Source organism: Pelomicrobium sp. P1 (genome assembly GCF_052805615.1).
The window spans coordinates 110,331-165,659 of the sequence record NZ_JBRBEM010000004.1; the positions used below are offsets into that span (position 1 = coordinate 110,331).

The 55,329-nt window shown below is 68.5% G+C and carries 54 protein-coding genes and 1 pseudogene (2 of these 55 running past the window's edge); 29 read left to right on the top strand and 26 right to left on the bottom strand.

Going from position 1 to position 55,329, the window contains the following annotated elements; all coding sequences use genetic code 11:
- Positions 1-127, bottom strand: partial view of a CaiB/BaiF CoA transferase family protein gene (locus tag ACUVYZ_RS05855; RefSeq protein ID WP_439933290.1) — the 5' portion only. 1,070 nt of this gene lie to the left of the window's left edge; only the first 127 of its 1,197 coding nucleotides appear in the window; the start codon lies at positions 125-127; its stop codon lies beyond the left edge, outside the window.
- Positions 128-172: 45 nt separating this feature from the next.
- Positions 173-3,301 carry a bifunctional proline dehydrogenase/L-glutamate gamma-semialdehyde dehydrogenase PutA gene (gene putA / locus ACUVYZ_RS05860; protein ID WP_439933410.1) on the bottom strand — a complete coding sequence of 1,043 codons (3,129 nt, stop codon included), beginning with the start codon at positions 3,299-3,301 and terminating at the stop codon, positions 173-175.
- Positions 3,302-3,385: 84 nt separating this feature from the next.
- On the opposite strand from putA, the gene ACUVYZ_RS05865 reads away from it, so the two are divergent.
- Entirely contained in the window at positions 3,386-4,468 is a 1,083-nt protein-coding gene (locus ACUVYZ_RS05865; RefSeq protein ID WP_439933289.1) for a hypothetical protein, read from the top strand.
- Between the two features lie 8 nt (positions 4,469-4,476).
- On the opposite strand, the gene ACUVYZ_RS05870 is transcribed toward ACUVYZ_RS05865, so the two are convergent.
- From ACUVYZ_RS05870 to ACUVYZ_RS05920, 11 genes are all read right to left on the bottom strand, one after another.
- Entirely contained in the window at positions 4,477-5,766 is a 1,290-nt protein-coding gene (locus tag ACUVYZ_RS05870; protein WP_439933288.1) for an O-acetylhomoserine aminocarboxypropyltransferase/cysteine synthase family protein, read from the bottom strand.
- Positions 5,767-5,768: 2 nt separating this feature from the next.
- Positions 5,769-7,022: a UDP-N-acetylglucosamine 1-carboxyvinyltransferase gene (gene murA / locus ACUVYZ_RS05875; RefSeq protein ID WP_439933287.1), complete on the bottom strand. Its 1,254-nt coding sequence runs from the start codon at positions 7,020-7,022 to the stop codon at positions 5,769-5,771.
- A 13-nt stretch (positions 7,023-7,035) separates the two neighbouring features.
- Entirely contained in the window at positions 7,036-7,278 is a 243-nt protein-coding gene (locus ACUVYZ_RS05880) for a BolA family protein (protein ID WP_439933286.1), read from the bottom strand.
- Between the two features lie 16 nt (positions 7,279-7,294).
- Complete coding sequence (locus ACUVYZ_RS05885) at positions 7,295-8,059, bottom strand: ABC transporter permease (RefSeq protein ID WP_439933285.1); 765 nt, start codon at positions 8,057-8,059, stop codon at positions 7,295-7,297.
- Positions 8,052-8,951 (bottom strand): ABC transporter ATP-binding protein, encoded by a 900-nt coding sequence (locus ACUVYZ_RS05890; protein WP_439933284.1) that lies wholly within the window; start codon positions 8,949-8,951, stop codon positions 8,052-8,054. The genes ACUVYZ_RS05885 and ACUVYZ_RS05890 overlap by 8 nt, the downstream gene beginning before the upstream one ends.
- 32 nt (positions 8,952-8,983) lie before the next feature.
- Positions 8,984-9,292, bottom strand: a complete 309-nt coding sequence (locus ACUVYZ_RS05895) for an STAS domain-containing protein (RefSeq protein ID WP_439933283.1) — start codon at positions 9,290-9,292, stop codon at positions 8,984-8,986.
- Positions 9,293-9,299: 7 nt separating this feature from the next.
- Positions 9,300-9,923 (bottom strand): MlaC/ttg2D family ABC transporter substrate-binding protein, encoded by a 624-nt coding sequence (locus ACUVYZ_RS05900; RefSeq protein WP_439933282.1) that lies wholly within the window; start codon positions 9,921-9,923, stop codon positions 9,300-9,302.
- Between the two features lie 30 nt (positions 9,924-9,953).
- Positions 9,954-10,421: an outer membrane lipid asymmetry maintenance protein MlaD gene (gene mlaD / locus ACUVYZ_RS05905; RefSeq protein ID WP_439933281.1), complete on the bottom strand. Its 468-nt coding sequence runs from the start codon at positions 10,419-10,421 to the stop codon at positions 9,954-9,956.
- Positions 10,422-10,424: 3 nt separating this feature from the next.
- The gene (gene mlaE / locus ACUVYZ_RS05910; RefSeq protein ID WP_439933280.1) at positions 10,425-11,219 is read right to left on the bottom strand and encodes a lipid asymmetry maintenance ABC transporter permease subunit MlaE; all 795 of its coding nucleotides are present in this window, start codon (positions 11,217-11,219) and stop codon (positions 10,425-10,427) included.
- Positions 11,216-12,022, bottom strand: a complete 807-nt coding sequence (locus tag ACUVYZ_RS05915) for an ABC transporter ATP-binding protein (protein ID WP_439933279.1) — start codon at positions 12,020-12,022, stop codon at positions 11,216-11,218. Before ACUVYZ_RS05915 ends, mlaE begins: the two co-directional genes overlap by 4 nt.
- A 169-nt stretch (positions 12,023-12,191) precedes the next feature.
- Positions 12,192-12,680 carry a hypothetical protein gene (locus ACUVYZ_RS05920; RefSeq protein WP_439933278.1) on the bottom strand — a complete coding sequence of 163 codons (489 nt, stop codon included), beginning with the start codon at positions 12,678-12,680 and terminating at the stop codon, positions 12,192-12,194.
- A gap of 46 nt (positions 12,681-12,726) precedes the next feature.
- Here ACUVYZ_RS05920 and ACUVYZ_RS05925 point away from each other — a divergent pair, with 46 nt between their 5' ends.
- Together ACUVYZ_RS05925 and ACUVYZ_RS05930 are read left to right on the top strand one after the other, a co-directional pair.
- Positions 12,727-13,788 (top strand): LLM class flavin-dependent oxidoreductase, encoded by a 1,062-nt coding sequence (locus tag ACUVYZ_RS05925; RefSeq protein WP_439933409.1) that lies wholly within the window; start codon positions 12,727-12,729, stop codon positions 13,786-13,788.
- Positions 13,785-14,696, top strand: coding sequence for an NAD-dependent epimerase/dehydratase family protein (locus ACUVYZ_RS05930; RefSeq protein WP_439933277.1), 912 nt, complete (start codon positions 13,785-13,787; stop codon positions 14,694-14,696). The genes ACUVYZ_RS05925 and ACUVYZ_RS05930 overlap by 4 nt, the downstream gene beginning before the upstream one ends.
- Here the strand turns inward: ACUVYZ_RS05930 and ACUVYZ_RS05935 are convergent.
- Positions 14,677-15,543, bottom strand: a complete 867-nt coding sequence (locus ACUVYZ_RS05935; RefSeq protein WP_439933276.1) for a diiron oxygenase — start codon at positions 15,541-15,543, stop codon at positions 14,677-14,679. The two genes, ACUVYZ_RS05930 and ACUVYZ_RS05935, sit on opposite strands and share 20 nt — an antisense overlap.
- Before the next feature lie 43 nt (positions 15,544-15,586).
- A complete protein-coding gene (locus ACUVYZ_RS05940) occupies positions 15,587-16,036 on the bottom strand; it encodes a hypothetical protein (protein ID WP_439933275.1) in 450 nt (149 codons plus the stop codon).
- A 486-nt stretch (positions 16,037-16,522) separates the two neighbouring features.
- Between ACUVYZ_RS05940 and ACUVYZ_RS05945 the strand changes: the two genes are divergently transcribed.
- From ACUVYZ_RS05945 to ACUVYZ_RS05995, 11 genes are all read left to right on the top strand, one after another.
- Positions 16,523-18,022, top strand: coding sequence for a sigma-54-dependent transcriptional regulator (locus ACUVYZ_RS05945; RefSeq protein ID WP_446033042.1), 1,500 nt, complete (start codon positions 16,523-16,525; stop codon positions 18,020-18,022).
- 31 nt (positions 18,023-18,053) lie between these two features.
- The gene (locus ACUVYZ_RS05950; RefSeq protein WP_439933273.1) at positions 18,054-19,484 is read left to right on the top strand and encodes an AAA family ATPase; all 1,431 of its coding nucleotides are present in this window, start codon (positions 18,054-18,056) and stop codon (positions 19,482-19,484) included.
- A 119-nt stretch (positions 19,485-19,603) separates the two neighbouring features.
- A complete protein-coding gene (gene mshL, locus ACUVYZ_RS05955; RefSeq protein ID WP_439933272.1) occupies positions 19,604-21,463 on the top strand; it encodes a pilus (MSHA type) biogenesis protein MshL in 1,860 nt (619 codons plus the stop codon).
- On the top strand, positions 21,460-22,773 hold the full coding sequence (locus ACUVYZ_RS05960) for a tetratricopeptide repeat protein (protein ID WP_439933271.1): 1,314 nt from the start codon (positions 21,460-21,462) through the stop codon (positions 22,771-22,773). The genes mshL and ACUVYZ_RS05960 overlap by 4 nt, the downstream gene beginning before the upstream one ends.
- An 82-nt stretch (positions 22,774-22,855) precedes the next feature.
- Positions 22,856-24,571, top strand: a complete 1,716-nt coding sequence (locus tag ACUVYZ_RS05965) for a GspE/PulE family protein (protein WP_439933270.1) — start codon at positions 22,856-22,858, stop codon at positions 24,569-24,571.
- Between the two features lie 19 nt (positions 24,572-24,590).
- Positions 24,591-25,793: a type II secretion system F family protein gene (locus ACUVYZ_RS05970; RefSeq protein ID WP_439933269.1), complete on the top strand. Its 1,203-nt coding sequence runs from the start codon at positions 24,591-24,593 to the stop codon at positions 25,791-25,793.
- Positions 25,793-27,376: a hypothetical protein gene (locus ACUVYZ_RS05975; protein ID WP_439933268.1), complete on the top strand. Its 1,584-nt coding sequence runs from the start codon at positions 25,793-25,795 to the stop codon at positions 27,374-27,376. The genes ACUVYZ_RS05970 and ACUVYZ_RS05975 overlap by 1 nt, the downstream gene beginning before the upstream one ends.
- Positions 27,373-27,978, top strand: a complete 606-nt coding sequence (locus tag ACUVYZ_RS05980) for a hypothetical protein (protein ID WP_439933267.1) — start codon at positions 27,373-27,375, stop codon at positions 27,976-27,978. The genes ACUVYZ_RS05975 and ACUVYZ_RS05980 overlap by 4 nt, the downstream gene beginning before the upstream one ends.
- Positions 27,975-28,409 carry a hypothetical protein gene (locus ACUVYZ_RS05985; protein ID WP_439933266.1) on the top strand — a complete coding sequence of 145 codons (435 nt, stop codon included), beginning with the start codon at positions 27,975-27,977 and terminating at the stop codon, positions 28,407-28,409. Before ACUVYZ_RS05980 ends, ACUVYZ_RS05985 begins: the two co-directional genes overlap by 4 nt.
- Positions 28,406-29,503, top strand: coding sequence for a hypothetical protein (locus ACUVYZ_RS05990; RefSeq protein ID WP_439933265.1), 1,098 nt, complete (start codon positions 28,406-28,408; stop codon positions 29,501-29,503). The genes ACUVYZ_RS05985 and ACUVYZ_RS05990 overlap by 4 nt, the downstream gene beginning before the upstream one ends.
- The gene (locus ACUVYZ_RS05995) at positions 29,500-30,297 is read left to right on the top strand and encodes a prepilin-type N-terminal cleavage/methylation domain-containing protein (protein WP_439933264.1); all 798 of its coding nucleotides are present in this window, start codon (positions 29,500-29,502) and stop codon (positions 30,295-30,297) included. The genes ACUVYZ_RS05990 and ACUVYZ_RS05995 overlap by 4 nt, the downstream gene beginning before the upstream one ends.
- A gap of 27 nt (positions 30,298-30,324) precedes the next feature.
- Here the strand turns inward: ACUVYZ_RS05995 and ACUVYZ_RS06000 are convergent, their stop codons facing one another.
- Positions 30,325-32,085, bottom strand: a complete 1,761-nt coding sequence (locus tag ACUVYZ_RS06000) for a sensor histidine kinase (RefSeq protein WP_439933263.1) — start codon at positions 32,083-32,085, stop codon at positions 30,325-30,327.
- A 277-nt stretch (positions 32,086-32,362) separates the two neighbouring features.
- On the opposite strand from ACUVYZ_RS06000, the gene ACUVYZ_RS06005 reads away from it, so the two are divergent.
- Entirely contained in the window at positions 32,363-32,998 is a 636-nt protein-coding gene (locus ACUVYZ_RS06005; RefSeq protein WP_439933262.1) for a prepilin-type N-terminal cleavage/methylation domain-containing protein, read from the top strand.
- A 146-nt stretch (positions 32,999-33,144) separates the two neighbouring features.
- Here ACUVYZ_RS06005 and ACUVYZ_RS06010 read toward each other — a convergent pair whose 3' ends face one another.
- A complete protein-coding gene (locus ACUVYZ_RS06010) occupies positions 33,145-35,118 on the bottom strand; it encodes a monovalent cation:proton antiporter-2 (CPA2) family protein (protein ID WP_439933261.1) in 1,974 nt (657 codons plus the stop codon).
- Positions 35,119-35,260: 142 nt separating this feature from the next.
- Here ACUVYZ_RS06010 and ACUVYZ_RS06015 point away from each other — a divergent pair, with 142 nt between their 5' ends.
- The 12 genes from ACUVYZ_RS06015 (at position 35,261) to ACUVYZ_RS06070 (ending at position 43,542) form a co-directional block, all read left to right on the top strand.
- Positions 35,261-35,785, top strand: coding sequence for a KdsC family phosphatase (locus ACUVYZ_RS06015; RefSeq protein WP_439933408.1), 525 nt, complete (start codon positions 35,261-35,263; stop codon positions 35,783-35,785).
- Positions 35,786-35,802: 17 nt separating this feature from the next.
- A complete protein-coding gene (gene lptC / locus ACUVYZ_RS06020) occupies positions 35,803-36,393 on the top strand; it encodes an LPS export ABC transporter periplasmic protein LptC (protein WP_439933260.1) in 591 nt (196 codons plus the stop codon).
- Positions 36,371-36,964: a lipopolysaccharide transport periplasmic protein LptA gene (gene lptA / locus ACUVYZ_RS06025; protein ID WP_439933259.1), complete on the top strand. Its 594-nt coding sequence runs from the start codon at positions 36,371-36,373 to the stop codon at positions 36,962-36,964. The genes lptC and lptA overlap by 23 nt, the downstream gene beginning before the upstream one ends.
- 50 nt (positions 36,965-37,014) lie before the next feature.
- Positions 37,015-37,737, top strand: a complete 723-nt coding sequence (lptB, locus tag ACUVYZ_RS06030) for an LPS export ABC transporter ATP-binding protein (protein WP_439933258.1) — start codon at positions 37,015-37,017, stop codon at positions 37,735-37,737.
- A gap of 54 nt (positions 37,738-37,791) precedes the next feature.
- Positions 37,792-39,228, top strand: coding sequence for an RNA polymerase factor sigma-54 (locus ACUVYZ_RS06035; protein WP_439933257.1), 1,437 nt, complete (start codon positions 37,792-37,794; stop codon positions 39,226-39,228).
- Positions 39,229-39,241: 13 nt separating this feature from the next.
- Positions 39,242-39,565 carry a ribosome hibernation-promoting factor, HPF/YfiA family gene (gene hpf / locus ACUVYZ_RS06040; RefSeq protein WP_439933256.1) on the top strand — a complete coding sequence of 108 codons (324 nt, stop codon included), beginning with the start codon at positions 39,242-39,244 and terminating at the stop codon, positions 39,563-39,565.
- Positions 39,566-39,673: 108 nt separating this feature from the next.
- Positions 39,674-40,159 (top strand): PTS IIA-like nitrogen regulatory protein PtsN, encoded by a 486-nt coding sequence (gene ptsN, locus ACUVYZ_RS06045; RefSeq protein WP_439933255.1) that lies wholly within the window; start codon positions 39,674-39,676, stop codon positions 40,157-40,159.
- On the top strand, positions 40,128-41,078 hold the full coding sequence (gene hprK, locus ACUVYZ_RS06050; protein ID WP_439933254.1) for an HPr(Ser) kinase/phosphatase: 951 nt from the start codon (positions 40,128-40,130) through the stop codon (positions 41,076-41,078). Before ptsN ends, hprK begins: the two co-directional genes overlap by 32 nt.
- Positions 41,079-41,141: 63 nt before the next feature.
- Complete coding sequence (rapZ, locus tag ACUVYZ_RS06055) at positions 41,142-41,978, top strand: RNase adapter RapZ (RefSeq protein ID WP_439933407.1); 837 nt, start codon at positions 41,142-41,144, stop codon at positions 41,976-41,978.
- A gap of 40 nt (positions 41,979-42,018) precedes the next feature.
- Positions 42,019-42,393 carry a NusG domain II-containing protein gene (locus ACUVYZ_RS06060; protein WP_439933253.1) on the top strand — a complete coding sequence of 125 codons (375 nt, stop codon included), beginning with the start codon at positions 42,019-42,021 and terminating at the stop codon, positions 42,391-42,393.
- Positions 42,374-42,931 (top strand): Gx transporter family protein, encoded by a 558-nt coding sequence (locus ACUVYZ_RS06065; protein WP_439933252.1) that lies wholly within the window; start codon positions 42,374-42,376, stop codon positions 42,929-42,931. Before ACUVYZ_RS06060 ends, ACUVYZ_RS06065 begins: the two co-directional genes overlap by 20 nt.
- A complete protein-coding gene (locus ACUVYZ_RS06070; protein WP_439933251.1) occupies positions 42,928-43,542 on the top strand; it encodes a flavin prenyltransferase UbiX in 615 nt (204 codons plus the stop codon). The genes ACUVYZ_RS06065 and ACUVYZ_RS06070 overlap by 4 nt, the downstream gene beginning before the upstream one ends.
- A 34-nt stretch (positions 43,543-43,576) precedes the next feature.
- On the opposite strand, the gene ACUVYZ_RS06075 is transcribed toward ACUVYZ_RS06070, so the two are convergent.
- A complete protein-coding gene (locus ACUVYZ_RS06075) occupies positions 43,577-44,374 on the bottom strand; it encodes a 5-formyltetrahydrofolate cyclo-ligase (RefSeq protein WP_446033043.1) in 798 nt (265 codons plus the stop codon).
- A gap of 232 nt (positions 44,375-44,606) precedes the next feature.
- On the opposite strand from ACUVYZ_RS06075, the gene ACUVYZ_RS06080 reads away from it, so the two are divergent.
- Entirely contained in the window at positions 44,607-45,635 is a 1,029-nt protein-coding gene (locus ACUVYZ_RS06080) for a thioredoxin family protein (protein WP_439933249.1), read from the top strand.
- Between the two features lie 46 nt (positions 45,636-45,681).
- On the opposite strand, the gene ACUVYZ_RS06085 is transcribed toward ACUVYZ_RS06080, so the two are convergent.
- The 8 genes and pseudogenes from ACUVYZ_RS06085 to ACUVYZ_RS06120 all read right to left on the bottom strand — a co-directional run bounded on the left by ACUVYZ_RS06085 (position 45,682) and on the right by ACUVYZ_RS06120 (position 54,848).
- A complete protein-coding gene (locus ACUVYZ_RS06085) occupies positions 45,682-46,113 on the bottom strand; it encodes a universal stress protein (RefSeq protein WP_439933248.1) in 432 nt (143 codons plus the stop codon).
- Between the two features lie 91 nt (positions 46,114-46,204).
- Positions 46,205-46,537 (bottom strand): hypothetical protein, encoded by a 333-nt coding sequence (locus tag ACUVYZ_RS06090; protein ID WP_439933247.1) that lies wholly within the window; start codon positions 46,535-46,537, stop codon positions 46,205-46,207.
- 355 nt (positions 46,538-46,892) lie between these two features.
- Positions 46,893-49,280 (bottom strand): phosphoketolase family protein, encoded by a 2,388-nt coding sequence (locus ACUVYZ_RS06095; RefSeq protein ID WP_439933246.1) that lies wholly within the window; start codon positions 49,278-49,280, stop codon positions 46,893-46,895.
- A gap of 122 nt (positions 49,281-49,402) precedes the next feature.
- A pseudogene (tal, locus tag ACUVYZ_RS06100) lies at positions 49,403-50,515 on the bottom strand (transaldolase); the annotation flags it as partial.
- A 63-nt stretch (positions 50,516-50,578) separates the two neighbouring features.
- Positions 50,579-51,472, bottom strand: coding sequence for a universal stress protein (locus ACUVYZ_RS06105; protein WP_439933244.1), 894 nt, complete (start codon positions 51,470-51,472; stop codon positions 50,579-50,581).
- 11 nt (positions 51,473-51,483) lie between these two features.
- The gene (locus ACUVYZ_RS06110) at positions 51,484-53,118 is read right to left on the bottom strand and encodes a cation:proton antiporter (RefSeq protein WP_439933243.1); all 1,635 of its coding nucleotides are present in this window, start codon (positions 53,116-53,118) and stop codon (positions 51,484-51,486) included.
- Between the two features lie 9 nt (positions 53,119-53,127).
- Positions 53,128-54,339: a Lon-like protease helical domain-containing protein gene (locus ACUVYZ_RS06115; RefSeq protein WP_439933242.1), complete on the bottom strand. Its 1,212-nt coding sequence runs from the start codon at positions 54,337-54,339 to the stop codon at positions 53,128-53,130.
- 332 nt (positions 54,340-54,671) lie between these two features.
- Positions 54,672-54,848 (bottom strand): hypothetical protein, encoded by a 177-nt coding sequence (locus ACUVYZ_RS06120; RefSeq protein WP_439933241.1) that lies wholly within the window; start codon positions 54,846-54,848, stop codon positions 54,672-54,674.
- 264 nt (positions 54,849-55,112) lie between these two features.
- Between ACUVYZ_RS06120 and ACUVYZ_RS06125 the strand changes: the two genes are divergently transcribed.
- Positions 55,113-55,329 carry the 5' portion of a CBS domain-containing protein gene (locus ACUVYZ_RS06125; protein WP_439933240.1) on the top strand. Its footprint extends 233 nt past the window's final position, so only the first 217 of its 450 coding nucleotides appear in the window; its start codon is at positions 55,113-55,115; the stop codon falls past the right edge of the window.

Here is a 55,329-nt window from a genome sequence, read left to right on the forward strand (position 1 = left end):
CGCCAGGCGGCTCGATCTTGATCACCTCAGCGCCGAATTCGGCGAGCAGCCGGGCGCAGAACGGCCCGGCGATGAGGGTGCCGAGCTCGATGACCTTGATTCCGGCAAGGGGCACAGGCTGACGCATGCGCGATCTCCGTCGAACGAAGGGCGATAGTTTAGCGTGGATCGATCAGTCGCCCAGCGAGGCGAGCAACGCCGCGTTGCCCCCGGCCGCGGCGGTATTCACACAAACCGAGCGCTCCACGGCGAAGCGGGGGAGCGTGTGGGGACTGCCCGCCTTGGGCCCGGTGCCCGAGAGCCCCTCGCCGCCGAAGGGCTGCGAGCCCACCACCGCACCGATCATGTTGCGGTTAACGTACATGTTGCCCACCCGAGCCCCCTCCACCACCCGCCGGATGGTGGACTCCACCCGGCTGTGCACGCCCAGGGTTAGTCCGTAGCCCGTGGCGTTGATGGCCCCCACCACCCGGTCCAGCTCGGACGCCTTCCAGCGCACGACGTGCAGGATGGGCCCGAATACCTCCCGCCGCAGGAGGTCCGGGTTCTCGATCTCGAGCACCCGGGGAGCAAAGAAGCAGCCCGTGTCCTCCTCCCCCGGAAGTCTCGCCATGCACACCAGCCGCGCCTGGCGCTCGATCGAGCGGACATGGGCCAGCAGCCGCTCCCGGGCCGCCTCGTCGATCAGGGGCCCCACGTCGGTGTCGAGGCGAAGCGGATCGCCCAGCTTGAGCTCATCCACCGCCCCGGCGAGCATTTCCAGGGTGCGCTCCGCCACTTCCTCCTGGAGGAACAGGAGCCGCAGGGCCGAGCAGCGCTGGCCAGCGCTGTCGAAGGCGGACTGGATCGCGTCGGTCACCACCTGCTCGGTCAAGGCGGAGCTGTCCACCACCATGGCGTTGAGCCCACCGGTTTCGGCGATGAGGGGCACCATGGGGCCTTCCCGTCGCCCGAGGACGGCGTCGATGGCCCGGGCGGTCTCGAAAGAGCCGGTAAACGCCACCCCGGCGATGGCGGGATGCGCCGTGAGGGCCGCCCCCAGCGCCCGCCCGCCGGGCACGAGATGCAGCACGTCCTCGGGAACGCCCGCTTCCAGGAGGAGCTCCACCGCCCCCATGGCGGTCAGCGGCGTCTGGGGCGCGGGCTTGGCCACCACGCCGTTGCCCGCCGCCAGGGCGGCGGCGACCTGGCCCACGAAGATGGAGAGGGGGAAGTTCCAAGGGCTCACGCACACGAACACGCCCCGGCCCCGCAGGCGCAGCCGGTTCTCCTCCCCCGTCGGGCCGGGAAGCGCCAGGTCGGCGAATTGTTTTCGCGCTTGAGCTGCGTAGTAGCGGCAGAAGTCGGCCGCCTCCCGTACTTCCGCCAGGGCGTTGGGCAGGGTGCGCCCGGCCTCCCGCACGATGCGGGCCATGAGCTCGTCCCGGTGGGCTTCCAGGAGGCCGGCCGCCCGCTCCAGGATGGAAGCCCGCTCCTCCACGGGCGTCCGGTCCCATGCGGGCGCGGCGGCCCGGGCCCGTTCGATGGCCTCTCCGCCCTGCTCCGGGGTCGCCTCGATCACCTCCCCCACTTGCCGCCGGCGGTCGGAAGGATCCCGCACCGGCGCGGGCCTGCCCGGCAGCCGCCGGCCGGAGACGAGGGGCGCGGCGGACCAGGGCCGGGAGAAGGCCCGCTCCAGGCCCTCCGCCATCGCCTGCAACGCGACGGGATCGGCGAAGGAAAAACCCAGGGAGTTCTTCCGCTCGGGCCCGAACAGGTCCACCGGGAGAGGAATTCGAGGATGAGGTACCGCCCCCTCCCGTTCCACCGTGGCCACCGGATCCTCCACCAGCCGCTCGATGGGCACCTCCGGATGCCCCACCCGGTTCACGAAGGACGTGTTGGCCCCGTTCTCCAGCAGCCGCCGCACCAGATAAGGAAGCAGGGCATCGAAGCTTCCCACCGGCGCGTATACCCGGCACGGCACCGGCGCTACCGTCTGCACTTCGCGGTAGAGCGCTTCCCCCATGCCGTGGAGCCGCTGGAACTCGAAAGCCCGCCCGTCGCCCGCGCACTCCAGCACGTAGGCGATGGTCTGGGCATTGTGGGTGGCGAACTGGCAGAAAAAGGCGTCCTCGGCCGAAAGCATCGCCCGCGCGCAGGCCAAATAGGAAACGTCGGTGTGGCGCTTGCGGGTGAAGACGGGATAGCCTTCGAGCCCCTGGACCTGGGCGCGCTTGATCTCGGTGTCCCAGTAGGCACCCTTGACCAGCCGCAAGGGGATCCGGCGGCGCTGGGCGCGGGAGAGCGCTGCTAGCCATTCGATCACCGGGGCCGCCCGCTTCTGGTAGGCCTGCACCGCAAGGCCAAAACCCTCCCAGCCCGCGCACTCGCCGGATTCATACACCGCGGCGAAGACGTCCAGCATGAGCTCCAGCCGCTCGCTCTCCTCCGCGTCCAGGGTCACCACCAGCCGGGCGTCCCGGGCGCGGCGGACGAGGGCCTTCAAGCGCGGCACCAGCTCCTCCATGACCCGCCGGCGCTGGCTGTACTCGTAGCGGGGATGCAGCGCCGAGAGCTTGATGGAGACGCCGGGGGCCGCCCAGGGATCGGTCCCTTCCGCTTGGTCTGCCAGCGCCTCGATGGCGTGGGCGTAGGCCTGGAAATAGCGCTCTGCGTCCCGCGCGGTGAGAGCCGCTTCCCCCAGCATGTCGAAGGAATAGCGGGTGAGGGGCGATGGGTCGCGCGCCTGCAGTGCCTCCTCGATGGTCTCGCCCGCCACGAACTGGCGGGCAAGGATGCTCATGGCGCTCTTCAATACCGCCCGCACCACGGCCTCGCCGCCCCGGGCGGCGAGGCGCTTCAACGCCGCGGTCAACGTCTCGCCGGGTGCCTCTTCCAGCGCCACCACCCGTCCGGTCAGGAGCAGCCCGAAGGTGGAAGCGTTGACGAAAAACGAGGCGGAACGGCCCAGGTGTTTTTCCCAGTCTCCCCGGGGCAACTGGTCGCGGATCAGGCGGTCCGCGGTGGCGGCATCAGGGATGCGCAGCAGCGCTTCTGCCAGGCACATGAGCACGACCCCCTCATGGGACGAAAGGTCGTACTCGCGCAGGAAGGCGTCCAGGGGAGAGGCGGCCTGGCGCGAACGCACCCCCTTTACCAGGTTTTCTGCAGCCGCGCGCACCCGCGAGGCGCCGGCGGGGGCCAGCCGGGCGCGGCGGGCGAGGCCCTCCACCGTCTCCCCCTCGTCGGCCAGATAGGCGGCGCGAATGGCCGCCCGCGGCGGCGGGGTCTCCAAGGGAGGAACGATCTCCAAATCCATGGCGGCGGCGCGATGGTGCCAGCGGGCGGCGGCCCGTGGCTCCGGGCTCGCTTCCATTTTAGGCGTAAAATCCCGCTCGCCTCCATGCACCTGCTGGTCGACATCTCGCCCCACGGCTACGGGCATATCGCCCAGTGCGCCCCCGTGGTGAACGCCCTGGGGGAGCGCCTTCCCCGGTTGCGTGTGACGGTGCGCTCCGCGGCGCCCCGCCCGGTGCTAGCGTCCCATTTCCAAGGGGAGCTGCAAGTGCTGGCGCCGGGACCGGAGCCGGGACTTGTCATGGCCGATGCCATGACGGTGCTGCCCAGGGCTTCCTACGACACCTATCGGGCGCTTCATACCCGCTGGGACGCAGAGGTGGCGGAAGCTGCCCGGGCCCTCAAGACGCTCCGGGTCGACCTGGTGCTCTCGGCCGTGAGCTGCCTGCCGCTAGCCGCCGCGCGCCGGGCCGGCGTTCCGGCGGTGGGCATCGGTTCGTTCCATTGGGCCGCCATGTTCCAATCCTATTGCGGAACTTTCGAAGGGGCCGGGGAAATCGCTGCCCGGATGCTCGCCGCCTACCGGGATGCGACCCGCTTCATCGCGCTTACGCCGGGCATGCCCATGCCGGAGCTGGAGCCGATCCTGGTGGGACCCGTGGCCCGGCTGGGACGCAGCCGCTCGGCGGAAATCCGCGCCCGGCTCCACCTCGAAGGGACGACGCGCCTCGCCCTGGTAGCCCTGGGCGGAATTCCCGCCCTCTTGCCCCTGGACAGCCTTCCCCGTATCCCTGGCCTCCACTGGCTGACGCCAGGGGATGCGGCCCCCGAACGGGAGGATGCGACCCCATTCGACCGGCTGGACCTCCCTTTCGGCGACCTGATCGCCTCCTCCGACCTGGTGCTCACCAAGCCCGGTTACGGCACCTTCGTGGAAGCCGCCTGCGCCGGCGCCGCGGTGGTGACGCTGGCGCGGCCCGACTGGCCGGAGACGCCCCATCTCGTGGAGTGGCTACGGTCCCACGCCCGATGCGAAGTGCTGCCGCCCGAGGATCTCGCGTCACGGGAACTCCAGACCACGGTGGAGCGGCTGCTGGCGCTGCCCCGCCCGGCGGCAGCCCGCCCCACCGGCATTCAGGAGGCGGCGAGGGTGTTGCAGGAGCTATTGCCCATCCGTCGCGATGAGTAAGCTGCTCGCTAGCCCCGCTGGGACCGGGCGAGGGCCTGGTCGATGTCCCACAGGATGTCGTCCAGGTCCTCGATGCCCACGGAGATGCGGACCATGTCCGGAGTCACGCCGGCCTTGGCCTGCTCTTCCTCGGTGAGCTGGCGGTGGGTAGTGGAAGCGGGATGGATCACTAGAGTCTTGGCGTCGCCGATGTTGGCGAGGTGGGACATGAGCTGGGCCGCCTCGATGAACTTGACACCCGCCTCCATGCCGCCCTTCACGCCGAAAGCGAGTAACCCGCTTGTCCCCTTGGGCAGGTACTTCTTTGCCAGGGCGTGGTACTTGTCGCCGGGCAGCCCCGGATAGCTCACCCAGGAAACCAGCGGATGGTCCTGGAGGAACTGCGCCACCGCCAGGGCGTTAGCGCAGTGGCGCTCCATGCGCAGGTGCAGCGTTTCCAGCCCCTGCAGCAGCAGCCAGGCGTTCAAGGGCGAGAGCGCGGGTCCCAGGGTGCGCAAGGTCTCCATCCGCGCCCGCATGGCGAACCCGAAGTCGCCGAAGGTCTCATGGAAGATCACCCCGTGGTAGCCCTTGGACGGGGTCACCATCTCCGGAAACTTGCCGTTGCCCCACGGGAACTTGCCCGACTCGACCAGCACGCCCCCCATGGTGGTGCCGTGGCCGCCGATGTACTTGGTGGCCGAGTGCACTACGATGTCCGCGCCCCACTCGATGGGACGGCAGAGGTACGGAGTGGCCACCGTGTTGTCGACAACCAGAGGGATCCCCGCTTCGTGGGCGATTCCCGCGATGGCCTCGATGTCCGCCACGTTCATGAGGGGGTTGCCGACGGTCTCGGCGTAGAGGCAGCGGGTCTTCTCCGTGATGGCGCGGCGGAAGTTTTCCGGATCGTCCGGATCGACGAAGCGTACTTTGATGCCCAGCTTCTCGAAGTTGAAGCCGAACAGGGTGTAGGTGCCCCCGTACAAGGTGGAAGCGGACACGATCTCGTCGCCCGCGTTGCATAGGGTGAGGAGCGCGGTCATCTCCGCCGCCTGGCCGGTGGCCGTGGCCACCGCCGCGCGCCCGCTCTCCAGCGCCGCCATGCGCTCCTCGAACACGGCGGTGGTGGGGTTCATGATCCGCGTGTAGACGTTGCCGAAGGTCTGCAGGTTGAAGAGGGAGGCGGCATGGTCGGCGCTGTCAAACACGAAGGAGGTGGTCTGGTAGATGGGCACGGCACGGGCGCCGGTCGCGGGATCCGGGATGGCGCCGGCGTGCAGGCACAGGGTGCCGAAGCCGAATTTGCGCTCCGCCATGGTCAATTCACCCGCCGGATGCGTGCCCCGAGCTGGGTGAGCTTCTCCTCGATGCACTCGTAGCCACGGTCGATGTGGTAGATGCGGTCCACCACCGTCTCCCCCTCGGCCACCAGCCCCGCCAGCACCAGGCAGGCGGAGGCGCGCAGGTCCGTGGCCATCACGTTGGCCCCCGAGAGACGCGGCACGCCTCGCACCACCGCGGTATTGCCCTCCACCTCGATGTCGGCGCCCATGCGTTTGAGCTCCTGCACGTGCATGAAACGGTTTTCGAACACGGTTTCGGTGACCACCGCGGTGCCCTCGGCCACCGCGTTGAGCAGCATGAACTGGGCCTGCATGTCGGTGGGAAAGCCGGGATAGGGAGCCGTGCGCACGCTCACCGCCCGGAGCCTCCCGGGCATGGCGAGTTCGATCCAGTCCGCCCCCTGGTCGATTCGGGCCCCCGCCTCGGCAAACTTGGCGAGCACCGCGTCCAGGATGTCGCCGCGGGTTTCCCTGAGCCGCACGCGCCCGCCGGTGACCGCCGCCGCCGCCAGATAGGTGCCGGTCTCGATCCGGTCGGGCATGACCCGGTGACGGGCGCCGTGAAGCCTGGGCACCCCCTCGACGGTGATCACGTCCGAGCCCGCACCGGCGATGCGCGCACCCATGGCGTTCAGGCAACGGGCGAGATCTACCACTTCCGGTTCTCGGGCGGCATTTTCCAGTATCGTGACGCCCTCCGCCAGGGTCGCGGCCATCATTAGGTTCTCCGTCCCGGTCACCGTGACGAGATCCATGACGATTCGCGTTCCCCGAAGCCGAGCCGCCTTGGCCACGATGAAGCCGTGCTCGATGGCGATCTCCGCGCCCATCGCCTGCAGCCCCTTGATGTGCTGGTCCACCGGCCGCAGGCCGATGGCGCAGCCGCCAGGCAGGGACACCTCCGCGTAGCCCTTGCGGGCGAGCAAGGGGCCCAGCACCAGGATCGACGCGCGCATGGTTTTCACCAACTCGTAGGGCGCCACCAGGCGGGTGAGCTCCCGGGCGCAAAGCTCTACCCCAAGCTTCTCGTCCAGGGACACGGAGACCCCCATCTGGGCCAGCAGCCCCAGGGTAGTGGTCACGTCCCGCAGGTGGGGAATGTTCTCGACGAACAGGGGCTCTGGGGTGAGGAGCGAGGCGCACAGGATGGGGAGCGCGGCGTTCTTGGCCCCGGAGATCCGCACCTCCCCGGAGAGCGGCGCTCCCCCCTCGATCCTCAGCTTCTGCATGGGGGCTGGGCCGCTAGGGGCGCGCCTGCGCCCACTGCTCGGGCGTGTAGGTCTTCATGGACAGGGCGTGGATCTCCCCGCGCATGCGGCTGCCCAGCGCCCGGTAAACGAGCTGATGTTGCTGGACCATGGTCTTGCCCCGGAACTCGGGGCTCACCACGATCGCCTCGAAGTGCTGGCCGTCGCCCTCCACTTCCACGTAATCGCAAGCGAGGCCCTGTTCAATGATGCGCTTGATGTCTTCGGCGAATACCATGGTCGTTTCCCCGCCGCTACTGGCGCAGCTTATAGCCCATTTTGAGCAGCCAGAGCGCGCCCAATGATATCGCCAAAAAACACGCCCCCACAATCGCCAGGCTCACGGGGGGCGGGACGTCGGAGACGCCGAAAAAGCCGTAGCGGAACCCGTCGATCATGTAGAAGAACGGGTTCAAGTGGGAAACCGCCTGCCAGAAGCCCGGCAGGGAGTGCACCGAGTAGAACACCCCGGCGAGAAAGGTGAGGGGCATGATAATGAAGTTCTGGAAGGCGGCGAGCTGATCGAACTTCTCCGCCCAAATGCCGGCGACGAGCCCCAGGCTGCCGGCGATGGCGCTGCCCAGGACGGCGAAGGCGAGCACCCACGGGGCGTGGCGCACCGGTAGCGCGACGAAGGCTGCGGAGAGGAGCAACACCCCTAGTCCGACGATGAGCCCCCGAGCCATGGCCGCCAGCACGTAGGCGAGCAGCATGTCCCGGTGGGACAGGGGCGGCAGCAGCACGAACACGATGTTGCCGGTGATCTTGGACTGGATCAGGCTGGAGGAGCTGTTGGCGAAGGCGTTCTGCAGCACCGCCATCATGGCCAGGCCCGGCACCAGGAAAGCCGTGTACGGCACGCCGGGGAAGGCTTCCACGTGACTCTCCAGCACGTGGGAGAAGATGAGAAGATAAAGGAGCGTGGTGAGCAGGGGCGCGGCGACGGTCTGGAACGCCACCTTCCAGAAGCGCAGCCACTCCTTGTAGAACAGGGTCTTGAAGCCGATCCAGTTATTCACGGTTCATGATGCTCACGAAGACTTCTTCCAGGTCCGGCTGGGCCAGCTCCAGGTCCAGGATCTGGATCCGCGCTTCCCGCAGGGTGGCAAGCACCGTCTCCAGGCTGCCGTAGTCGGGAAGCGCCAGCACGAAGCGGCCCTGTTCTTCGCCGGCTAGCAGCGCATGGAGGCTCGCCGGAAGCTGATCCGGCGCAAGCTTGAGCTTGAGATAGCGGCCGGACACGGTGGAGAGCAGGTTGGCGGTGGTGTCCAGGGCCACGATGCGTCCCTGCTTGAGCATGGCGATGCGGGAGCACAAGGTCTCCGCTTCCTCCAGGTAGTGGGTGGTGAGCACGATAGTGTGGCCGTCCCGGTTGAGCCTGCGCACGAAGTTCCACAGCCCCTGGCGCAGCTCCACGTCCACCCCGGCGGTGGGCTCGTCCAGCACGATGACCGGGGGCTTGTGCACCAGGGCCTGGGCCACCAGGACCCGCCGCTTCATGCCGCCGGAGAGGGCCCGCATGTTGCGATCCGCCTTGTCCGCCAGGTCCAGGTGATGCATCACCTCGTCGATCCAGTCGTCGTTGCGGGCGAGGCCGTAGTAGCCCGACTGGATCCGCAGAGTCTCCCGCACGGTGAAAAAGGGATCGAACACCAGCTCCTGGGGCACCACCCCCAGAGCGCGCCGCGCGAGCCGGTAATCCGCCACCACGTCGAAGCCCATCACCCGGACGCTTCCCGAGGTGGCGCGGGTGAGGCCTGCAATGATGTTGATGAGGGTGGTCTTGCCGGCCCCGTTGGGGCCGAGGAGGGCGAAAAATTCCCCCTGCTCGACGGATAGGCTCACCCCGTCCAGGGCCTTGATCGCCCCGAAGGCCTTGTGAACCGCCCGCAAGTCGATGACGGCGCCCATTCCTTCTGGCCGAACTCGTGAAAGACCCGGATTTAAGCGTCGGAGCCGGGCAGGCCGAGGAGCCGGTCCACCCCGTACACCTGGGCGAGCCCTGTCACGCTCTTAGGCGGATGGAGGACGGCGAAGGCGAGCCCCCGGCGGCGGGCATCCCGCCACCAGTGGACGAGCAGGCTCACCGCGGCGGAGTCCGCCTCCGTGACTCGGGACAGGTCCACCCGCACCTCCCCGTCGTCCCGAGCCATCGCCTCGCGCCCCGCCGCGAAGAGGGCGGGGACGCTCGCGAAGGTGACCGGTCCCTCCACCAGGAGGGTTTCCCCTTCCCGTCGGACGCTGGCCTCCACGCCCGCCTCAGCCCCTCTTCGGCCCCTGTTGGGCCAGGCTCTGGTTCTTGTCCCGCAGGCTCTTGATCAGGCCGTCGATCCCGCCGCGGCGGATTTCCTCGGTGAAGGTGCCACGGTAGGTGGCCACCAGGCTCACGTTCTCGATGGCCACGTCGTAGACCTTCCAGCCGTTGGGCGTCTTGACCATGCTGTAGTCCACCGGAATCGGCGGGCGCCCGTCGGGATTGACGATCTCGGTACGCACGGTGACGTCGGTGGCGCCGGGCTCCATCCGGAAGGGCTTATAGGCGACGCTCTGGCCCTTGTAGGAGGTGAAGGCCGCGGTGTAGGTGCGCACCAGCAGCTCGCGGAACTCCCGAACGATCTGCTGCTGCTGCTCGGGCGTGGCTTCCCGCCAGTGCCGGCCCATGGCGAGCCGGGTCATGCGGGTGAAGTCGAAGTGGGGGAGCACCTTCTCCTCCACCAGGGCGAGCACTTTCTTGGGATCGCCGGCCTGCAATGCCTGGTCGGCGCGCACGATGGCGAGCACCTCGTCGGCCGTCTTCTTCACCAGCTCGTCGGGCGCCAGCTCCGCCCGCGCCGGGGCCGCCGCCAGCAGGCCCAGGGCCAGCACCAAATGGATCAATCGCATGTCTGCCTCCCGATCATGGGAAAACCGCGTTCATTGGGCGCCGCCTTCGGCGGCCCGGCCGTAGAGGAACTGGCCGATCAACTTTTCCAGGACCACGGCCGACTGGGTGAGCTTGATCGTGTCCCCGTCGGCGAGCATCTGCTCGTCGCCGCCGGCGTCCAGCCCGATGTACTGCTCCCCGAGCAGTCCCGAGGTGAGGATGGACGCCGTCGTATCCTTGGGGAACCGGTAGCGCTTGTCGATCGCCAGGGTGACCCGGGCCACGTAGCGTTCGTTGTCGAAGGTGATGCTCTCCACCCGTCCCACCAGCACGCCGGCGCTGCGCACCGGGGCCCGCACCTTCAGCCCCCCGATGTTGTCGAACTCGGCCACCACCCGGTAGGTGTCGCCGGCGAAGAAGGTGCTGGCGTTGCCCACCTTGAGCGCCAGGATCAGGAGCGCCCCGATGCCCGCCAGCACGAACAGCCCTACCCAAATGTCGATCGCGCGCCGTTCCACGATTCAGACTCCTCTGAACATGAAGGAGGTCAAGACGTAGTCCAGGCCCAGCACCGCCAGGGAGGAGGTGACCACCGTGCGGGTGGTGGCGCGGGCCACGCCCTCCGCCGTGGGCTCCGCGTCGAAACCCTCGAACACCGCGATGGCGGAGACCGCCGCGCCGAACACCAGGCTCTTGATCGCCCCGTTCAGCACGTCCTCGCGCAGGTCGACGCCTTCCTGCATCTGGGACCAGAACGCCCCGTCGTCCACCCCCAGGAACACCACGCCGATCAGGTAGCCGCCGAAGATGCCCACGGCGCTGAAGATGGCGGCGAGCAGCGGCATGGCGAGAAAACCGCCCCAGAACCGGGGCGCCACCACCCGCCCGACGGGATTCACCGCCATCATGTCCATGGCGGTGAGCTGCTCCGTAGCCTTCATCAGGCCGATCTCGGCGGTGATGGAGGTCCCCGCCCGGCCGGCGAAGAGCAGCGCCGTCACCACCGGCCCCAGCTCCCGCAGCAGGGACAGGGCCACCAGCACCCCCAGCCTCTCTTCGGAAGCGTAGTCGACCAGGGTGTCGAAGCCTTGCAGGCCCAGCACCATGCCGACGAACAGGCCCGAGACCACGACGATCACCAGGGACAGCACCCCCGCCGCGAACATTTCCTTGATCACCAGGCGGAAGCGCCGAAAAGAAGGCCCCGAATAGCGCAGGATCGCACCCACGAAGCGCGCCGCGTAACCGAGCCGCTTGACCCCCTGCGCCACCCGGGTGCCGAGGCCGGCCAGCGTGTCCAGAAGCCCGCCCGTCACGCCCCGCTCCCCATCAGGTCCCGGTCGTAGTCGGGGGCCGGGTAATGGAACGCCACGGGCCCGTCCTTCTTGGCGTGGATGAACTGGTCCACGTAGGGGTCGGAGGAGGCGCGGATTTCCTCGGGCGTGCCCTGGGCGATCACCCGCCCTTCCGACAGGAGATAGATGTAATCGACGATGTGCAGGGACTCCTGGATGTCGTGGGTCACCACCACGGAGGTGGCCCCCAGGGCATCGTTCAGGCGCCGGATCAGGTCGCCGATGATCCCCAGGGAGATCGGGTCGAGGCCGGTGAACGGCTCGTCGTACAAGATCAGCATGGGGTCCAGGGCGATCGCCCGGGCGAGGGCCACCCGCCGCGCCATGCCGCCGGAGAGCTCCGAGGGCATGAGGCTGCGCGCGCCCCTCAAGCCCACCGCGTGGAGCTTCATGAGCACCAGGTCCCGGATCATGGACTCGGGCAGGGCGGTGTGCTCCCTCAGGGGGAAAGCCACGTTTTCGAACACCGTCAAATCGGTGAACAGGGCGCCGAACTGGAACAACATGCCCATGCGCCGCCGCAGCCGGTACAGCTCCTCGGTGGACAGCCGGTGCACCGCCTGGCCGTTCACCCGCACTTCCCCCCGCTGGGGCTTCAACTGCCCGCCGATCAGGCGCAGCAGGGTGGTCTTGCCCGAGCCCGAGCCGCCCATGATCGCCACCACGCGCCCCCGGGGCAAGGAAAGGCTCAGGCCCCGGAAGATGGGCCGCCGATCGTAGCTGAAGGCGAGATCGCGGATCTCCACCACGTTTTCGGGCGCCATGGGCCAAGAACGTAAAAAAACCGAATTTTAGCCGTTGGACGGGGGGCGGGACAAACCCGCGAAGCCGGCCCCAAGAACGTCCTTTTCGCCCGTCATACCCTGGCTGGCGAGCCGCCGGACAGGTCCCAGGCCGCCATGGGCCTCGCCACACCGGCCGCTCCTTCGGGCCTCAGAGTCGCAGGAGCTCTAGCAGGGTCACCACCCGGTTCAAATACGCCGCGTCGGCGCGGCGGCCGATGAGGTAGAGCTCCCCCGGCTCCCGGGTGAGCGTCTGGATGCGCGCGGCGAGCTCCTTCAAGTCCTCGTCCGGAGTGAGCCACTCGAGCCGCGGGCCCCCTTCCGCCCGGGCTCCCTCCGGATACCACATCCCTAGTTTCGGCCCAAGGCAGGCGGCCCGGGCCCGGGCCTGCGGAGACGCGGAGCCCGACTCCAGGACGAAGCGAAAGCGCGCGAGCGTGTCCTCCCGCCAGCCGATCAGCTCCTCTTCGGTGGCGGCGATCCAGCGGCTCTCGGGCACCAGCACGCAGTCGAACCACTGGTTGTAGAAGGCGAGGCGCCACTCGGCCGGCAGGTCTTCGGGGTAGAAGGACCCGACCCAGTGGGGATGCTCCCAGCCGACGGCGCCCACGTGAACGCGATACGTTGGAGCGGCGTCCATGGACTGGCATTATAGGCCGCTACGCCTTCGAATCCCGCGGCTTTCCGTGCACTTCGATCTGTTCTACGAGCTGGCGGTCCCGCCCCAGCTCGCTCGCAGCGAGCTCGCCACCTACCAGGACGCGCTGGAGGAGATCGCCTTGGCGGACCGGCTGGGCTTCCGCTGCGCCTGGGTGGTGGAGCATCACTTCATGCCCCAATACTCCCATTGCTCCAAGCCGGAGCTGTTCCTCGCCGCCGCGGCTAGCCGCACCCGCAATCTTCGGCTCGGCTTCGGCGTGATCCCCCTCCCCCTGCACCACCCGGTGCACGTGGCCGAGCGGGTGGCCACCCTGGATCTGCTTTCCGGCGGCCGGGTGGAAGTGGGGGTGGGTCGGGGTTTCTCCCCCAAGGAGTTCGAGGTGTTCGGCGTTCCCATGGGGGAGAGCCGGGCGCGGGTAGAGGAAGCGCTGGCGATCCTGCGCCGCTCCTTCGAGCCCGTTCCCCTCACCTACCAGGGGACCTTCTGGCGGCTCGACGGCCTCGAACTGGTGCCCCGTGGGACTCAGACGCCCCACCCGCCCCTATGGACCGCGGCGGTGAGCCCCGACACCTTCGAGTGGGCGGCGCAGCGGGGGCTCGGGGTGCTGGCCGGCCCGTTCAAGCCCTGGTTCATGGTGCGCCACGATTTGGAACGCTACCGTCGGGCCTGGAACAGCCCGGCGCCTCCCCGGGCGGCCATGACGGTAGGGGTCCTGTGCCTGGAGGACGGGGAGCGGGCGCGGCGGCTCGCGGCGGAAGCCTTCACCTGGTTCTACCGGGCCCTGTATCGCACCACCCTCCCGGTCCTGGAAAGCCTGTATCCAGGCTACGAACACTTTCGCGAGCTGGGCCGCTTCCGGGCCCTCGCCCGCCTGGGCATCCACCTTCCGTTCCTGGAGCGGTTCGGCATGGTGGTGGTGGGCGACCCGGACGAGTGCGCGGAGCGGCTGCGGGCCTACGAGGCGGCGGGCGTCACCCACCTGCTCCTCGCCGTCGGGGCGGGGGCGGTGCCCACCGAGGTGGCGCAGGAATCCCTCGCCTGCCTCGCCACCCATGTGCTTCCTCGCTTCTCCCGGGCGACGCCATGAAGGTGGTGGTGACTGGGGCTGCGGGGCGCCTCGCCCGGGCGGTGCTGCCGGCCCTGTGCCGGCACGCCCGAGTGGAGGAAGTGCGGGGCATCGACTTGCGTCCCGCCCCCTTCGCCCATCCCAAGTTCCAAGGCCGCCGGGTGGACCTGGGCGCGCCCGGCCTGGATCGATGGCTCGCCGGGGTAGATGCCTTGGTGCACCTCGCCTTCGTGGTCCTGCGGGGCCGCACGGCCTTGTCCGCCATGGGTGCCGTCAACGTGGAGGGGACCCTGTCCCTGTTCGAGCGGGCCAGGAGCCTAGGCGTGAGGCGGCGGATTTTCCTCTCCAGCGCGGCGGTCTACGGCGCCGGCGAGGCCCTCGACGAAGCGGCGCCCTTCGCGCCGCTGCCCGGGTTTGCATACGCCTGCCATAAGGCGGAGGTAGAGCGGGCGCTCGAGGCTTGCGACCCGGAGGCGGTGCGGCTGCGCCCCCACGCCATCGTGGGGCCCCGCTGCCAACCCCTCCTCAAGGCCCTCCTCGCCCAGCCGTTCTACGTGCGCCTTCCCGAGCCCCAGCCCCGGCTCCAGTGCGTGCACGAAGAAGACGTGGCCCAGGCCGTGGTCGCGGGCCTGACGGGCGACGCCCGCGGGCCGTTCAACCTGGCCGGGGAAGGGAGTTTCTCCTTTCGCGACGCCGTTTGCGAGCGCCACCGCCGGGCGATCCCGTTGAGCCTCGCCGCCGCCCGGCGCCTCGTGGGTTGGGGCTGGCGTCTGACCGGGCTTTTCGGCGAGCCCGGCTGGGTGGAGGGACTTGCCCGCCCCTTGACCCTGGACTGCGCCCGGGCGCGCACTGAGCTGGCCTGGCGGCCTCGGTATGACTGCCGGGCGGCCCTGGAGGCGACCGTTCCCGTCAGCCCATGGACACGTTGAAGCCGTAGCCCTGGAGCAGTCGCACGGTGGGGCTGAGCAGGCGCCGGACGAATTCCCATCGATGGGGGTTCGAGCGGGCGAGGGCCAGCCAGCGGCGGCCTGGCGTCAAGCCCGCCGCCTCGTAGAGGGCGGGTTGGGGAAAGAACATGGCCTCTGCCATGATCCTGAGCAGGCGGCCCAGAACCCAGCCCATCCACCGGCGGCTCGCCGGCCCGAGTCCAGTTAGCCCCGCCTCGAGGGTCCGACGGGCGAAGGCCAGGTGGCGGGCCTCGTCCATCATGTGCATGAGGCAGATATCCCGCACCGCGGGGTTCACCGCCCCCTCGGGCTGCTGTCGCAAATAACGGTTCAGCTTGTCCGGCACGTCCTCGCCGATCAGCACGGCAAGCCAGAATAGGGGGCCGTCTACCGGGAGCCACTGGCCGAGCCACCCGGCGCTCGGTGGGAGGGGCTGGTACCCTCCCGGCAGGGCGAGCCCGCTTTTGTCCATAAGGGTGAGGAACATGAGGCTGTGGCCCGCCTCCTCCTGCAGTTCCCGCAGCAGGTACACGTGGTTCGCCAAAGGTAGGGGCCGCCGCAGCCGCCGGGCGAGCCGGGCCATGAACAAGCCTTCGAACCAGAGCCCGGCGCGGATGATGCCCAGGAATTCATACTGGGAAAGCCGCCGCTGGGCGGTCTCGTCCAGGGCATCGAAGGGGGCCAGGCCGTGGAGGGACAGGGCTTCCCGGGGGAGCCAGAAGTCTTCCAGGGAGAGGGCGTCCCATCGCACCCGGGCCACCGGGTCCCGATAGGGCTCGGCGGCGGCGCTCAGATGACGCACCAGGGAAAGGTCGGGCAACCAGCTCACGGTTGGGGGCGGATGGGAATGGCGGTTTCGAAGCAGGCGCCGATCATAGCACCGACGGGCCGCTTCTGGAGAAGGCTTCCCACAGACGGGCGAGTTGGCGGCCGGCGGGGGTGCCGGCCTTGCCTGCCGCCGTCACCGCCTGGACAAAACCCTCCAAAAACTCGGGCAGCGCCTTCACGATCAGCCGCTTGCGCAGCCGCCCGGCACTGGCGAGGGTCCACTCGGCGCGCCAACCGGAAGGCGACCGGGCGGAGCAGACCCGTACGCCCCAGGAAGGCGCTCCCGCCGTCCAGGCATGGGCCGCCACCACCAGCCGGTGCACCTCCCGAGCCTCCACTCCGACGGCAGGACCCACGTATTCCACCTGCAAGTCCCGGCAAAGACGTTCCAGCAGGGCGTCGAGCCGCGCCAGGGCTTCATCCAGGGCGGGGTCAACCCGAACGCGGGGGCTCCGCGCCTCCAGGGCCAGGTGCACCAGGAAATCGTGGGTCATGGCGGAGAGCGGCTCAAGTCGGGGATTTCACACGGGGCTCGGGAGGATGGAGGTCCCGAACAACCCGGCGGTGCAAGGGGTACTCAAGCGTTTTGACCCTGACCCGATAACCTTGTCCATCGCGGCTTCCATTTCTGGGGCGTCTTCATGAAATATCCGGGTTAAGATAGCCTGTCTACAGTCGCCTTAGGGAGGTAGCGGGCAAATGGACGCGCAAGAAGTGTCCAACGAACCTGCGCCCGCATCACGACCCGACCCGCCTTGCCGGCACGTGCGCCGGGCACTCTCGCTGCCCGTCGTACCGGCGGGATGCTTCCATCCTATCCGAGGCGTGGATAGCTTCTCAACCTTTCCTGTGGTCCCGGCCCATGGGAATCCCCCGTTCGCGGCGGCGAGCGCCCAGGTAGCCGGGGGAAGCAAGCGGGACGGGGCTCAAGGTTGACAGGCCGTACCCGCCCAACGGACCGTACCCGTATACTTATGCGCATGAGTCCCCCCAACCGCCGCCAACCGGCCACCGGCGTCATCGGCGTCCCAGGCCAGCCGGACGGGAAGCCCGTCCTGCTGGTGGTGGACGATGACAACCTCATCACCGACACCCTGGCCTTCGTCCTAGGACGGGACTTCGAGGTGCACGTGGCCGAGACCCGGCCCCATGCCATCAGCCTGGTGCGGCAACTGGATCCGCCCCCCGATCTCGCCCTGGTGGACCTGGGGCTGCCCCCCATCCCCCACCAGCCGGACGAGGGCTTCCGCCTGATCTCGGAGCTCCTCGCCCATTCCGAGCAGATGAAGATCCTGGTGCTCTCGGGGCAGAACGACGAGGCCAACGCCCGGCATGCCCGGGCCCTCGGCGCGGTGGACTTCATCGCCAAGCCGTGCGAGCCCGAGGACATCAAGGCCCACCTGATGGCGGCGCTCAACGCCCGGGCCCGGGAGCTGAAGCGGGAAGAGGAAACCCTGCCCGGGGAATACGGCATCATCGGCTCGAGCGAGCCGATCCAGAAAATGCGAGAGCAGATCCGCCAGTACGCGCGGGCCCCGTTCCCGGTGCTGATCGAGGGGGAATCGGGCAGCGGCAAGGAGATGGTGGCGGCGGCGTTGCACAAGCTCTCCGCCAACCCGAGCGCCCCTTATCTCGCCCTCAATTGCGCCGCCATCTCCCCCAACCTGGTGGAGCCCACCCTGTTCGGCTACGCCAAGGGCTCGTTCACCGGCGCGACCGGCGCCAAGTCCGGCTACTTCGAGGACGCGAGCGGCGGCACCCTGTTCCTGGACGAGATCGGGGAGCTGCCGTTAGACCTACAGCCCAAGCTGCTGCGGGTGCTGGAGAACGGCGAGTTCCAGCGGGTCGGCGAGACCCAGACGCGCAAGAGCAGCGCCCGGGTAATCGCCGCCACCAACCGGGACCTGCGCCAGGAGGTGCGCTCGGGCCGCTTCCGCGCCGACCTCTACCACCGGCTTTCCGTCTTCACCATCCAGGTGCCGCCCCTGCGGGAACTCGACGGCGATAAGCTCCTGCTGCTGGAGCATTTCCGCCGCTTCTACTCCGACCAGGGGGACGCCCAGCCCTTCGAGCTGGCCCCGGACGCCTTGGAGCTGTGGAAACGCTATGCCTTTCCTGGCAACGTGCGGGAGCTACGCAACATCGTCATCCGCCTGGTCACCAAGTACGCCGGACGCCAGGTGGACGCCCGCCAGCTCGAGGCGGAGCTAGACGTGAACCTGCCCGCCGCCTCCCCCGACGAAGCCATGCTGCAGCGGGATCCGGAGGCCTTGCTGGCCCTCGCCACCCGCCAACTCCAGCGGGAGCGGGAATTCAGCCTGGACCAGACCCTGAAGCTCTGGGAGCAGAGCTACATCCGGGCCGCTCTCCAGCTCACCCACGGAAACGTGAGCCAGGCGGCGAAGCTCCTGGGGATCAACCGCACCACCCTCTACAGCCGCATGGAGGCGCGGGGCGAGTCGAGCGACAAGAACGCCTGAGCCGCGCAATCGTGCATTCAAGTCGCCTCGCGTGTATTTAGATCACTTCGGGCTCAGCGAGCCGCCCTTCAGCATCACCCCCCTCACCGATTTCTTCTACGCTGGCGCCCGCCGGGGCACGACGCTGGAGGCGCTCATTTACGCCCTTACCCACGTGGAGGGCATTGTCAAGGTGGTGGGCGAAGTGGGCAGCGGAAAGACCATGCTATGCCGGGTGCTGATGGAGCGGCTGCCGCCGGAGGTGGAAACGGTCTACCTGGGCCACCCCGCCTTGAGCCCGGACGAGCTCCTGTACGCCGTGGCCGACGAGCTGGGCCTCCATCTCGCGGGCGAGCGCCAGACCCAGGCCCTCAAGGCCCTTTCCCAGGCCCTCATCGACAAGCACGCCGCGGGCAAGTACGTGGTGGTGCTGGTGGACGAGGCCCACGCCATGTCCCCGGAGACGCTGGAAGCGCTGCGGCTGCTCGCCAACCTGGAGACGGGCCGCCACAAGCTCCTGCGCCTCGTGCTGTTCGGCCAGCCGGAGCTGGACGCCCTCCTGGCCCGGCCGGAGATGCGCCAGCTCCGGGACCGCATCACCCACAGCTTCCAGATGCCGCCCCTGGACGGACCCGCCGTGGGCGAATACCTCATGTTTCGCCTGCGGGCGGCCGGCTACCGGGGACCGGACCTCTTCAGCCCGGCGGCCGTGCGGGCAATCGCCCGGGCGTCCCAGGGTCTCACCCGGCGGATCAACGTCCTCGCCGACAAGGCGTTGCTTGCGGCCTTCGTGGAGGACTCCCATCGGATCGAGCCCCGCCACGTGAAAATGGCCATCCGGGATTCGGCGCTGGCGCCTCGGCGCCGCCCGCCCGTTACCGCCCTGACCCTCTCCGTCCTGGCGGTGGGGTTCGCAGCGGGCGTCGGCTGGCTCTACCAAGGCCAACCCCTTCCCGGCGCCGATCCGATAGAAGCGCCCCAGGCGGTAGCTTCCCCCACGACCCAACAATCCCCCTCCGCCCCAGGAGGGCCGCCTTCGCGCCAAGGAGAATCGCCTTCCGCTCCGACGGAGCCCGCCCCCGGGCGGGTCCAGGATGCCCGACCGGAGTCGCCGGCTTCCGGGGCCTCCTTTTCAGAGCTTGCCCTCGAAGGATACGCCCTGCTGGGTCAACGGGTGGCGGCGGCGCGGGAGCTCCTGGAAACCCGTCCCGGGGAAAGCTACAGCGTGCAGCTTTTCCTGACCAACGACATCCGGCCGGCGCGCATGGAACGGTTCTTGCAGCGAGCCCGGCAGCTCATTGACCTGGACAGGATCTACGTGTACCCCACCCGCACCGGCGGCCAGCCCAACTTCACCGTCATGTACGGCAGCTTCGACTCCCGGGAGGAAGGCCTGGCGGCCCTGGACCGGCTGCCGCCCGGCTATCGGAGCGAGTTCGCGCCCATCGTGCGCCGGCTGGAAGAAGTCAAGGCCATGCGGTGAAGAATCGGAGGGCGACAACGTGATAAACCACTTCAGATAATCCTTAATATTGGTTTGAATAAAAAAGATTTTCATGCTAGGCTGAAAATCGCATTCATGGGCTTCAGGGAGAAAAGGGGGTGAGGCGTTGCGGGCAGTGTTGCTTCGGGCTCGCGCCTAGGGCGAGCCGGTTCCCGGCGGCGGGGCTCCTGGCCGTAGGCCTTGTCCTGGTCATGGCGGGCTGCGGTACCCAGCCCAGCAAACCCTCCCCGACGGCCCACGTCACCGCCGCCACGGTCCCCCCCAGAACCGGCACCCTGCCCCCGCCGGTCACCCAGGCTCCCCCGGTGCCGGCGCCCAGACCGTCCCCGAAGCCGGAGACCTTCAGCGTCTCCGTAGTGAACGTCCCGGTGCAGGAGCTGCTCTTCGCCCTGGCCCGGGACGCGCGGCTCAATATCGACGTGCATCCTAGCATCCAGGGCACGGTCACCCTGAACGCCATCCAGCAGACCCTGCCCCAGATCCTGGAGCGGATCGCCAAGCAGGTGGACATGCGCTACGAGGTGCAGGACTCCACCCTGGTGGTCATGCCCGACACCCCTTTCCTGCGCAACTACAAGGTCGATTACGTGAACATGGCCCGGGACGCCACCGCCACCGTGGCCATCGCCACCCAGATCCAGGGGGGCGCGGCCGCCACCGGCACGACCGGCACGGGCCCCGTGGGCGGACTGGGCCAAGGCAACATCTCCAACACCTCCCTCAACAACACGGCCAAGAACCGCTTCTGGGAGACCCTGGTGCAGAACGTGAAGGACCTGCTGCGGGAGACCGACAAGCTACTGCCGGAAGGCTCCTACGAAACCGCGGTGGAACAGGGCAGCGTCCAGTCCACCACCGGCACCGGGGCACCGCCCCCCACCACCCGCGGCAGCCGGGAGCCGGGGATTTATTCCAGCCCCAACCCCGCCGCGGTGCAGAGCGAAGGCACCACGGTGATCCGCCGCGCCACGTTCCGCGAGGCGGCCTCCGTCATCGCCAACCCGGAGACCGGGGTCCTTTCCATCCGCGCCACCGCCCGCCAGCACGAGAAGATCCAGGAGTTCCTGGACCAGGTAATGGCAAGCGCCCGGCGGCAGGTGCTGATCGAGGCCACGGTGGTGGAAGTGAACCTGTCGGACAACTACCAGCAGGGCATCGACTGGCGCGCCTTCGTCAAGGCGGGGGGCCAATGGACGCTCCAGCAGCAGACTCTCTCCACCCTGCCGAGTGCGATCGGCTCGACCCTCTTCACCGGCACCTATTCGGGCAGCGACGACTTCTCGGCCACCCTGAAGCTGCTGGAGTCCTTCGGCACGGTGAAGGTGCTCTCCAGCCCCAAGCTGTCGGTCATCAACAACCAGACGGCGCTGCTCAAGGTGGTGGAGAACCGGGTCTATTTCACCGTGAAGGCGGATACGGTCACCACCGCCAACGTGGGCACCGTCACCACCTTCACCACCACGCCCAACACGGTGTCGGTGGGCTTCGTGATGAGCGTCACCCCCCAGATCTCGGCAGCCGACACGGTCACCCTCAACGTGCGCCCCACGGTCTCCCGCATCACCGGGTTCGTCAACGATCCCAATCCGAGCCTCCTGATTCCCAACCGGATCCCGGAGATCCAGACCCGGGAGATGGAGTCGGTGATCCGGGTCGCCAGCGGCGACGTGGCGGTCATGGGCGGGCTCATGCAGGACGGCATCGAGAACAAGGACGACACGGTGCCCGGCCTGGCCCAGATTCCCTTGCTGGGGGAGATCTTCACCGCCCGCAACGACACCCGGACCAAGACCGAGCTGGTGGTGTTCCTGCGGCCCACCGTGATCCGCAACGCCAGCCTGGACGGGGACTACGCCCATTTGCGGCCCCTGCTGCCCGGGGACAACTTCCTGGACTCGCCGCGCTTCGACAATTTCTTCGGTTCGGGGCGGGCGCGGCTGCCCCTGATTGAGCCATGAGCCTGCTCCTGGACGCCCTCAAGCGGGCCGAACTGGAAAAGCGGAAAAATGACGGCCCTGCGTCCGCCCCGCAAGGGGGCGCGGGGACCGCCGGCGCCGGGGACCCGGGCGGGGGGAAGTCCCCTTCCCCGGCCTCGCCCGCTCCCCGGCTGGAGCTTAGCCTGGAGGAACCGCCCCCACGGACGGGACCGCTCCCCGGCGCCGGCGGAGCCGTCCTGCCCGGCGCGGGAGCGGCCGAGCGGGCCGGCGCCGAGCGGTTGTTCGAAGCCAAGGCCCTTCCGGGCGCCTCCAAAGCCTGGCTGCTGGGGTTCGCCGCCATCGCCCTGGCCTCCGCCCTGGGGGGAGGGCTATACATCTGGCGGGAGATGTCCCGGCCGCCCCTCCTCGCCGCCGCACCGGCGAGCGACCCGCCGCCCGCCCGGATAGCCCCCGCAGCGGTTCCTCCCTCCCAAGCGCCCGTCGCGCAGACGCCCGCGACCGCCCCCACCGACCGGAACCCGGTGCCGGAAAGGAGCCCGGCCGGCCCCGAATCCGCCGCTCCGCGTCTAGCGCCGCCGCCCGAGCCTAGGGACGCGCCGAGTAAGCCTTCTTCCAACCCGCCCCCACCGGGCAAAGCCGAAGGCCAGGCGGCGCTTAAGCCTCCGCCGGCCCGGGCCGCCGGGCCTGGGGTGGAAAGCGAGCCGGCCGCCGCCGATCCCCGCATCCGCATCGAGCGCGCCTCCGCCCCGTCCGAAGTGGACCCGGCCCTCGCCCAAGCGTACCAGGCCCTCCAGGCGGGAGACTTGAGCGCCGCGGAAGGGCACTATCGGTCGCTCCTGGTCAGGGAACGGCGCAACCGGGACGCCCTTCTGGGACTCGCGGCCATCGCCGTGAAGCGGGGCGATCCCGACGCGGCCCGGCGCTATTACCGCCAGGCGCTCGCCCTGGACCCCCGGGATCCCCTGGCCACGGCAGGGCTCGCGGCGCTGGACGGGCCGGCCCTGGATCCCGCCGCCCTGGAAAGTCGGCTGAAGATCCTGCTGGCGGGACAGCCTGAGGCCGCCGCCCTTCATTTCGCCCTGGGCAACCTCTACGCTGCCCAGTCCCGTTGGAGCGAAGCCCAGCAGGCCTATTTCCAGGCGTTTAAGCTGGAACCCGGTAACGCCGATTACGCCTATAACCTGGCCGTCAGCCTGGACCACTTGAACGAGGCGGCGCTGGCGGGACAATACTACCAACGCGCCCTGGCTCTGGTCGGGAGCAGCGTGGCCGCCTTCGATCCCTCTCGGGTGGAGGCGCGGCTCCGAGAACTCGGGAAGTCGAAAGAATAGACCTCGCCCCCGCCCGGGATCCGGACGGGGCGGCGGGCTTCCCACCCTCGCAAAAGGCACGGTTTTTGCGAACTTTTCTGGCATGTCCGCCCTGGAACAAACCCTGAGCCAACGCCCCCTCGGCCAGCTTCTGGTGGAGAAGGGCGTCATCAGCGAAGACCAGCTTCGCATCGCCCTCCAGGAACAAAACAAGAACCACCTGCCCCTGGGGCGGCTGATGGTGGCCCTCGGCTTCCTCTCGGAAGCCACCATCCGGGACGTGCTGTCGGAGAGCCTGGGGCAGGAGAGCGTCGACCTCGCCAAGGTGATCGTCGACGCCCAGGCGATCAAGCTGATCCCCAAAGAGGTGGCCCGGCGCTACGCGATCCTGCCCATCGCCGTGGACCACAACCGGCGCCAGCTCACCATCGCCATCGCCGACCCGGACAACATCATCGCCCTGGACCAGGTGCGTGCCCTGGTCAAGGAGGACTACCGCATCCAGCAGCTTCTCGCCGCCGAATCCGACATCCTGCGGGCGATCGACCAGTACTACGGCTTCGAGCTCTCCATCGACGGCATCCTGCACGAGATCGAGCCCGGCGAGATGGACTACCAGACCCCGCTCGTCGGAGTCAACGAGTTCAGCCAGCCGGTGGTGCGCCTGATCGACGCCCTGCTCTCGGACGCCGTGCAGCGGGGCGCCTCCGACATCCACTTCGAGCCGGAGCACAGTTTCCTTCGCATCCGCTACCGCATCGACGGGGTGTTGCGCCAGGTGAGAAGCCTGCACAAGTCCTACTGGCCGGCCATGGTGGTGCGGCTCAAGGTGATGAGCGGCATGAACATCGCCGAGACGCGGGCGCCCCAGGACGGCCATATTTCCCTGAGGCTGTCGGGCCGGTTGATCGATTTCCGCGTCGCCTCCCACCCTACCACCTACGGCGAGAACATGGTGTTGCGGGTGCTGGACCGGCAGAAGGGCATCGTGCCGCTGGACATGCTGGGCCTGCACGAACAGGCCCTGGCCACCTTGAAGATCATGATCGCCCGCCCCGAGGGCATCATCTTGGTGACCGGCCCCACCGGCAGCGGCAAGACCACGACCCTCTATTCCATCCTCAACCACATCAACACCGACGGGGTCAACATCATGACCCTGGAGGATCCGGTGGAATACCCCATGCCCCTCATTCGCCAGACCTCGGTCAACGAGACGGCCAAGCTCGACTTCGCCAGCGGCATTCGCTCCATGCTGCGCCAGGACCCGGACGTGATCCTGGTGGGCGAGATCCGCGACCATCCCACTGCGGAGATGGCCTTCCGCGCCGCCATGACCGGCCACCAGGTGTACTCCACCCTGCACACCAACTCCGCCATCGGCGTCGTGCCGCGCCTGCTGGACATCGGCATACTGCCCGACATCATGGCGGGCAACATCATCGGAGTCATCGCCCAGCGGCTGGTGCGGGTGCTGTGCCATCACTGCAAGAAACCCCACCGGCCGGGCGAGCTGGAGCGGCGCCTGCTCGGTTTCGAGCGCGACGAGGCGCCGCCCACCATCTACCGGGCAGCGGGCTGCGAGCTGTGCGACCACCAGGGCTACAGCGGCCGCATCGCGGTGATGGAGCTGCTCAAGATGGACGAGGATCTGGACGAGCTGGTGGCGCGCCGGGCCACGGCCCGGGAGATCCGCACCATGGCTCTCACCAAGGGATTCCGCCCCTTGGCCGAGGATGCGATCCAGCGGGTGCTGGAGGGCGTGACCTCTCTAGACGAGGTGCTGCGGGTGATCGACCTCACCAACCGGCTCGCGTAAAACCCGCGTTAAAACCGCCATGGCCCTCTACCAGTACGTCGCCGTCGATCCCGTCGGCAAACGCGTCCGCGGCATGCAGGACGCCGCCAACCCGGTGGATCTGGAGCTGCGGCTCAAGCGCGGGGGGCTCGACCTCATCTCCGCACGGCCGGCCCGGGCGAACCAGCTCGCCCTCGGGCGCCGGGTGCGGCGCCAGGAGCTCATCACCTTCTTCTTCAACCTGGAGAGCCTCACCCGGGCCGGTGTGCCTCTGCTGGAGAGCCTGGCCGACCTGCGCGACACGATGAACGACCCGGCGTTTCGCCAGATCATCGCCAACATGATCGAGGGCGTGGAGGGAGGACAGCGCCTGTCCCAGGCCATGGCCCCGTATCCCCGGGTGTTCGAGCCGGTCCACGTGAGCCTGGTGCGCGCGGGCGAGCAGAGCGGCCGGCTCTCCGAGGTGTTCGGCCATATCACCGAAAGCCTCAAGTGGCAGGACGAGCTGGCCGCCCAGACCAGGCAGGTCATGCTCTACCCGGCCATGGTCTTGGCGGTGGTGCTCGCCGTGTTCCTGTTTCTGATGATGTACCTGGTGCCCCAGCTTGCCGGCTTCATGCAAAACATCGGCCAGGCAATCCCGCCCCAGACCAGGCTCCTGATCGCGTTATCGAACGCCGTCGTGGGCTATTGGTACCTCATCGCCGGACTGCTGGCGGGGGCGGCCGCCGGGATCTGGCTGGGCGGGCGCTTCATGCCCGGTCTGGAGAGCCGCATCGACCGCTTGAAGCTCAGGCTCTGGGTCGTGGGGCCGATCCTGCACAAGATCATCCTGGCCCGCTTCGCCAACACCTTCGCCATGATGTATGCCTCGGGCATCTCGATCCTGGAGTGCATCGCCGCCGCCCGGGACATCGCCGGCAACCGGGTGGTGGCGGCGAGCCTGGAGCAGGTCGGCCGGCGCATCGAAGAAGGCAAGAACCTGACCCAGAGCTTCGCCGAGGTGGGCCTCTTTCCGCCCCTGGTACTGCGCATGCTGCGGGTGGGCGAGGCGACTGGCGCTTTGGACAAGGCGCTGCTCAACGTCACCTACTTCTACGACCGGGACGTGCGCGAATCGGTGAAACGGATCCAGACCATGATCGGCCCCCTCCTCACCCTGGTGCTGGGAGCGCTCTTGGGCTGGGTCATGTTCTCGGTGCTCATGCCCGTGTACGACGTCATCAGCAGGACCCGGTTCTGATGGCCGAGCCCGCCCTGCTGTTCCTCACCGCTGAGCGCCTCACCGCCTACCGCTGGCATGGGGGCCATGTTTCCCTGGAGGGGGCCTTCACCGCCGACGAAGCGGGCCGGCGGGCGTTTGCCGCCTACGCGGCCGAAGTGGCCCAGCGCCGCCGCACGGCGTGGATGCTCGCCGACCTGGTGGAAGAGGATTTTCGCTTCGAAACCGTCCCCCACCTGATCGGCCCGGAGCGCTCGACGCTGCTCGCGCGCAAGCTGGAGCAGTTCTACCGCTCCACGCCCTTCCGCCACGCCGAGATCCGGGAGCGGATGCGGGAGGGCCGGCGCGATGACCGGGTGTTGTTTTCCGCCCTGACCAATCCGGGGTGGATCGCGCTTTGGGTCGAGCTCCTGGTCCATTACGAGATCCCCCTGCGGGGCCTGTACTCGGTGCCCCTCCTGAGCCGGCACATCGCCCGGCTGATTTCCGGCCACGACCTGCTGCTCATCACCTGGGAGCGGGACGCCGGCGTACGCCAGACCTATTTCAAGAACGGTCACGTGAGCTTCTCCCGCTTGAGTCCCCTGGCCACGGGCCCTCACGCCGACGCAGGCCTGCAACCGGCGGTCGGCGCCCAGTTCACCGCCACGGTGATCCACGAGGCCGCCCGCACCGTCCAGTACCTGCAGAGCTTGAGCCTTCTGCCCTCCGAGCGGCCGATGCAGGTCGCCATCGTGTGCTCGCGGGAGGACCGGGAAGCGCTGGCGGCGCGGCTCCAGGACTCGCCCCGGGTGCGCTACGCGTACCTGGACATCGGGGAACTCGCCGCGCGGCTGGGTTACCGCGACTCCCTGCCCGATTCGGACGCCACCGGCCTGCTGCTGCACGCGCTGGTGAAGAGCCGTCCCCCCAACCAGTACGCCCCCGCCCAGCACACCCATTATCACACCCTGGGGGAAGCGCGCCGGCTCGCCCGGGCGGCGGTGCTGGCCACCGGGCTGGGGCTCCTGCTCTGGGCGGGTCTGGACGTGTGGCAAGGGATGAATTTCTCCCGCCGCGCCGAGCAATTGACGAGGGAGCTGCAAAGCCTGGAGCGCCAGCACCAGGCCATCCGCGCGACCTTTCCGCCCACTCCCCGGTCGGCCTCGGAAATGCGCCGGGTGGTGCTGGCGACCCGGGCCCTGGCCCAATCCTCCCCTTCGCCGGCGGAAGCGCTCTCCGGCATCGGCCAGGTCCTCGAAGCCTTCCCCGGGCTGCGCCTCACCCAGCTTTCCTGGCAAATCACGACCCATCCAGAGAGCATCGAGAAAAGCGCGCCCGGGAGGCCTCGGGCTGCTTCTCCTCAGCCGGCCAGTCCCGGCCCCACCCTCTACCGGGTTGTGCTGCTGCAAGGGGAAGTGCACCCGTTCCGGCACAACTACCGGGAGGCGCTGGAACAAGTGGAAGCCCTCGCCGCCGAGCTCACCCGGCGGGGATTCAGCGTGGAGCGGCTCGAACTGCCCCTCGATCTCCGCCCCCAGGCGAGCCTCGCGGGGCAATCGGACGCGCCCGAGGCCGAGCAGCGCGCCGCTTTCGCCCTCAAGATCGTGCGGGCGGCGACATGAGACTCACGCGCCAGGACTGGCCTCTTCTGCGCGGCACCGTGTTCTTCGCCGCCGCGGTCCTCGCCCTCGCCCTCGTGGCCATCGGCGCCGCCCATGAGTTCAAGGCCCGGATGCAGCGAACCCACGCCGCCCTGCAATCCCAGGTGGCCCAGGCCCACGCCCAGCTCGCCCGGGTCCAGGAGGAGCGCAAAAACCTGGACGAGTATTACGAGGAATACCAGCGCCTCGTCGCTCGGGGAGTGATCGGCGAAGAGCAGCGGCTCGACTGGATCGAAGCCATCGACCGGCTGCGCGGGCGGCAGCGCCTCTTCGGCGCCCGCTACGCCATCTCGCCCCAGCGCCCCTATCAGCCGGACATTCCGTTGCCGGGCGGCCCGATCGACCTGCTGGCCTCGGACATGAGGCTGCAACTCTCCCTTTTGCACGAGGGAGAACTCGCCCGCTTTTTCGAAGCATTGCGCGAGGAAGCCAAGGGCCTGTTCCTCCTGCGGGGCTGCCAGGTCAGGCGTGCGGCGGCCGCAGCCCCCTCGCGTTTCGGTCCCCAACTGGAAGCCGACTGCCAGCTCACCTGGATTTCCTTGAAGGACCGCCCCCAGCCATGACTCGCTTCCTACAACCGGCGCTCTTTCTCGTCCTGGGCGGGCTTGCCGCCGCCGCCTGGGCCGCCGATCCTCTGGGACGGCTGTTCTTCACCCCGGAGGAGCGGGAGCAACTGGAACGGCAGCGGGTGAGGCCCTCGGCCGAGGCCGCGCCGTCGCTCTCCGGCGTCACCGTCAACGGGCTGGTGCAGCGCTCGGACGGGAAAGCGGTCGTGTGGGTGAACGGGGTTCCCCGGCCGGCTTCGGCGCCCGCGGCGGAGGACGGCCTCGCCGCCCGGCCCCTGGACGCGGCGACCGTGGTGGTGACCACGCCCGAGGGCAAGGTGCAGGTGAAGGTGGGGGAGACGGTATGGCTCGCCCCCGGCGAGGGCAGGGAGCGCGGGAGAGAAACGTCCCCGCCCGGCGCCGGCGCGTCCCCGGAGGCCGCCCGGTGACCGCCACAACGCTCGGCCATGCCCGCGGCATGCGGGGCGCTCCCGTCACGTCCGGTCGCCAGCGCGGCCAGGTGCTGCTCCTCATGCTTCTCGTGCTCATCACGGGCGCCGCTTACCTGCTGGTGCAATCGCTCAACGCCGGCTCGATCGCCACCGAGCGGGACCGCATTACTCAACAGGCGCTGGCGCAGGCGAAGGAGGCGTTGATCGGCCGCGCTCTGGTCGATAACAATCGGCCGGGCAGCCTGCCCTGCCCTGACCTGGATGACGACGGCTCGGCGGAAATACTTTCAGGCAATGAATGCCCAAGTTACATTGGGCGCCTGCCTTGGCGCACATTACGCTTGCCTGACTTGAGAGATGGGTCTGGAGAGCGCCTTTGGTATTCTTTATCCAGAAATTTTAGGGATGATGATTCAATTGTCATCAATTCCTATAGCCCTGGAGACCTCTCTATCGTCGGGACCAGTCCCCAATCAGATGTCGTGGCGGTTGTATTCGCTCCTGGCACGCCGTTGCAACGGGAGGATGCCAGCACAATCCAGACTCGCGGATGTATCGTTGGCACCGATTGTGACGACGCTGGTATTTGCACCGCTAGCCCAGCATCCAGTACGCCCAAATGCAATTCGAAGAATTACCTGGATGTCGTGAATGCGGTGGAGGACAACGCCGACGGTGATGCCATCTTCGTTGCGGCCCACCCCAGCGCTTCCTTCAACGACAGGCTGCTGGCCATCGGCCACGACGAGCTGTTCGTGGCGGCCAACAAACGAATCGCCGGAGAAATCCGCGGCACTGCAACGCCTGCCAGCGGCGTACAAGGCTATTACGAGCAGCAGAGCCCTAAGCATTATCCCTGGGCGAGTAACGGGACGGGTTACCAGATCCCCGGCGAGAAGACCGGCTCGGTACCATACGAGGAGTTACCTTTCAACCCCACCATAAAAGAAGTTCTCAAAGACAACGGGTGGTTCGACCCGAGCATTACGGTTTACACGGTGGCCCCTGACCGATCCAGCGCAACCATTACGATTCAGAATCCCTTCGTCAGCGTCTGCCTCGAGAACGGGAATGTCGTCCAGTGCCCATGAGAATCGTAAACAAAGGGGCCAACCCTAAACCTGGAGTAAACGGCATCACGATTCGGCATGCCGCAGGTTTTACTCTGGTGGAGCTGGCGGTGGTTCTCCTCATTCTAGGATTGCTCTTGGGCGGCCTTCTGGCGCCCATCAGCGCCCAGCTCGAACAGCAATCGATCAAGGACACTCAGCGTAAGTTAGATGAAATCAAAGAGGCTTTAATCGGCTTCTCCCTGGCGAACGGACGGCTGCCGTGTCCGGCGGACGGGGCGACTCCGAGCGGCAGCTCGGGAAGTGGCGAAGAAAGCTACAACTCAACGACGGGCCAGTGCAACATCACGACCGACGGCGTCGTGCCGTGGGCCACGTTGGCACTTCCTGAGACGGATGCCTGGGGGCGACGCTTCACCTACCGCGTCCGCCAGGATTGGGCCGATCAGGTCAATCCCGCCGCCTCCGCCACGGCGGATTGTACGGAGGTGGCCGCCAACGCCTCTTTTGCCTTGTGCTCAGAGGGCAACATCACTGTCAAGGATGGCAGCGGACCCTCGGGAAAAAACGTGGCGACGAACGTTCCCGCTCTCATCGCCTCCCACGGAAAAAACGGCTACGGCGCCTACCTGCCCAACGGCACTCGCCTTCCTTTGAGTGGGGACAGCGACGAACAGGAAAACACAGACAACGATGCGACCTTCGTGAGCCGCTCGCCGGGCAAATATCCTGACGACCCTTACGACGACCAGGTCGTCTGGATCTCCCCGTCCATTCTCAAAAACCGCATGGTCCAAGCCGGCAAGCTGCCCTGACCCGCGAGGACTCGGGGCCTCGTTCCGTCAAGCGTTTCCCCGCGGCGCCAGCTCGAAGCACACCCGGCCCGGCTGGTTCTCCTTGAGGCGCAGGGCGTAGCCCCGGCGCGCGGCCTCCCGGGAAACCTGGTAGAGGCCGACCCCCAGCCCGGTTTCCGAGGCCACGGGCTTCTCGAACAGCGCGCCCGCCACCCGGGCCGGCACCGGCTCCCCCGTGTCGGTGACCCGCAGCACCGCCCCGCCGTTCGCCGTGGCGAGCTCCACGTCGATTTCCAGCCCCGGCGAGCGTTGGCGTTTCTTCAAGGCGTTTTCCAGCAGGTTCTCCGCAACGCTGTCGAAGAGGGCTCCGGGAATCCGGGCGTCTGCGGCGAGGCTCGCCCGGAAGCGCACCCCGCGGGGCTCGTAGCGGGACTCGAGGGCTTCCCACCAGGCGCGCGCTGCAACCGGCGGGTCCTCCGCGTCGCGCTGGGCGAGGGGGTCCTTGAGCTTGCTCAAAGTGAGCTCCAGCCGCCGGGCCAGATCGGGGAGCTGGCGCCGCATGAGCCGCTGGAAGCCTTCGGCGTCGCCCGCCTGCTGGGAGGCCGAGGCCAGGGCGTAGAGGGATTGGAGCAGGTTTTTGATGTCGTGAGTAAGTCGGGCGCCGGTCTCGTGGATGGCCTGCATGCGGGCCATCTGGGCGAGGGCCTGCTCCCGGCGCTTTCCCTCGTAGAAGCGAGCGACGATCTCGGTGAGCAGCTTCAGGTGCAGGACCAGGGCCGGCCCCACGGTGAAGCGGGAAGAGACCTGGAGCGTGAGCGGCCCGGCGCTGAAGGTCCACACCGAGGAGGCTTCCTCGCCCACCCGGCCCTGCCCGTCCGGCGAATCCCAGGCTACGCTCGCCACCCAGGGAAGCGTCGCGAGCCGCTCGGCGGCGGTGTGCAGGAACCCCGCTGGGTCGGTTTCCCGCTCCGCCGCTTCGGCGATCTGGGCGAGCCACTGCTCGAAAGGCGTGCCCACGTTGAGCAGGTAGCGGAACAGAACCGGCTGCAGCAGGCTCAAGCCGTGGGCCGGATTCCACAGGAGACCCAGCAGGCTCAACAGGAAACCCACCACCAGGAGGGTGCGGATCAGCGCCTCCACGTAGGCGACCTGGCTCAGAGTCATGAAGGCGAAGCTTCCCAGCACCACCAGGATCACCACCAGGAACAGGAGCAGCCCGTACAAGAAATCCACCGGCTCGCGCCCGGCCTCCGGCGGCCGGCCCACGGGAAGCGCGAGCAGCAGGAGGAGGCCGACCGGCGCGGCGTAGCGCACGAGCTCGTCGGCGAAGAAAGGGGTCGCCCCGGCGATGAAGAGCTTCGGCACCACCCAGAGCAGCAGGGTCAGCATGAGGTAGGCCAGCACCGCCAGGCCGAAGAGGCGGGAAGCGCGCGACGGCCCAGCAAACCCCCGCGCGCCGATCAGGCTGACGAGGAACGCGAACCAGGCGGCTACCAGCCACCAGTTGAGCCAGAAGAGCACCAGGGCGGAAGCCGCGCCGACGAAGACGAGCGCCGGCGTGCCGAGCCGCCGCTCGTAGCCCCACAGGGGCTGCCACAGGAGAAACAGGCCCAGATGAGTAAGAAGCAGCGCCCGGGCCCACGGGCCCTGCAGGTCGGAGAGCACCGCCCCGTGGAGCAGCAGCAACATGACCGCCAGCAGTTTTTCGCGCCGCTGGAGCAGGCGCCTGACCCAGGCAGGACGGGAAAGGGCCGCCGTCATGGCCGGCCCGGGGGTCGCGGAGGAAGCGTCCGGCGGAGAATCAAACATGCCCTCTCTCAAGGGGTGGCGGACCCATTATAACCAGCGGCTTGGGCGCTTCCCTGGCGGGAAAGCGTCGGAATCCCGTCGGTCGCGTCGGATTTCCGACAGACCGGCGTCGGGCCGGCGACAGCCGGAAACCCGGTCATCCGGGAAATCCATCCCCCAAGCCCTGGAAAAGCCCAATTCACGCCCGCAGAGGCCAGCAAAAAGCCCACCAGCCCCGGTGGAATCCGGTGGCATCGTTCTTGCAGCGGCCGGGGCAATGCCGTGTCCGGAGACGGAAATGAAACGTGAGCGTGGCTTTACCCTGATCGAGATCGCCATCGTGCTGGTCATCATCGGGCTGCTCCTGGGAGGGATCCTGAAGGGGCAGGAGATGATCACCCAGGCGAGGATTCGCAACGTGGTGAACGACCTGAACAGCGTCTCGGTGGCCTACTATGCCTACCAGGATCGGTACCGGGCCATTCCGGGGGATGATCCCAATGCCAGCGGTCGCTGGAGCGGTACGACTTCCGGAGACGGAAATAATCAAGTAAGCGGAAATTTCAATGCCACGCCGTCGGCCAATCCCCCGCCAGCCGGGGAAGAGTCCAATCTTTTCTGGCAGCACCTGCGGCTCGCCGGGCTGGTGGCGGGTCCGAGCACCGGGGCGGGCAGCGCCAACCCGCCCCAGAACGCCGTCGGGGGGGTAACCGGGGTGCAAAACGGCGCCCTAGGGTTGAGCGGGCTGGTGGTGTGCACCTCCAACCTACCCGGCAAGATCGCCAACGCCGTGGACAGTCAACTGGACGACGGCAAGCCCAATACGGGTTCCCTGCGCGGCACCACAACCTCGCCTCTGCCCGCCACCGCCCCTACAGACACCAGCTACGTGGACGACGGGGCGACCCAGTACACGATCTGCAAGAACATTTAGGGCATCTCGCTCGCAGAACTTGTAGGGTACGCGTTGGCGCACCGCTCACCGGCGCGCTTGCGGTGCGTTTCGCCTGCCTGCCGGGATCCGTGCGAGCAGGCAGGCTGCGCTCCGCACACCCTGCGGAGCGACGAACCCGCGGTGTCTCACCCTTGCAACAGCCGCATCTCGGCGGCGGCGAGCGCCTCGGGCGTTCCCAGCAGCACCACCACGTCGCCCTCCTCCAACCGCGTTTGCGGCGTCGGCGCCAGGGCGCGGATACCGCGTCGGCGGATGGCGGTGACTTCCACCTGCAATTCCCCGAGCCGCAATTCTTCTAGCGTGCGGCCGATGGCCGCTGCGCCCGGGGCTACCAGCACGCCGTGCAGCCGCGGCTGCGGCTTCTCGGGCGATTCCAGGAGCTCGTCGCTCTCGCCGCGGAAAAATCCCCGGAACAGGGCGTAGCGCTCGCGGCGCGCTTCGCGGATGCGCTTGAGCACCCGGTTGAGGGGCACCCCCAGCAGCAACAGGGCCTGGGAACCCAGCATCAAGCTCCCTTCCATGATCTCGGACACCACCTCGGCCGCCCCGGCCTCGAGCAGCACATCGATGTCGCTGTCATCGACGGTGCGCACCAGCACGGGAAGATCGGGCCGCTCCCGGTGCACCGCCGACAGGACCCGCAGCGCGGAAGGCGTGTTAGCGTAGGTGACCACCAGGGCCTTGGCCCGCTTCAGGCCCGCAGCGATCAGCACCTCGCGCCGCGCCGCGTCCCCGTAGACCACGCTCTCGCCGGCGGCGGCGGCCTCCTGGATGCGCCGGGGGTCCAGGTCGAGGGCGATGAAAGGCACTCCTTCGCGCTCCAGCATCCGCGCCAGGTTCTGGCCGCTGCGGCCGTAGCCGCAGATGATCACGTGCCCCTCTGCGCTCATGGTCTGCACCGCGATGCGGTGCAGCTCCAGGGCGCGCGCCATCCACTCTCCGGAAGCGAAGCGGCGCACCAGGGGCTCGCTGTACTGGATCAGGAACGGCGCCGCCAGCATGGACAGCACCATGCCGGCCAGCAGGGACTGCATGACCGCGGGATCGACCACGGCGTGGCGGCCCGCGAGCTGCAGCAGCACGAAGCCGAACTCCCCGGCGTGGGCGAGCGCCAGCCCGGTGCGCAGCGCCACGCCGGGATCGGTGCCCACCAGCCGGGAGAGAGCCGCGATGAGGGCCCCCTTGGCCGCCACCAGCAGAGCGAAGGTGGCCGCCACCCAGGCCCAGTTGGCGACCACCGCCCGCCAGTCGAGGAGCATGCCGATGGTGACGAAGAAGAAGCCCAGCAGCACCTCGCGGAACGGCCGGATGTCCTCCTCCACCTGGTAGCGGTACTCGGTCTCGGAGATGAGCACGCCGGCGAGAAACGCGCCCAGCGCGAGCGACAACCCCGCCTGCTGGGTAAGGAAGGCGAGCCCCAAAACGGTGAGCAGCACGTTGAGGATGAAAAGCTCGGAAGACTTCTGCCGCGCCACCAGGTGGAACCAGGGCCGCATCAGCCGCTGCCCCAGCACCAGGATAACGAACAGCACCAGCGCCGCCTTGATGACTGCCAGGCCGAGCGCCCAAGCGAGCTCCTCCCCCGGACGGGCCAGGGCAGGGATCGCGATCAGGAGGGGCACCACCGCCAGGTCCTGGAACAGGGCGGCGCCGATGATGGCCCGCCCGTGGGGGGCGTTGAGCTCGAGGCGCTCAGCCAGCATCTTGCCCAGGATGGCGGTGGAGGACATGGCGAGCACCGCGCCCATGGCGAAGCCTGCCTGCCACGAGGCCCCGAGGGCGGCGGCGAGCAGCATGACGAGCACGATGGTGGAAACCACCTGAGCGGCGCCGAAGCCGAACACCTCCCGCCGCATGGTGCGCAGGCGCGGCAGGCTGAACTCCAGCCCGATGGTGAACATGAGGAACACCACGCCGAACTCCGCCAGGTAGCTCGCCTCGGCGCTCTCCGCCACCCAGCCCAGGGTGTGGGGCCCCACCAGGATGCCCACCAGCAGGTAGCCCAGGAGGGGCGGCAGGCCGAGCCGGCGGAACGCCACCACCACCGTCACCGCGGCGGCGAGGACGATGAGGGCGATCTGGAGGGTGTCGTGGAGCATGGGCCGTAATCATGCCCTACCGGCCGGAATTTGGGACAGCGGCCGGACGGACTCCGGCCGGGCTCTGCTATACTTGCCCACCGTTACGCACCGAGGGTTCGCCCCCTTCCACGGGCTCCTCTGCGCCGCCAGCGCCCGCTCCATGAATCCGCTTCTCGCCCGCGCCCGCTTGATCCGCCTCGCCGCCTTCGATGTGGACGGGGTGCTGAGCGACGGGCGGCTCTACTACGCGGAGGCCGGCGACGCGCTGAAGGCGTTCGGCACCCTGGACGGCCACGGGCTCAAGATGCTGGCCGCCACGGGAGTGCATCTCGCCGTCATCACTGCCCGCAGTTCCCGGCTGGTGGAGCAACGGGCACGCAACCTGGGGGTGGAATTCCTGTTCCAGGGCGTCGACGACAAGGCCTCGGTGCTGGAAAAGCTGCTGGGGGAAATGGGACTGGAAGGGCGGGAAGCGGCTTACATGGGCGACGACGTGGTGGACCTGCCGGTGATGCGCCGTTGCGGACTGGCCATCACCGTGCCCGACGCGCCGGCCCTGGTCAGGCGGCACGCCCACTTCGTCACCCGGGCGAAGGGCGGTCGCGGCGCGGTGCGCGAGGCCTGCGAGCTGATCATGTGGGCCCAAGGAACCTTGGACGGCGCTCTCGCGCCTTACCTGCGTTGAGCGCCGCAACTCTCGCTGTGGATCACCTTCGCGCCCTGGATCGCCTGGCTTCCTTTTTTCCCCTGCTGCTCCTCGCGGCGCTGGCGGCCCTCACCTACTGGCTGGACCGCGCGGTGCAGCCGCCGGCGCCGGACCTCACCGCCACCCTGCGCCACGACCCGGACTTCATCGCCGAGGGCTTCTCCGCGGTGCAGCTCGGCCCAGACGGCCGCTCCCGCTACGTGATCACGGGCCGGCGGCTCATCCATTACCCGGACGACGACACGGCCCACGTGGAGGAGCCGCGGGTGCTGATCACCGAGCCGGAGAAGCCCCCGGTGCACGTCTCCGCCCGCCGGGGAACGATCACCGCCGACGGCGAGCACGTGCACCTGATGGACGAGGTTCGCATCGAACGGGGCGGCGGCATCGAGGAAGGCGGGGCGGTGCTCACCACCAGCTACCTCCACATCCTCCCCGGCCAGGAGCTGGCGAGGACCGATCAGCCCGTGACGCTGGAGGACGCGAATACCGTGATCCACGGCGTTGGCTTAGAATTCGACCGGAAGACGCAGACCGTGACGATCCAGAGGATCAAAGGCCGCTATGCGCTGGCGAACGGGCGTTGATCGGGCCGGGACGTGGCTCGCCCCGTTGCTCGCCGCGGCGGCGCTCGCCTGGGGAACCGCTCTTGCCCAGGCGCCGAAACCCGACCGGGAGCAGCCGGTCTACCTGGAGGCGGACAGCGGCACCTTCGACGACGCCAAGAAGACGGCGGTGTTCACCGGCAACGTGGTGCTTACCCAGGGCACCCTCACCATCCGGGCCGACCGCCTGGTGGTGACTCAGAGCGCGGACGGTTTCCAGCGCGGTGTGGCCTACGGCGATCCCGCGTCTTTCCGCCAAAAGCGGGAGGGCACCGACGAGTGGATCGAAGGCTGGGCCAAGCGCATGGAGTACGACAGCCGCACCGAGACCCTGGAGCTGTTCGAGGACGCGCGCATGCGCCGCGGCCAGGACGAGGTGCGGGGAAGCTACATCTCCTACAGCGCCCAGACCGAGCTGTTCCGCGTGCTGGGATCCGCCAAGGGGGAGAACAAGGCGAGCGGCTCGTCGGGCCGGGTGCGCGCCGTGATCCAGCCGAAGAGCCGCGACCCCCAGGAGCGCGCGCAAGGCTCTGCCGGCGGCCGCCCGCGCTGAAGCCCGTTCCCCTCCGCCCGCCGCAACATACGATCTCGATGGGATACGCCATGAGCACCCTCAGGGTCGAGCGACTGGAAAAACGCTACCGCTCCCGCACGGTGGTCAAGGACGTCTCCCTGGAGGTGGCGAGCGGCGAGGTGGTGGGCCTGCTGGGACCCAACGGGGCGGGGAAGACCACCTGCTTCTACATGATGGTGGGGCTGGTGCCCCTCACCCGAGGCCGCATCTTCCTGGACGACCGGGAGCTCAGCCACATGCCGATCCACCGCCGCGCCCGGCTGGGGCTCTCCTACCTCCCCCAGGAGGCCTCCATCTTCCGGCGCCTCAACGTGGCCGACAACATCCGGGCGGTGCTGGAGCTGCACACCGACGATCCCGACGAGGTGGAAAACGAGCTGGAGGACCTGCTCCACGAGCTGCACATCACCCACCTGCGCGAAAGCCCCGCCGTAAGCCTCTCCGGCGGCGAGCGCCGGCGCGTGGAGATCGCCCGGGCGCTGGCCAGCCGCCCGCGCTTCATCCTGCTCGACGAGCCCTTCGCCGGCGTCGATCCCATCGCCGTGCTCGACATCCAGAAGATCGTGGGCTTCCTGAAGGAGCGAAGCATCGGCATCCTGATCACCGACCACAACGTGCGCGAAACCCTGGGGATCTGCGACCGGGCCTACATCATCAACGAGGGGCTGGTCCTGGCCAACGGCAAACCGGAGGAAATCATTTATAATGAGAGCGTTCGCAAGGTCTATCTGGGCGAGAATTTCAGACTATAAATCATGGCGTTAAGCCAATAGAGCAACTTTCATTCCGCACCCCGTCCCGGCCCCATGAAGCCTTCCCTGCAGCTTAAGCTGACGCAGCACCTCGCGCTGACGCCCCAGTTGCAGCAGTCCATTCGGCTCCTCCAGCTCTCCACTCTGGAGCTGAACCAGGAGGTGGAGCGCATCCTGCAGGAAAACCCCTTGCTCGAACGGGAGGAGGACGAAGAGTCGCCGCCCGCGTTTTCTTCCGAGCGCGCGGAGCCCCGTATCGAGTCCCTGGACGCGCCGGCGCCCGGCGCGGGGGCGGAGGCGCCGGAGGCGGGCAGCGCCCCGGATTCGGGCTGGATCGAGGACGAGGGCTCCTACCACGGTTCCCGGGACGACGGCGAGGACATGGGCTATCCCCAGCTCGCCGCCGACACCCCCACCCTGCGTGAGCACTTGTACTGGCAGTTGAGCCTCACCCAGCTTTCCGAGCGCGACCGCAGGCTCACCCAGCTCCTGGTGGACGCCCTGGACGACGACGGCTACCTCACCCAGGACCTGGACGAGCTCCTGGCGCTGCTGCCCCCGGAGCTGGGCGTGGAACGGGACGAGCTGGCGATCGCCCTCCGACACCTGCAGAGCCTAGACCCCCCGGGCGTCGGCGCGCGCAACCTCAAGGAGTGCCTGTTGCTGCAGTTGAAGGCCCTCCCGGAGGACACGCCCCGCTTGAAAGAGGCGCTCGCGGTGGTGGAAAACCACCTGGAAACGCTGGCGGCCCGGGACTACAACAAGCTGAAGCGCCTCCTAGGCTGCGACGACGCCTGCCTCAAGCAGGTGCAGACCCTGATCACGCGGCTCAACCCGCGGCCGGGCTCGGACTTCGCCCAGGTCGAGACCCGCTACGTGGTGCCGGACGTGATCGTCAAGAAGGTGAAAGGGGTCTGGGTCGCGAGCTTGAACCCCGAGGCGATGCCGAAGCTGCGCATCAACCGCATGTACGCCGACATCCTGAGCCGCAACCGGGACGCGAGCCACCAGCAGCTCGCGGCCCAGCTCCAGGAGGCGAAGTGGCTGATCAAGAATGTGCAGCAGCGCTTCGACACCATCCTGCGGGTCTCCCAGGCCATCGTGGACCGCCAGCGGCACTTCTTCGAGCACGGCGAGGTGGCCATGCGCCCGCTGGTACTGCGGGAGATCGCCGAGACGCTGGGGCTGCACGAGTCCACCGTGTCGCGGGTGACCTCCCAGAAGTACATGCTCACCCCGCGGGGCACCTTCGAGCTCAAGTACTTCTTCGGCAGCCACGTACAGACGGAAGCGGGCGGCGCCTGTTCCGCCACCGCCATCCGCGCCCTCATCAAGCAACTGGTGAGCGCGGAGGATTCCCGGCGCCCCCTCTCCGACAGCCAGATTTCCGAGATTCTCGGCCAGCAGGGCATCATGGTGGCGCGCCGCACCGTCGCCAAGTACCGCGAATCCATGCAGATCCTTCCGGCGAACCTGCGCAAATCCCTTTGACAGAGGAGACGCCATGAACCTCACCGTGACCGGACATCACATCGACGTGACGCCGGCGATCCGCGATTACCTGACCTCCAAGCTCGCGCGGGTCACCCGGCACTTCGACCACGTGATCGACGTGACCGTGATCCTCTCGGTGGAAAAAGCGAGCCACAAGGCGGAGGCCACCGTGCGCGTGCGCGGCAAGGACCTCTTCGCCGAGGCCGACGACGCGGACATGTACGCCGCCATCGACAGCCTAGCGGACAAGCTCGACCGCACCGTGCTGCGGCACAAGGAGAAGCAGGTCGACCGGCGCAACGGCGCGAGCCTGAAGCAAATGTCCAGTGAATAGGAAGCCGTGGAGACCGTCCTGGACGGCCCGCGGAAAGGGGCCCGCGCTACCCGGGCGCCGGCAGGCCCCCGCGTCCGCCGGGCCGCGATCTTTTTCTGACGACGCACCATGAACCTGATCGCCAAGCTGCTTCCCGAATCCCACATCCTCCTCGACCTGGAGTGCGCCAGCAAGAAGCGCGTCTTCGAGCAGGTGGGGCTGCTGTTCGAGAACCAGATGCACATCGCCCGCAGCCTCTGTTTCGACTGCCTGTTCGCGCGCGAGAAGCTCGGCTCCACCGGCTTGGGCCAGGGGGTGGCCATCCCCCACGGGCGCATCAAGGGCCTCAAGGAGGCGGTGGGCGCGTTCGTGCGCGTGCGCGATCCCATCGCCTTCGATGCCCCGGACAACAAGCCCGTGCAGCTCATCTTCGTGCTGCTGGTGCCGGAGCGGGCCACCGACCAGCACCTGCAGATCCTCTCCGAGCTGGCGCAGATGTTCAGCGACAAGTCGTTCCGGGAGAGGCTGCTCGCGGCCAAGACCCCCCACGACGTGCATCTGCTGTTCGAAAACTGGGAGCCGCATGCCCCGAGTCAGCGTAGCGCGGCTGTTTGAGGACAACCGGGAAAAACTGGCCCTGCGCTGGGTCGCGGGACGGGAAGGCGCGTCCAAGTTCCTCGACTCGGAGGCGATCCTGCATTCCACCAAAGGCCTGATCGGCCACCTCAACTTCATCCATCCCAACTGGATCCAGGTGCTCTCCACCTCGGAGACGGACTACATCTCCCACCTGGACGCGGCGCCCCTGCACCAGTTGTTCGAGACGGGAACGGTGTGCTTCATCGTGGCAGGCGACGAAAAGCCGCCGGAGATCTTGAAGAGGCTCGCCGACGAGACCGCCACGCCGCTCCTCGCCTCGCCCCAGGCGAGCCTGGAGCTCATGTGGCTGCTGCGGCATTACCTGCACAAGGCCCTCGCCCCGTCCGTGTCCATGCACGGCGTGTTCCTCGACGTGCTGGGCATGGGGGTGCTGATCACGGGAGACTCGGGCGTGGGCAAGAGCGAGCTGGGCCTGGAGCTCATCTCCCGCGGCAGCGGGCTGGTGGCCGACGATATCGTGGAGATCTACCGGGTGGCGCCCGAGACGCTAGAGGGGCGCTGCCCGCCCCTGCTGCGGGACTTTCTCGAGGTGCGCGGCCTCGGGGTCCTCAACATCCGCACCATCTTCGGCGAGACCTCGGTGCGCCCGAAAATGAACCTGAAGCTCATCGTCCACCTGGAACGGCCCGCCGGCACCGACCTCGCCTCCATGGAGCGGCTGCCCTTGGAGGCGAGCTTCGAGGAGGTGCTGGGCGTTCCCGTGCGGCGGGTGAACATCCCCGTCGCCGCCGGGAGGAACCTCGCCGTGCTGGTGGAGGCGGCAGTGCGCAACACCATCCTGCAGTTGCGCGGCTACGACAGCACGCGGGAGTTCATCCGCCGCCACGAGCGCCACATGACGAACGAGGGCGCTCCGCCGGAAGCGGACGATTGAGGCCGAGGGGCGGACGCCCGAGCCTGCCGAGCGCCCTCTTCCGGCTTCGCCATGGCCCGGCCCATGCAGATCATTTTCATCAGTGGCCTCTCCGGATCGGGCAAGAGCATCGCCCTCAAGGTGCTCGAGGACGCCGGCTACTACTGCGTGGACAACCTCCCCGTGCGGCTCCTTCCCGAGACGGCCGCCTACTTCGAGCGCCACGGTTACGCCCGGGCGGCCGTTTCCATCGACGCGAGGAGCGGCGACGGCCTTGAGCTGCTGCCCGCCCAGATCGCGGCCCTGCGGGCGCGGGGGGTGGACGCGCGCCTGCTGTTTCTCGAGGCGAACACGGAAACCCTGGTCCAGCGCTTCTCCGAGACGCGCCGGCGCCACCCGCTCGCCACCGGCGAGCTCACCCTTCCCGAGTGCATCGAGCGGGAGCGGGAGCTGCTGGCCGACATCGCCGACGGCGCCCACCGCATCGACACCAGCGAGCTTTCGCCCAACACGCTGCGCAGTTGGGTGAAGGACTTCATCCACATCGACCGCTCGCGGCTGACGCTGCTGTTCCAGTCCTTCGGCTTCAAGCACGGCATCCCCCTGGACGCGGACCTGGTGTTCGACGTGCGCTGCCTGCCCAACCCCCATTACGATCCGCGGCTGCGGCCCCTGACGGGCAAGGACCCGGAAGTGATCGCGTTCCTCGAAAGCATCCCCAACGTGGCGCGCATGCTGGCCGACATCCACGCTTTCGTCTCCAACTGGCTTCCCTGCTTCATCCAGGACAACCGCAGCTACCTGACCGTAGCCCTGGGCTGCACCGGCGGCCAGCACCGTTCGGTGTACATGGTGGAGCGCCTCGCCGCCCATTTTCGCGCCGAATACCAGGTGCTGGTGCGCCACCGGGAGCTTTCCTGACTCGTGCTAAAGTAGCCGGATGCCTCGGCGCATTCGTTCCGTGCCCTTCGGGCTGCCGGTGAAAGCGGGCGACGTCCTGGTGCTCGCCGCCGCCGCGGCCCTCACCGCGCTCCTCGCCCTGCATGCCTGGCGGCCCGGGGCGGCCGAGCGGGCCCTGGTCCGGGCGGGGGGACAGGTGTTCGCCGAGCTGGATCTCCACCGGGATCGGGTAATGAGCGTCCCCGGACCCCTGGGCGAGACCCGCATACGGGTGGCCGAAGGCCGGGTGCGGGTGGAAGCCGACCCGAGCCCCCTCCAGCTTTGCGTCAAGCGGGGCTGGCTGGCCCACCCCGGCGACGTGGCGGTGTGCCTGCCCAACCAGGTGAGCGTGGAGCTGGCGGGCGCGACCCGACGTTATGACTCCCTCGCCTATTGAGCTTTCGGTCACCGCGGAGGATCGCCGCCTCGCCCGGCTCGCCGCCTGGGCCCTGGGCCTGGCGCTGGTGGACGCCGCCATCCCCACCCCGATCCCCGGCGTGAAGCCGGGGCTCGCCAACATCGTGGTGCTGGTGGTACTGGCGCGTTACGGGTTCGCCACCGCGGCCTGGGTGTCCCTGCTGCGGGTGGTGGCGGCGGCGATCGCCTTCGGCAGCTTCTTCACTCCGGGCTTCTTCCTGAGCCTGGCCGGCGCCGGCGCGAGCCTCGGGGCTCTGGCCCTGGCCTGCCGGCTGCCCCGGACCTGGTTCGGCCCGGTGTCCCACAGCGTGATCGCCGCGCTTGCCCACGTGGCGGGCCAGCTCGCCCTGGCCGCGGCCTGGCTCCTGCCAGCAACCGCGGTGCTCAAGCTCTCGCCGGTGTTCGCCCTGGCCGCCCTCGTCTTCGGCACCGTGAACGGATTGGTGGCCGCGCGGCTGCTCGCGAGCGCCGGAGAGCCGGACCCGGTCCTCCCATCGTCTGCCGCGGAGGCCCGGTGAAGACGGTCACCCTGGCCTTCACCGGGGCCTCGGGCATGCCCTACGGGGTGAGGCTCCTGGAATGCCTGATCGGCGCCGGGGTGCAGGTGTATTTGATCTATTCCCAGGTGGCCCAGGTGGTGGCGCGCCAGGAGATGGACCTCGGCCTGCCCGGCCGGGCCGCGGAAGCCCAAGCCTGGCTTTCCGAGCGCTTCCGCGCCCAGCCGGAGCAATTGCGGGTGTTCGGGCGGGAGGAATGGTTCGCCCCCGTCGCTTCCGGGTCCAACCCGGCCGATGCCATGGTCATCTGCCCCTGCACCATGGGGACCCTTGCCGCCGTCGCCGCGGGCCTGGCGGAGAACCTGATCCAGCGCGCCGCCGACGTGATGCTCAAGGAGCGCCGCCCTCTCATCCTGGTGCCCCGGGAGACGCCCCTGTCGGCGATCCACCTGGAAAACATGCTGAAGCTCGCCCGAGCCGGGGCGGTCATCCTTCCCGCGAACCCGGGCTTCTATCACCGGCCCGCTACGGTGGACGCCCTGGTGGATTTCGTTGTGGCCCGGGTGCTGGACCACCTGGGCGTGGCGAATACCCTGATCGCCCGCTGGGGAGCGCCGCCCGAAGGCGTTTGATGGGCCGCGGCCCCGCGAAGTGGCAGGGCCCGGGCTATTCCTCGCCGAAGTAACCCGGAAAATCCCGCGCGTAGCAGGGCGGCGACGCCTGCTCTTCCCCCCAGAGGGACGGGTCGACCTGCGGCAGCCCCCGGGCCCGGGCCAAAGCCGCGAAGTGGGCCCGGGCCGTGGGCCCGTCGACGAACCGGGTCCCCTCCCCGTCTACCAGGCGCACCCCCGCCTCCGTCACGATGAAATCCATGGGGATGTCGTGGGGCTGGGGGTGCAAGTCCGGCAGCCGCTGCATCTCGTAGGCCACCGCGACGGCGATGGGCCGCGGCCGGGTGGCGGCCAGAGTGCGGTCGAAGTAGCCGCCGCCGTAGCCCAGGCGATAACCCCGGTCGTCGAACGCCACGGGAGGCACGAAGACCACGTGGGGGGTGACCACCTGGGTGCCCACCGGCACCGGAATGCCGAACACCTCGGCCCGGGTGGGCGCCCCGGGCCACCAGACCCGGAATTCCAAGGGGCCCCGCTTGTCCACTACGGCGGGTAGCGCCGTGACCGCGCCCCGGCGACGGAAAGTGCGGGCCGGAAAACGGGCGTCGTACTCCCCCTTGTACGGCCAGCACAGGCCTACGAGCCACCCCTGGCCGACGGGGAACGTCTCCTCGATGAGCCGGGTGATGGCGGCTTGGCAGCGGCTGCGAATCGCCGGGTCCAGGCGGGCGCGCCGGGCGATCAGGAGCGGGCGAAGCTGCCGCCGCCAGGCCGCCACCGCCTCGGGCGATGGCGAGCGCCCAGCAGGCGACGGCGGCAAAACATCGGTCTCAGCAGGGTCTTGTGGCATCATAGGATTCCGGTGGCGAGCCGCTGGCGCAAGCTCGAAAGCTCCAAAAAAGTTGAAGTATAGCCCCATGGGCTCGGAAACCCGAACCCGCCGCCCAGGGCGCGCGTCCAACGAATGAACGCCCGGAGCACCCTGCTCGACGGGGCGCTCCGCCCGATCCCGGTCCCACCGCTCGGCGGCGGGGAATAAGTCGAGCCTCAGCCGAGTATTGAAAGGGTTTCGAGAGGAGGAAACGATGAGGCAAGTGTTACGTTTTTGCGCCGCCGCCCTCCTGGCGTGGGCCGGCAGCGTCTGGGCGGCGGAAAAAGCTTCCGAGCTCGTCCCGAGCCCCAACGAAATCCATCTTCCCGACTGGTTCAAGGTGAGCTTCCTGGACTTCAAGGAAGACATCCGGGAGGCCGCGGCCGCGGGCAAGCGCCTCATGGTGTATTTCGGCCAGGACGGCTGCCCCTACTGCAAGACCCTGATGGAAGTGAACTTCGCCCAGAAGGACATCGTCGAGGCGACGCGCAAGCACTTCGACGTGATCGCCATCAACATCTGGGGGGATCGCCCGGTCACCTGGATCGACGGCAAGGAGCGCAGCGAAAAGGAGTTCGCCGCCCACCTCAAGGTGCAGTTCACCCCCACGCTCCTGTTCCTGGACGAGAAGGGCGACGTGGTGCTGCGGGCCAACGGCTACTACCCGCCGCCCAAGTTCCGCGCCGCCCTGGATTACGTGAGTCAGCGGTTGGAGAGCCGGATGAGCTTTCCCGAATACCTGGCGAAAGCCGCTGGCGCCCAGAGCGGGAAGCTCCGCGACCAGCCCTTTTTCATGAAGCCGCCCCTGGTCCTGCAGCGGGACAAGGTGCCGGCGAGCCGGCCCCTGGCGGTGCTGTTCGAGCAGCCGGACTGCGCCCCGTGCGACGAGCTGCACACGGTCACCTTCAAGGCGCCGGAGACCCTGGCCCTGCTCCAGCGCTTCGACGTGGCGCGGGTGAACCTGCTGGGCACGCAGCCCCTGGTGACGCCCACCGGGGAGCGGCTCACCGAAGGGGAGTGGGGGCGCAAGCTCAAAGTGGGCTTCGCCCCGTCGGTGGTGTTCTTCGACGAGCGGGGCCGGGAGGTCTTCCGGGTGGAAGCGTACTTGAGGCCTTTCCACTTCCAGACCGCCCTGGACTACGTGGCGAGCAAGGGCTACCGGGGTGAGCCCAACTTCCAGCGCTTCCTCCAGGCCCGGGCCGACCGGCTGCGGGCGGAGGGCAGGACGGTCTCCATCTGGTAGCGGGCCGCGCCGCCGGCGCCGGGCGAGGAAAGCGAGGCAGCAGGGCTCACCTGGCGCGGATCAGCAGCACGGGCGTGGCCGCGCGCCGGACGACGCCCTCTGCCACGCTGCCCAGGATCAGGTGCTCGAACCCGTGGCGGCCGTGGGTGCCCATGACGATGAGCTGGGCTCCCCAGCGGGCGGCCTCCTCCACGATGGCGGTGGCGATCCGCCGGCCCGCGGCGTCCACCAGCACGGTATCCGCCTCCACCCCCGACTCGGCGCACCGTTTCTGCGCCTCGGCCAGGAGGAACTTCCCCTCCTCCTTGAGCCGCTCGGTGAGGTCGATGAATCCCTCCGAGCCGGTATGGCGCAAGCTCTCGTACACATGGGCAAGCCTCATCGCGGCCCCGAGCTTCTTGGAGAGCCCGATCGCCTCGGCGAGCGCCGCGCTGGAGGCCGGGCTGCCGTCAATGGGAACAAAGATCCGCTGGTACATAGGTCACCTCCGCGCTTGCGTCCCGCTTGGGCCGCGACCGGCATTCCCTTGGGCTAAGCGTCCGCCCCCGGCTCAACCCCGGGCGCAGTCTTCACGCCGTGCGGCGCAACGGCTCCTCATATATGTGGTAATACGCCTCTAGCCCCGCGTTGCGCAAGATCTGGCCCACCAGAGGGTCGCAGCGGACCAGGTGGATTTCCCGGTGCGGGTTGAGGGAGCGCTCGCAGAAGTACAGCAGCGTGTCCAGCGCTCTGCCCTCCACTTTGTCCAACGCTTCAAGAATCACGATAAGCTGCTTGCGCCAGGCACAGGGAACACGCTCATAGGCGCCTATACTCTGCTCGCTTGCCTGCCGGTCAAAAGCGCCCCTGACGTGCAGCGTGATGGAATTGGCTCTGTAATAGCAGCATACGGACGGTGCCACGATCCCTCCTCGGTGCGGTTCGCCCCAAGCCCGCAGAACCTCGAGCAGGGGGCGGAGAGAGCGTCCATCGGTCTTTTGACGGGAAGCCTAGCCCGTTTCCTGGGCTCGGCCTTGATCCAGATCAACGCCCTTGCACTTTCACGCCGGCGCGCGGGCTGGAGGCAAGCCACGAATGAACACGGATCTTCACGGATAAAGGTCGAGACGAGTTTCTCCTCTGCGGGCATCCGCGGCCAAGTTGCGGTGTACGTTGAACAAGGCGAAACGCGCCACCCTCGGGTAAGGACCCTTGGGGCGGTGCGCTGAAGCCCACGCTACAGGGCACCCTGCGACGCAGGCAGACTTGAAACAGGTTCTAGCCCGGCCACTTCCAGTCGAGCACCTCCGGCATGTCTTCTCCGTAACGCTCGATGTAGTGCCGGTGGTCGATCAACTTGTCCCGCAGCGCCTGCTTGGCGTAGGCCGCGGCGTAGCCCAGCTTGGGCACCCGGTCGATCACGTCCATGGCCAGATGGAAGCGGTCCAGGTCGTTCAACACCGCCATGTCGAAGGGGGTGGTGGTGGTGCCCTCCTCCTTGTAGCCGCGCACGTGGAGGTTTTTGTGGTTGGTGCGCCGGTAGGTGAGCCGGTGGATGAGCCAGGGGTAGCCGTGGTAGGCGAAGATGATGGGCTTGTCGGTGGTGAAGAGCCCGTCGAACTCCCGGTCTGAGAGGCCGTGGGGATGCTCCTCCCGGGGCTGCAGCGTCATCAAGTCCACCACGTTCACCACCCGCACCTTGAGTTCCGGCACGTAGCGGCGCAGCAGGGTCACAGCGGCCAGGGTCTCCAGAGTCGGCACGTCCCCGGCGCAGGCCATGACCACGTCGGGCTCCGCCCCCTGGTCGTTGCTCGCCCAGGCCCAGATGCCGATCCCGCCCGCCACGTGCTTCACCGCCGCGTCCATGTCCAGCCATTGGGGCGCGGGCTGCTTGCCCGCCACGATCACGTTTACCAAGTTACGGCTCTGCAGGCAGCGCTCGGTCACGGCGAGCAGGGTGTTGGCGTCCGGGGGCAGATAGACGCGCACGATGTCCGCCTTCTTGTTCACCACCAGGTCGATGAATCCCGGGTCCTGGTGAGAGAAGCCGTTGTGGTCCTGGCGCCATACGTGGGAGGTGAGCAGGATGTTAAGCGACGCAATGGGACGCCGCCAGGGGACTTCCTTGGCCACCTTGAGCCACTTGGCGTGCTGGTTGAACATGGAGTCCACGATGTGGATGAACGCCTCGTAGCTGGAGAACAGCCCGTGGCGTCCGGTAAGGAGATAGCCTTCCAGCCATCCCTGGCAGGTGTGCTCGGAGAGGATCTCCATCACCCGCCCGTCGGGGGCGAGATGCTCGTCCTCGGGCAGGATTTCCGCCATCCAGCTCCGATCGGTCACCTCGAACAGGGCATCGAGCCGGTTGGAGGCGGTCTCATCGGGCCCGAACACGCGGAAGTTGCGCGCCTCGCCGTTCAGCTTCATCACGTCGCGCAAGTAGCGGCCCATCACCCGGGTCGCTTCCGCCACCGCCTGCCCGGGCTTGGGCACGTCCACCGCGTAGTCGCGGAAGTCGGGAAGTCGCAGCGCCTTCAGCAAGAGCCCGCCGTTGGCGTGGGGGTTGGCCCCCATACGCCGCTCCCCAGAGGGCGCCAGCGCCGTCAGCTCGGGCCTGGGCCGCCCGCGCTCGTCGAACAGCTCCCCGGGCCGGTAGCTCTTCAACCAGCGCTCCAGCAGCTTCAGGTGCTCCGGGTTCTGGGCGAGCCCGGACAGAGGCACCTGGTGAGAGCGCCAGAAGCCCTCGGTCTTCTTCCCGTCCACCTCCTTCGGGCCGGTCCAGCCCTTGGGAGTTACCAGCACGATCATCGGCCAGCGCGGGCGTGCGGCGAGCCGTCCGCCCCGCGCGTGCTCTTGGATCTCGCGGATCTCGTCGAAAACGCGATCGAGCGTCGCCGCCATCTGCTGGTGCATGGGCTCGGGCTCGTGTCCCTCGACGAAGTGGGGCTGGTAGCCATAGCCGACGAAGAGCGATTCCAGCTCGGTCCTGGGGATGCGCGCGAGCACCGCGGGATTGGCGATCTTGTAGCCGTTCAAGTGCAGGATGGGCAGCACCGCTCCGTCGCGCGCCGGGTTCAGGAACTTGTTGGAATGCCAGGCGGTGGCCAGCGGCCCCGTTTCCGCCTCTCCGTCTCCCACCACGCAGGCCACGATCAGCCCCGGGTTGTCGAAGGCGGCGCCGAAGGCGTGGGCCAGGGCGTAGCCCAGCTCGCCGCCCTCGTGGATCGAGCCGGGGATCTCGGGTGTGGCGTGGCTGCCGATGCCGCCGGGAAAGGAGAACTGCCGGAACAGCCGCCCCATGCCCTCCTCGTCCCGGGACAGCGCCGGATGGAGTTCGCTGTAGGTGCCCTCGAGCCAGGCATTAGCGGCGAGCGCCGGTCCCCCATGGCCCGGCCCGCAGACGAAGATCATGTCCAGGTCATAAGCCCGGATCGCCCGGTTAAGATGGGCGTAGATGAAATTGAGCCCCGGCGTGGTGCCCCAGTGGCCCAGGAGCCGGCGCTTCACGTGGGCAAGCGCCAAGGGCTCCTTCAGCAATGGGTTGTCGTAGAGGTAGATCTGGCCCACGGAGAGGTAGTTGGCGGCGCGCCAGTAGGCGTCGATGCGCCGCAGCTCTTCGGGGGAAAGGGGGCCGGTCACCCCGCTCGCAGTCGCAGTCTCGTTCATGACATCGTCCTCCCCTTGAAAGTGACGGCCCGGAGAGAAGCGCGCCTCCGGGGGGCTTGTTTTCGACGCGGAGCGCCGCTTGGGCCGGCTCCGCCCAAGCGGCGCAGCCCTCACGCCGCGTGGCGCGCCCGGGCCACGGCGGCGAGCAGCCGGTCGTAGGCTTCGGCGAAGCGCCGTACTCCATCGTCCAGCAGCCGGTCGGTGACCTCTTCCAGGGCGATGCCCGCCTCCGCCAGCCGCTCCAAGACGCGCCGCGCCTCCTCCACCCCTTCCTCCAGGCTCGCCCGCGGCCGGCCGTGGTCGCGGAAGGCGTCGATGGTGGCGGGGGGCATGGTATTGACGGTGTCCGGACCGATCAGCTCCTCCACGTAAACCACGTCCCGGTAGGCCGGGTTCTTGGTACTGGTGGAGCCCCACAGCAGGCGCTGGGTCCGCGCGCCCCGGGCCGCGAGCCGCCGCCAGCGCTCGGAGGCGATGAGGGCCTTGTAGGACTGGTAAGCCAGCTTGGCGTTGGCGATCGCCACCCGTCCCCGCAGCCCTTCGAGCCGGGCGCGCTCCGCGCCGGACACTCCCGCCTCCAGCCGCTCGTCGAGCAGGCCGTCCACGGCCGTGTCGATGCGGCTCACGAAGAAGCTGGCGACGCTGGCGATGGAATCGAGGCTGAGGCCCGCGGCCAGGCGCTTTTCCAGGCCCGCCATGTACGCTTGGGCCACCTTCTCGTACACGGCCCGGGAGAAGAGCAGGGTCACGTTGACGTTAATGCTCTCGGCGATGAGAGTCTCGATGGCCGGCAGCCCCGCCGGCGTCGCCGGCACTTTCAGCATCAGGTTGGGACGATCCACCCGGCGCCACAGCCGGCGGGCTTCTTCGACAGTGGCCCGGGTGTCGTGGGCGAGGCGCGGGGAAACCTCCAGGCTCACGTAGCCGTCGCGGCCGCCCGTGGCCTCGAACACCGGGTGCAGAACGTCGGCCGCGTCCCGGATGTCGGCGATGGCCAGCGCTTCGTAGAGCTCCTCCGGGGGCGGATCGCCCTCCTTCAGGGCCTGCCGAACGGCGGCGGCGTACTCGCGGCCCTGGGCGATGGCCTGCTCGAAGATAGCCGGATTGGACGTGAGCCCCTTGAGCCCGTCCTCAGCGATGAGCCGGGCGAGCTGGCCGGAGGCGATGAGCTCGCGGGAAATGGAATCGATCCAGAAGGATTGTCCGAACTGTTCCAGTCGCTTCAAAGGATTCATAGGGTTCCTCCCTCGGGGTCTCCTTCGCTGGATACACGGCAGACCACGGCTGGAAACGGGAGTTCAGCGAACCTTGTTGACCACCAGCACGTCGCAGGGGGCCTCCATCATCACGTGCAGGGAGACGCTGCCCAGCACGAAGCGCGCCAGCTCCGAGCGGCCCCGGGCGCCAAGGGCCACCAGGTCGAAGGCGTCGTGCCGCGCGGCGTTCACGATCACGTCGGGGGCGTAGCCGTGAACCACCTTGGCCTCGGGGCGCTCGCCCTCGGCCCCCCACTCGAGCAGGAGAGCATCCAGGTCCGCCTGGGCTTCCCGCCGGGCCGCCTGTACGTATTGCTCCACCACGTCCCGGTCCACGCCGGCGTAAAAGAGCTTGCCCTCGAAGGGCAGCTCGAAGGCGTGGAGGATCGTGAGGGCGGCATCGGGCGCCAGGCGGCGCGCGGCCTCCAGCGCCGCGCGGGAGCCGGGCGAGAAGTCCACCGGCACCAGAACGCGCCCATAAGGCTGGGTCGCGCCTTGCTTGACCACCAGGGTCGGTCCCTCGTTGTGGCGCACCACCTTCTGGGCCGTGGCCCCCAGGACCAGGTCGCGGAAAAAGTGCTCTCCGTGCCCGCCGATCACCGTGAGGGCCGCGCCCCGGGCGCCGGCCCGATCGACGATTTCCCGGTACACCCGGCCGACCGCCACCTCCGGCTGCACGGCGATCCCGTGGGTCTGGGCCAGCCGGGCGGAGCGCTCGGCGAGGACCTCCCGCGCCCGCTCCACCAGTTCCGGCAATGGCCCCGCCCCGGCGGCGGCCCCGAGCCGCCGCAGCGTCTCCAGGGAGTAGCGCTCCACCACGTGGAGCAGCAGCAGGCGGGCGCCGTGGCGCGCGGCGAGCCCCGCCGCGCGCTCGAGCGCCGCATCGGCCCGTTCGGAAAAGTCGGTCGCCGCCAGAAAGGTCTCGGGCTCGCCCATAGCATCCCTCCTCAAACGATCTCTTTCGCGATGACCCCGGCGGCGAAATCCGCCGCGTCGCGGAACGGCGCCAGCACCCGGTCGGCGCCCGCCGCCCGCAGCGCCCGGGCATCCTCCTCGTCGTGGGCCACCATCGCCACCGTGCCGCGGAAGCCATAGGCCTTGAGGGCCTTGAGCAGCCCCAGGTTCACGTCCCGCTGGGGCAGCGTGCTCACCACCCAGCGGGCGCGGCCGAGGGGCAGCATGGAGGGCACCTCGGGATCCTCCGCGTCGCCGAAGATCACCCGCAACCCCTGCCGCCGCCGGGACCGGACCGTCTCCGGGTCGAAGTCCACGCCGAGCACGGCCACGCCTTGGTCGCGTAACTGCTCGGCCAGCCGGCGCCCGTAGCGGCCCAGCCCGAACACGATCACGTCGGCACCATACGCCGACGCCCCGGCGCGCTCCACCGCCGCCTCGCGGAACGGATGGCGCCGCTCGAACACCCCCAGCCAGCGCCCCACCCAGCCGTAGAGGGTCTGGGAATACAGGATCATGTAGGTGGAAAGGGCGATGGTCACCAGCCCCACCAGGGTCACGAGCCCCAGGGTCTGGGATCCCACATGGCCCAAGGAGATGCCCATGGCGACAAAGACGATGGAGAACTCGCTGATCTGGGCCACCGTGAGCCCGGCGAGAAAGCCGGTGCGCTTGCGGTAGCCCATGTAGCCCATGATGGCCATGACGATCAGCGGATTGCCCACCAGCACGAACAGGGAGAACACCACCGCCGCCGGAAGCTCCTCACCGAGGGCCGGCAGCTCCAGCTTGGCCCCGAGATCGATGAAGAAAAACAGCAGGAGGAAGTCCCGGATGCTGACCAGCCGCGTCGCCATGGCGTCCCGGTAGGGCGTGGAGGCCAGGGAGAAGCCCGCGAGAAAAGCGCCCACCTCCTTTCCGAAGCCGAGCCAGTCCCCGGCCGAGGCCAGGGCGACGCCCCAGGCGATGGCGAAGAGCAGCAAAAGCTCCTGGGATCGCGCCATCACGTGGAGCAGGCGCGGCAGCAGGAAGCGCATGGCCACGAAAATGAAGAGCGCCAGCCCGCCCACCTTGATCCCCAGCCGGGCGAGGAGCTGCGCTGCGTCTGCGGCCGCCCCCGCCGCGCCGTGGGTGCCGATCGCCATCATGGCGAGCACCACCGCCACGTCCTGCACGATGAGGAAACCGAGGGCGATGCGCCCGTGCAGCGAGTCGATCTCGCGCTTGTCGGAAAGGAGCTTGACGATGATGATGGTGCTGGAGAAGGTCAAGGCGACGGCCACGTAGGCCGCCTCCAGATGACCCATTCCCAAGGCCAGGCCGATCAGGTAGCCGAACACGATGGTGAAGCCGAGCTGGCCCAGGCCGGTGGCGAGGGCCACCGGCCCCAGGTGCCGCACCAGGTGCAGGTCCAGCTTGAGCCCCACCGCGAACAGCAGGACCGTGACGCCGATCTCGGCGAGCAGGGCGACCTCGTCGTAGCTGCGCACCCACTGGAGCCCGGCCGGCCCCGCCAGGATCCCCACCAGGATGAAGGCCACGATCAGGGGCTGCTTGAGCCGCACCGCCAGCGTGCCGGCGGCGGCCGACACGGCGAGCAGCAGGGCGAACTCGTAGTACGCGTTCATCGCGCAGCCTCACGGCGCGATGAGCATCGGACACGGAATCGCCCGCAACAGCTCCCGGAGCGTCTCTTCCCCGGGTACGACATTGCCCGGCACCACCAGCGCTCCGCAGCGACGGACCCGGGTGGCGCGGTGCAGCGCGCCGGGCTTGATCAGCGTGAAGTCCGTGACCAGGGCGCCCATGTGGGCGATGTGCTCCACGCGCCCCGCCAGGTTCTGGTACGTGGGATGGTCCTCGAAAACGAGAGGGGCGCCGTCCTGCTCGGCGTGGTCCACCAGGACGTTGACCTCGAAGCGCCGGAAGGACGGCGTCTCGACGACCTGCGCCCCGAGGACGGCGGGGGGACGCTCCTCCGGCTTGCGGAATTCGTCCATCGTCTCCACCACGTTGGACTGGACGGCATCGATGTACCGCTGCACCTCCGGCAGATCGCCGTAACGTTCCTTCAGCTCCTCCGTGAGGTGGCCGACCGCGAACATGACCACTTCGCCGTTGAGCTGGCGGATGCGCTCGCGCCGTTCCTTGCGCCACTGCTGGCTCTGGTGAACGATGGCGGCGAGCTTTTCGTGCAACCGGCCAACCACCTCTTCGATGCGCTTCTTCTCCTCCGCCGGAAGCCGCTCGTACTCCTCCGGGGCGATCACCTCGCGCTCCTTCGCGGGAGCGAAGGAGAAGCCCACCGGCGTCCGCAACAGCACGATCCCCTCCCGCGCCGCCTCCTCTCCGAGCTTCTCGAGGGCCGTCGCCTCGCGCTCGGCATACTCCGCCTCGATCTGCTGGGCACGGGCGCGGTATTCCTCGCTCTCGAACGCGGCCGGGATCGCCACGCGCAGTTCGTCCACAAGCTGCCGCATGTCGTTGCGCAGCCTCACGCCGCGCCCGGGCGGCAGACGCAAGGCCCTGGGCTTGTGCGGCTGTTCGAAATCGCGGACGTAGCACCAATCGGAGGGCCGCCCTTCGCCTTTCGCCCGGCGCGCTAGGAATTCCTGGACCAGCGTGCGCTTGCCCGCCCCGGGCGGCCCGAGCACGTAGAGGTTATAGCCATTCCTGCGGATGCCGATGCCGAAGCGCACGGCCCCCGCCGCCCGCGCCTGCCCGACGAATTCGTCCAGGGCTTCGAGCTCGTCGGCCGTCTCAAACGGGAAACGTGACGGGTGGCAATAGCCGCACAGCAGTTCGGGGCTCAGGGCCTGGAAAATGGCGGACGGTGCCGGCCTGTTCATGGGATCGGGGGCATCCTACGGGCGCAGCGGTCATTCTCATTCTAAAGTCCGCGCCGCCCTGCAAATTGATCTATATCAACACGAGCCGGCCGCGCGGTGTCCGAGCCGCTCACCCGGCGCGCGATCGGCGGACAGATCCGGCGGCTGCAGAACCCGCCACCGCCCGGTGTGCGCGCCTTCGGGGGGCGGCGGTATGAAGCCCGGCGCTCCAAGCCGAGCGCCATCGGCCGCGGGATAGCCCGGCTTCGCCGGACGGACGCCGGTAAGCGACTCGTCCACCGGGTTCCGTGGGAACCGCCGGCGGCGGGAAACCGCCGGGGCGGTGCCGCCGCTTATTCCTTCGGCGGCGCGTCGGCCGGTTCGACGCTCTCCACCCGGGGGATGTCGCGCTGGGGATGCTGCTTGACGATGCGCTTGAGCTGTTCCTGTTTCGCGATCGAGCGCGCGCTCGACTGCTGCAGGTCGGCTTCGGCAGGTTCCGGGGGAAGGGATTTTCTTGGCTTGGGCATCGAAGATCTCCTTGGCCTTATCGGTGTCATGCGGGAGACGGAGAAACGGCCGGCCTTCCCTCGGGCCGGCTCGGCCCGAGGGACACTCCCGGTTCCAGGAGCGCGGAGGAGATTTTCGCTCTTATCCGAGCCCCAGGTCCAGGCGCAGGGTGCGGCCCGGCTTTGATCTGGGTCAAAGCGCTTCCAGACGGGCGGCGGAATACTAAAAGCGTAAAGCGGCGCAGACGCGCCCGCTGCGTCGACCGTCCGCCCAAGGAGGAAATCATGGATGTCGGCGAGATCTGCACCCGGGAAGTCGTGATCGCGACCTGCGACACCACCGTCCTCGAGGCAGCGCGCTTGATGCGCGAATACCACGTCGGGGATGTGGTGGTGGTGGACGAGTCCAGCGGGCGGAGTATTCCCGTCGGAATCGTCACCGACCGGGATATCGTCGTCGGCGTGGTGGCCACAGGGCTGGACCCGGCCGCCCTGACCGTCG

Bases quoted from the DNA above. Each gene is read 5' to 3' on its own strand.
- ACUVYZ_RS05965 (WP_439933270.1), top strand. From the start codon at position 22,856: ATGTCCGCCCTGGAACAAACCCTGAGCCAACGCCCCCTCGGCCAGCTT.
- ACUVYZ_RS06120 (WP_439933241.1), bottom strand. From the start codon at position 54,848: ATGCCCAAGCCAAGAAAATCCCTTCCCCCGGAACCTGCCGAAGCCGAC.
- ACUVYZ_RS06085 (WP_439933248.1), bottom strand. From the start codon at position 46,113: ATGTACCAGCGGATCTTTGTTCCCATTGACGGCAGCCCGGCCTCCAGC.
- lptB (WP_439933258.1), top strand. From the start codon at position 37,015: ATGAGCACCCTCAGGGTCGAGCGACTGGAAAAACGCTACCGCTCCCGC.
- murA (WP_439933287.1), bottom strand. From the start codon at position 7,022: ATGCAGAAGCTGAGGATCGAGGGGGGAGCGCCGCTCTCCGGGGAGGTG.
- rapZ (WP_439933407.1), top strand. From the start codon at position 41,142: ATGCAGATCATTTTCATCAGTGGCCTCTCCGGATCGGGCAAGAGCATC.
- hprK (WP_439933254.1), top strand. From the start codon at position 40,128: ATGCCCCGAGTCAGCGTAGCGCGGCTGTTTGAGGACAACCGGGAAAAA.
- ACUVYZ_RS05915 (WP_439933279.1), bottom strand. From the start codon at position 12,022: ATGGCGCCCGAAAACGTGGTGGAGATCCGCGATCTCGCCTTCAGCTAC.
- ACUVYZ_RS06080 (WP_439933249.1), top strand. From the start codon at position 44,607: ATGAGGCAAGTGTTACGTTTTTGCGCCGCCGCCCTCCTGGCGTGGGCC.
- ACUVYZ_RS06015 (WP_439933408.1), top strand. From the start codon at position 35,261: ATGAATCCGCTTCTCGCCCGCGCCCGCTTGATCCGCCTCGCCGCCTTC.
- ACUVYZ_RS05940 (WP_439933275.1), bottom strand. From the start codon at position 16,036: ATGACCCACGATTTCCTGGTGCACCTGGCCCTGGAGGCGCGGAGCCCC.
- ACUVYZ_RS05980 (WP_439933267.1), top strand. From the start codon at position 27,373: ATGAGACTCACGCGCCAGGACTGGCCTCTTCTGCGCGGCACCGTGTTC.
- ACUVYZ_RS06000 (WP_439933263.1), bottom strand. From the start codon at position 32,085: ATGTTTGATTCTCCGCCGGACGCTTCCTCCGCGACCCCCGGGCCGGCC.
- ACUVYZ_RS05930 (WP_439933277.1), top strand. From the start codon at position 13,785: ATGAAGGTGGTGGTGACTGGGGCTGCGGGGCGCCTCGCCCGGGCGGTG.
- ACUVYZ_RS05975 (WP_439933268.1), top strand. From the start codon at position 25,793: ATGGCCGAGCCCGCCCTGCTGTTCCTCACCGCTGAGCGCCTCACCGCC.
- ACUVYZ_RS05890 (WP_439933284.1), bottom strand. From the start codon at position 8,951: ATGGGCGCCGTCATCGACTTGCGGGCGGTTCACAAGGCCTTCGGGGCG.
- ACUVYZ_RS05995 (WP_439933264.1), top strand. From the start codon at position 29,500: ATGAGAATCGTAAACAAAGGGGCCAACCCTAAACCTGGAGTAAACGGC.
- ACUVYZ_RS05865 (WP_439933289.1), top strand. From the start codon at position 3,386: ATGCACCTGCTGGTCGACATCTCGCCCCACGGCTACGGGCATATCGCC.
- ACUVYZ_RS05970 (WP_439933269.1), top strand. From the start codon at position 24,591: ATGGCCCTCTACCAGTACGTCGCCGTCGATCCCGTCGGCAAACGCGTC.
- ptsN (WP_439933255.1), top strand. From the start codon at position 39,674: ATGAACCTGATCGCCAAGCTGCTTCCCGAATCCCACATCCTCCTCGAC.
- ACUVYZ_RS06005 (WP_439933262.1), top strand. From the start codon at position 32,363: ATGAAACGTGAGCGTGGCTTTACCCTGATCGAGATCGCCATCGTGCTG.
- ACUVYZ_RS05870 (WP_439933288.1), bottom strand. From the start codon at position 5,766: ATGGCGGAGCGCAAATTCGGCTTCGGCACCCTGTGCCTGCACGCCGGC.
- ACUVYZ_RS05900 (WP_439933282.1), bottom strand. From the start codon at position 9,923: ATGCGATTGATCCATTTGGTGCTGGCCCTGGGCCTGCTGGCGGCGGCC.
- ACUVYZ_RS06110 (WP_439933243.1), bottom strand. From the start codon at position 53,118: ATGAACGCGTACTACGAGTTCGCCCTGCTGCTCGCCGTGTCGGCCGCC.
- ACUVYZ_RS05945 (WP_446033042.1), top strand. From the start codon at position 16,523: ATGAGTCCCCCCAACCGCCGCCAACCGGCCACCGGCGTCATCGGCGTC.
- ACUVYZ_RS05985 (WP_439933266.1), top strand. From the start codon at position 27,975: ATGACTCGCTTCCTACAACCGGCGCTCTTTCTCGTCCTGGGCGGGCTT.
- ACUVYZ_RS06065 (WP_439933252.1), top strand. From the start codon at position 42,374: ATGACTCCCTCGCCTATTGAGCTTTCGGTCACCGCGGAGGATCGCCGC.
- ACUVYZ_RS05920 (WP_439933278.1), bottom strand. From the start codon at position 12,680: ATGGACGCCGCTCCAACGTATCGCGTTCACGTGGGCGCCGTCGGCTGG.
- ACUVYZ_RS05880 (WP_439933286.1), bottom strand. From the start codon at position 7,278: ATGGTATTCGCCGAAGACATCAAGCGCATCATTGAACAGGGCCTCGCT.
- ACUVYZ_RS05960 (WP_439933271.1), top strand. From the start codon at position 21,460: ATGAGCCTGCTCCTGGACGCCCTCAAGCGGGCCGAACTGGAAAAGCGG.
- lptA (WP_439933259.1), top strand. From the start codon at position 36,371: ATGCGCTGGCGAACGGGCGTTGATCGGGCCGGGACGTGGCTCGCCCCG.
- hpf (WP_439933256.1), top strand. From the start codon at position 39,242: ATGAACCTCACCGTGACCGGACATCACATCGACGTGACGCCGGCGATC.
- ACUVYZ_RS06075 (WP_446033043.1), bottom strand. From the start codon at position 44,374: ATGATGCCACAAGACCCTGCTGAGACCGATGTTTTGCCGCCGTCGCCT.
- ACUVYZ_RS06115 (WP_439933242.1), bottom strand. From the start codon at position 54,339: ATGAACAGGCCGGCACCGTCCGCCATTTTCCAGGCCCTGAGCCCCGAA.
- ACUVYZ_RS06010 (WP_439933261.1), bottom strand. From the start codon at position 35,118: ATGCTCCACGACACCCTCCAGATCGCCCTCATCGTCCTCGCCGCCGCG.
- putA (WP_439933410.1), bottom strand. From the start codon at position 3,301: ATGGATTTGGAGATCGTTCCTCCCTTGGAGACCCCGCCGCCGCGGGCG.
- ACUVYZ_RS06095 (WP_439933246.1), bottom strand. From the start codon at position 49,280: ATGAACGAGACTGCGACTGCGAGCGGGGTGACCGGCCCCCTTTCCCCC.
- ACUVYZ_RS06105 (WP_439933244.1), bottom strand. From the start codon at position 51,472: ATGGGCGAGCCCGAGACCTTTCTGGCGGCGACCGACTTTTCCGAACGG.
- ACUVYZ_RS06035 (WP_439933257.1), top strand. From the start codon at position 37,792: ATGAAGCCTTCCCTGCAGCTTAAGCTGACGCAGCACCTCGCGCTGACG.